This window comes from Streptomyces sp. TG1A-60, from assembly GCF_037201975.1.
GTDB lineage: Bacteria > Actinomycetota > Actinomycetes > Streptomycetales > Streptomycetaceae > Streptomyces.
The window spans coordinates 4429372-4484504 of the sequence record NZ_CP147520.1; the positions used below are offsets into that span (position 1 = coordinate 4429372).

Annotated in this window: 56 protein-coding genes and 4 pseudogenes (2 of these 60 only partly in view); 31 read left to right on the forward strand and 29 right to left on the reverse strand. The window is 70.9% G+C overall.

Going from position 1 to position 55133, the window contains the following annotated elements; all coding sequences use genetic code 11:
- The 10 genes from WBG99_RS19100 to mshD all read right to left on the reverse strand — a co-directional run.
- Positions 1-154, reverse strand: partial view of a hypothetical protein gene (locus tag WBG99_RS19100; RefSeq protein ID WP_338897456.1) — the 5' portion only. 32 nt of this gene lie to the left of the window's left edge; the window shows 154 of its 186 coding nt (coding positions 1-154); its start codon is at positions 152-154; its stop codon lies off the left edge, out of view.
- A 107-nt stretch (positions 155-261) separates the two neighbouring features.
- Positions 262-1086 carry a hypothetical protein gene (locus WBG99_RS19105; protein WP_338897457.1) on the reverse strand — a complete coding sequence of 275 codons (825 nt, stop codon included), beginning with the start codon at positions 1084-1086 and terminating at the stop codon, positions 262-264.
- 396 nt (positions 1087-1482) lie between these two features.
- Positions 1483-1959: an NUDIX hydrolase gene (locus WBG99_RS19110; RefSeq protein WP_338897458.1), complete on the reverse strand. Its 477-nt coding sequence runs from the start codon at positions 1957-1959 to the stop codon at positions 1483-1485.
- Positions 1956-3155, reverse strand: coding sequence for a CHAD domain-containing protein (locus WBG99_RS19115; RefSeq protein WP_338897459.1), 1200 nt, complete (start codon positions 3153-3155; stop codon positions 1956-1958). Before WBG99_RS19115 ends, WBG99_RS19110 begins: the two co-directional genes overlap by 4 nt.
- Positions 3136-5373 carry an RNA degradosome polyphosphate kinase gene (locus WBG99_RS19120; protein ID WP_338900397.1) on the reverse strand — a complete coding sequence of 746 codons (2238 nt, stop codon included), beginning with the start codon at positions 5371-5373 and terminating at the stop codon, positions 3136-3138. Before WBG99_RS19120 ends, WBG99_RS19115 begins: the two co-directional genes overlap by 20 nt.
- A 477-nt stretch (positions 5374-5850) precedes the next feature.
- The gene (locus tag WBG99_RS19125) at positions 5851-6831 is read right to left on the reverse strand and encodes an ABC transporter permease (protein WP_338897460.1); all 981 of its coding nucleotides are present in this window, start codon (positions 6829-6831) and stop codon (positions 5851-5853) included.
- Positions 6828-7835 carry an ABC transporter permease gene (locus tag WBG99_RS19130; protein ID WP_338897461.1) on the reverse strand — a complete coding sequence of 336 codons (1008 nt, stop codon included), beginning with the start codon at positions 7833-7835 and terminating at the stop codon, positions 6828-6830. The genes WBG99_RS19125 and WBG99_RS19130 overlap by 4 nt, the downstream gene beginning before the upstream one ends.
- Positions 7832-8788 (reverse strand): ABC transporter ATP-binding protein, encoded by a 957-nt coding sequence (locus WBG99_RS19135; RefSeq protein ID WP_338897462.1) that lies wholly within the window; start codon positions 8786-8788, stop codon positions 7832-7834. Before WBG99_RS19135 ends, WBG99_RS19130 begins: the two co-directional genes overlap by 4 nt.
- A complete protein-coding gene (locus WBG99_RS19140) occupies positions 8785-9180 on the reverse strand; it encodes a GntR family transcriptional regulator (protein ID WP_338897463.1) in 396 nt (131 codons plus the stop codon). Before WBG99_RS19140 ends, WBG99_RS19135 begins: the two co-directional genes overlap by 4 nt.
- 125 nt (positions 9181-9305) lie before the next feature.
- Positions 9306-10265 (reverse strand): mycothiol synthase, encoded by a 960-nt coding sequence (gene mshD, locus WBG99_RS19145; RefSeq protein ID WP_338897464.1) that lies wholly within the window; start codon positions 10263-10265, stop codon positions 9306-9308.
- 297 nt (positions 10266-10562) lie between these two features.
- Between mshD and WBG99_RS19150 the strand changes: the two genes are divergently transcribed.
- Positions 10563-12374, forward strand: coding sequence for a bifunctional metallophosphatase/5'-nucleotidase (locus tag WBG99_RS19150; RefSeq protein ID WP_338897465.1), 1812 nt, complete (start codon positions 10563-10565; stop codon positions 12372-12374).
- 206 nt (positions 12375-12580) lie between these two features.
- On the opposite strand, the gene WBG99_RS19155 is transcribed toward WBG99_RS19150, so the two are convergent.
- The 6 genes from WBG99_RS19155 to WBG99_RS19180 form a co-directional block, all read right to left on the reverse strand.
- On the reverse strand, positions 12581-14032 hold the full coding sequence (locus tag WBG99_RS19155) for a HAMP domain-containing sensor histidine kinase (protein WP_338897466.1): 1452 nt from the start codon (positions 14030-14032) through the stop codon (positions 12581-12583).
- Complete coding sequence (locus tag WBG99_RS19160) at positions 14029-14754, reverse strand: response regulator transcription factor (RefSeq protein ID WP_338897467.1); 726 nt, start codon at positions 14752-14754, stop codon at positions 14029-14031. The genes WBG99_RS19155 and WBG99_RS19160 overlap by 4 nt, the downstream gene beginning before the upstream one ends.
- Before the next feature lie 171 nt (positions 14755-14925).
- Entirely contained in the window at positions 14926-15120 is a 195-nt protein-coding gene (locus WBG99_RS19165; protein ID WP_338897468.1) for a hypothetical protein, read from the reverse strand.
- Positions 15121-15201: 81 nt separating this feature from the next.
- Positions 15202-16347: a trypsin-like peptidase domain-containing protein gene (locus tag WBG99_RS19170; protein WP_338897469.1), complete on the reverse strand. Its 1146-nt coding sequence runs from the start codon at positions 16345-16347 to the stop codon at positions 15202-15204.
- A gap of 136 nt (positions 16348-16483) precedes the next feature.
- Positions 16484-17506, reverse strand: coding sequence for a LacI family DNA-binding transcriptional regulator (locus WBG99_RS19175; protein ID WP_338897470.1), 1023 nt, complete (start codon positions 17504-17506; stop codon positions 16484-16486).
- Between the two features lie 107 nt (positions 17507-17613).
- A complete protein-coding gene (locus WBG99_RS19180; protein ID WP_338897471.1) occupies positions 17614-18396 on the reverse strand; it encodes a response regulator transcription factor in 783 nt (260 codons plus the stop codon).
- 213 nt (positions 18397-18609) lie between these two features.
- Here WBG99_RS19180 and WBG99_RS19185 point away from each other — a divergent pair.
- The 7 genes and pseudogenes from WBG99_RS19185 to WBG99_RS19215 all read left to right on the forward strand — a co-directional run.
- Positions 18610-19022 (forward strand): annotated as a pseudogene (locus WBG99_RS19185) (alpha/beta hydrolase); the annotation flags it as partial.
- 84 nt (positions 19023-19106) lie between these two features.
- The gene (locus tag WBG99_RS19190; protein ID WP_338897472.1) at positions 19107-19361 is read left to right on the forward strand and encodes a MoaD/ThiS family protein; all 255 of its coding nucleotides are present in this window, start codon (positions 19107-19109) and stop codon (positions 19359-19361) included.
- Positions 19362-19371: 10 nt separating this feature from the next.
- Positions 19372-20640, forward strand: a complete 1269-nt coding sequence (locus WBG99_RS19195) for a hypothetical protein (RefSeq protein WP_338897473.1) — start codon at positions 19372-19374, stop codon at positions 20638-20640.
- 348 nt (positions 20641-20988) lie between these two features.
- The gene (locus WBG99_RS19200) at positions 20989-21723 is read left to right on the forward strand and encodes a DUF2993 domain-containing protein (RefSeq protein WP_338897474.1); all 735 of its coding nucleotides are present in this window, start codon (positions 20989-20991) and stop codon (positions 21721-21723) included.
- 432 nt (positions 21724-22155) lie between these two features.
- The gene (locus WBG99_RS19205) at positions 22156-22995 is read left to right on the forward strand and encodes a sulfurtransferase (RefSeq protein ID WP_338897475.1); all 840 of its coding nucleotides are present in this window, start codon (positions 22156-22158) and stop codon (positions 22993-22995) included.
- 74 nt (positions 22996-23069) lie between these two features.
- Positions 23070-23357: a DUF1416 domain-containing protein gene (locus WBG99_RS19210; protein WP_019755963.1), complete on the forward strand. Its 288-nt coding sequence runs from the start codon at positions 23070-23072 to the stop codon at positions 23355-23357.
- An 88-nt stretch (positions 23358-23445) separates the two neighbouring features.
- Positions 23446-23712 (forward strand): DUF3099 domain-containing protein, encoded by a 267-nt coding sequence (locus WBG99_RS19215; protein ID WP_338897476.1) that lies wholly within the window; start codon positions 23446-23448, stop codon positions 23710-23712.
- Positions 23713-23742: 30 nt separating this feature from the next.
- On the opposite strand, the gene WBG99_RS19220 is transcribed toward WBG99_RS19215, so the two are convergent.
- A complete protein-coding gene (locus WBG99_RS19220) occupies positions 23743-24105 on the reverse strand; it encodes a DsrE family protein (protein WP_338897477.1) in 363 nt (120 codons plus the stop codon).
- 160 nt (positions 24106-24265) lie between these two features.
- On the opposite strand from WBG99_RS19220, the gene WBG99_RS19225 reads away from it, so the two are divergent.
- From WBG99_RS19225 to WBG99_RS19240, 4 genes are read left to right on the forward strand one after another with little or no spacing between them, the layout of a single operon-like run.
- The gene (locus WBG99_RS19225) at positions 24266-24733 is read left to right on the forward strand and encodes a DUF397 domain-containing protein (RefSeq protein ID WP_338897478.1); all 468 of its coding nucleotides are present in this window, start codon (positions 24266-24268) and stop codon (positions 24731-24733) included.
- Between the two features lie 26 nt (positions 24734-24759).
- Entirely contained in the window at positions 24760-25335 is a 576-nt protein-coding gene (locus tag WBG99_RS19230) for an FABP family protein (RefSeq protein WP_338897479.1), read from the forward strand.
- Positions 25336-25380: 45 nt separating this feature from the next.
- Positions 25381-25818 (forward strand): transcriptional repressor, encoded by a 438-nt coding sequence (locus tag WBG99_RS19235; RefSeq protein ID WP_338897480.1) that lies wholly within the window; start codon positions 25381-25383, stop codon positions 25816-25818.
- A 10-nt stretch (positions 25819-25828) separates the two neighbouring features.
- Positions 25829-26794 (forward strand): folate-binding protein, encoded by a 966-nt coding sequence (locus WBG99_RS19240; RefSeq protein WP_338897481.1) that lies wholly within the window; start codon positions 25829-25831, stop codon positions 26792-26794.
- 283 nt (positions 26795-27077) lie between these two features.
- Here the strand turns inward: WBG99_RS19240 and dtd are convergent, their stop codons facing one another.
- Entirely contained in the window at positions 27078-27503 is a 426-nt protein-coding gene (dtd, locus tag WBG99_RS19245) for a D-aminoacyl-tRNA deacylase (RefSeq protein WP_338900398.1), read from the reverse strand.
- A gap of 215 nt (positions 27504-27718) precedes the next feature.
- Here dtd and WBG99_RS19250 point away from each other — a divergent pair, with 215 nt between their 5' ends.
- The 3 genes from WBG99_RS19250 to WBG99_RS19260 all read left to right on the forward strand — a co-directional run bounded on the left by WBG99_RS19250 (position 27719) and on the right by WBG99_RS19260 (position 30992).
- A complete protein-coding gene (locus WBG99_RS19250; protein WP_338897482.1) occupies positions 27719-28354 on the forward strand; it encodes an AmfC protein in 636 nt (211 codons plus the stop codon).
- A 144-nt stretch (positions 28355-28498) separates the two neighbouring features.
- Positions 28499-29788 (forward strand): GNAT family N-acetyltransferase, encoded by a 1290-nt coding sequence (locus WBG99_RS19255; RefSeq protein WP_338897483.1) that lies wholly within the window; start codon positions 28499-28501, stop codon positions 29786-29788.
- A 361-nt stretch (positions 29789-30149) separates the two neighbouring features.
- The gene (locus WBG99_RS19260) at positions 30150-30992 is read left to right on the forward strand and encodes a winged helix-turn-helix domain-containing protein (protein ID WP_338897484.1); all 843 of its coding nucleotides are present in this window, start codon (positions 30150-30152) and stop codon (positions 30990-30992) included.
- A 59-nt stretch (positions 30993-31051) separates the two neighbouring features.
- Here the strand turns inward: WBG99_RS19260 and WBG99_RS19265 are convergent, their stop codons facing one another.
- The gene (locus WBG99_RS19265) at positions 31052-31240 is read right to left on the reverse strand and encodes a hypothetical protein (RefSeq protein ID WP_338897485.1); all 189 of its coding nucleotides are present in this window, start codon (positions 31238-31240) and stop codon (positions 31052-31054) included.
- Between the two features lie 218 nt (positions 31241-31458).
- Here WBG99_RS19265 and WBG99_RS19270 point away from each other — a divergent pair, with 218 nt between their 5' ends.
- The 4 genes from WBG99_RS19270 to WBG99_RS19285 all read left to right on the forward strand — a co-directional run bounded on the left by WBG99_RS19270 (position 31459) and on the right by WBG99_RS19285 (position 35806).
- A complete protein-coding gene (locus WBG99_RS19270; protein ID WP_338897486.1) occupies positions 31459-32319 on the forward strand; it encodes a GntR family transcriptional regulator in 861 nt (286 codons plus the stop codon).
- 26 nt (positions 32320-32345) lie between these two features.
- Positions 32346-33053, forward strand: a complete 708-nt coding sequence (locus WBG99_RS19275; RefSeq protein ID WP_338897487.1) for an HAD-IA family hydrolase — start codon at positions 32346-32348, stop codon at positions 33051-33053.
- A gap of 411 nt (positions 33054-33464) precedes the next feature.
- Complete coding sequence (locus WBG99_RS19280) at positions 33465-35555, forward strand: aminoglycoside phosphotransferase family protein (RefSeq protein WP_338900399.1); 2091 nt, start codon at positions 33465-33467, stop codon at positions 35553-35555.
- On the forward strand, positions 35552-35806 hold the full coding sequence (locus WBG99_RS19285) for a hypothetical protein (protein ID WP_338897488.1): 255 nt from the start codon (positions 35552-35554) through the stop codon (positions 35804-35806). The genes WBG99_RS19280 and WBG99_RS19285 overlap by 4 nt, the downstream gene beginning before the upstream one ends.
- A gap of 26 nt (positions 35807-35832) precedes the next feature.
- Here WBG99_RS19285 and WBG99_RS19290 read toward each other — a convergent pair whose 3' ends face one another.
- Positions 35833-36432: a DinB family protein gene (locus WBG99_RS19290; protein WP_338897489.1), complete on the reverse strand. Its 600-nt coding sequence runs from the start codon at positions 36430-36432 to the stop codon at positions 35833-35835.
- 161 nt (positions 36433-36593) lie between these two features.
- Between WBG99_RS19290 and WBG99_RS19295 the strand changes: the two are divergent.
- From WBG99_RS19295 to WBG99_RS19315, 5 genes and pseudogenes are all read left to right on the forward strand, one after another.
- A pseudogene (locus WBG99_RS19295) lies at positions 36594-36730 on the forward strand (hypothetical protein); the annotation flags it as partial.
- 393 nt (positions 36731-37123) lie between these two features.
- Complete coding sequence (locus WBG99_RS19300; protein ID WP_338897490.1) at positions 37124-37651, forward strand: hypothetical protein; 528 nt, start codon at positions 37124-37126, stop codon at positions 37649-37651.
- A gap of 76 nt (positions 37652-37727) precedes the next feature.
- A complete protein-coding gene (locus WBG99_RS19305) occupies positions 37728-38564 on the forward strand; it encodes a DUF4097 family beta strand repeat-containing protein (RefSeq protein WP_338897491.1) in 837 nt (278 codons plus the stop codon).
- Between the two features lie 73 nt (positions 38565-38637).
- Positions 38638-39612: an ATP-binding cassette domain-containing protein gene (locus WBG99_RS19310; RefSeq protein WP_338897492.1), complete on the forward strand. Its 975-nt coding sequence runs from the start codon at positions 38638-38640 to the stop codon at positions 39610-39612.
- The gene (locus WBG99_RS19315) at positions 39609-40400 is read left to right on the forward strand and encodes an ABC transporter permease (RefSeq protein ID WP_338897493.1); all 792 of its coding nucleotides are present in this window, start codon (positions 39609-39611) and stop codon (positions 40398-40400) included. Before WBG99_RS19310 ends, WBG99_RS19315 begins: the two co-directional genes overlap by 4 nt.
- 230 nt (positions 40401-40630) lie before the next feature.
- Here WBG99_RS19315 and WBG99_RS19320 read toward each other — a convergent pair whose 3' ends face one another.
- Positions 40631-41485: an alpha/beta fold hydrolase gene (locus tag WBG99_RS19320; RefSeq protein WP_338897494.1), complete on the reverse strand. Its 855-nt coding sequence runs from the start codon at positions 41483-41485 to the stop codon at positions 40631-40633.
- Between the two features lie 468 nt (positions 41486-41953).
- Here WBG99_RS19320 and WBG99_RS19325 point away from each other — a divergent pair.
- Together WBG99_RS19325 and WBG99_RS19330 are read left to right on the forward strand one after the other, a co-directional pair.
- Positions 41954-42339 (forward strand): annotated as a pseudogene (locus WBG99_RS19325) (hypothetical protein); the annotation flags it as partial.
- Between the two features lie 219 nt (positions 42340-42558).
- Positions 42559-43158 (forward strand): hypothetical protein, encoded by a 600-nt coding sequence (locus WBG99_RS19330; RefSeq protein ID WP_338897495.1) that lies wholly within the window; start codon positions 42559-42561, stop codon positions 43156-43158.
- A 99-nt stretch (positions 43159-43257) separates the two neighbouring features.
- Here the strand turns inward: WBG99_RS19330 and WBG99_RS19335 are convergent, their stop codons facing one another.
- From WBG99_RS19335 to WBG99_RS19355, 5 genes and pseudogenes are all read right to left on the reverse strand, one after another.
- Positions 43258-44199: an IS3 family transposase gene (locus WBG99_RS19335; protein ID WP_338897496.1), complete on the reverse strand. Its 942-nt coding sequence runs from the start codon at positions 44197-44199 to the stop codon at positions 43258-43260.
- Positions 44187-44423: a transposase gene (locus tag WBG99_RS19340; RefSeq protein WP_338900400.1), complete on the reverse strand. Its 237-nt coding sequence runs from the start codon at positions 44421-44423 to the stop codon at positions 44187-44189. Before WBG99_RS19340 ends, WBG99_RS19335 begins: the two co-directional genes overlap by 13 nt.
- A gap of 325 nt (positions 44424-44748) precedes the next feature.
- Complete coding sequence (locus WBG99_RS19345; RefSeq protein WP_338897497.1) at positions 44749-45753, reverse strand: NADP-dependent oxidoreductase; 1005 nt, start codon at positions 45751-45753, stop codon at positions 44749-44751.
- A 337-nt stretch (positions 45754-46090) separates the two neighbouring features.
- A pseudogene (locus WBG99_RS19350) lies at positions 46091-46264 on the reverse strand (aldo/keto reductase); the annotation flags it as partial.
- Positions 46265-46323: 59 nt separating this feature from the next.
- On the reverse strand, positions 46324-47016 hold the full coding sequence (locus WBG99_RS19355) for an SDR family oxidoreductase (RefSeq protein ID WP_338897498.1): 693 nt from the start codon (positions 47014-47016) through the stop codon (positions 46324-46326).
- A gap of 125 nt (positions 47017-47141) precedes the next feature.
- On the opposite strand from WBG99_RS19355, the gene WBG99_RS19360 reads away from it, so the two are divergent.
- The 4 genes from WBG99_RS19360 to WBG99_RS19375 all read left to right on the forward strand — a co-directional run bounded on the left by WBG99_RS19360 (position 47142) and on the right by WBG99_RS19375 (position 49694).
- The gene (locus WBG99_RS19360) at positions 47142-47753 is read left to right on the forward strand and encodes a TetR family transcriptional regulator (protein WP_338897499.1); all 612 of its coding nucleotides are present in this window, start codon (positions 47142-47144) and stop codon (positions 47751-47753) included.
- Between the two features lie 246 nt (positions 47754-47999).
- Positions 48000-48485, forward strand: coding sequence for a helix-turn-helix transcriptional regulator (locus tag WBG99_RS19365; RefSeq protein WP_338897500.1), 486 nt, complete (start codon positions 48000-48002; stop codon positions 48483-48485).
- Positions 48486-48611: 126 nt separating this feature from the next.
- On the forward strand, positions 48612-49247 hold the full coding sequence (locus WBG99_RS19370) for a hypothetical protein (RefSeq protein ID WP_338897501.1): 636 nt from the start codon (positions 48612-48614) through the stop codon (positions 49245-49247).
- 108 nt (positions 49248-49355) lie between these two features.
- Positions 49356-49694 (forward strand): DUF2516 family protein, encoded by a 339-nt coding sequence (locus WBG99_RS19375; RefSeq protein WP_338900401.1) that lies wholly within the window; start codon positions 49356-49358, stop codon positions 49692-49694.
- 43 nt (positions 49695-49737) lie between these two features.
- Here the strand turns inward: WBG99_RS19375 and WBG99_RS19380 are convergent, their stop codons facing one another.
- The 3 genes from WBG99_RS19380 to WBG99_RS19390 all read right to left on the reverse strand — a co-directional run bounded on the left by WBG99_RS19380 (position 49738) and on the right by WBG99_RS19390 (position 53913).
- A complete protein-coding gene (locus WBG99_RS19380; RefSeq protein WP_338897502.1) occupies positions 49738-51234 on the reverse strand; it encodes a SpoIIE family protein phosphatase in 1497 nt (498 codons plus the stop codon).
- Positions 51235-51557: 323 nt separating this feature from the next.
- Positions 51558-52688, reverse strand: coding sequence for an NlpC/P60 family protein (locus WBG99_RS19385; RefSeq protein ID WP_338897503.1), 1131 nt, complete (start codon positions 52686-52688; stop codon positions 51558-51560).
- A 304-nt stretch (positions 52689-52992) separates the two neighbouring features.
- The gene (locus WBG99_RS19390) at positions 52993-53913 is read right to left on the reverse strand and encodes a class I SAM-dependent methyltransferase (protein ID WP_338897504.1); all 921 of its coding nucleotides are present in this window, start codon (positions 53911-53913) and stop codon (positions 52993-52995) included.
- 273 nt (positions 53914-54186) lie between these two features.
- On the opposite strand from WBG99_RS19390, the gene mshA reads away from it, so the two are divergent.
- Positions 54187-55133, forward strand: partial view of a D-inositol-3-phosphate glycosyltransferase gene (gene mshA, locus WBG99_RS19395; RefSeq protein WP_338897505.1) — the 5' portion only. 394 nt of this gene lie beyond the right edge of the window; 947 of the gene's 1341 nt are visible here — the first part of the coding sequence; it begins with the start codon at positions 54187-54189; its stop codon lies beyond the right edge, outside the window.

Consider the following 55133-nt stretch of genomic DNA (forward strand, 5'->3'; position numbering starts at 1 on the left):
CTTCCCAGACGCGCAGGACCTCGTCGATGCGGTCGGGGCTGAGGCGGTCGCCGTCGGTGGCCGAGGCGGCGATGATGAGCTCGCCGCAGAGCTCGATCTCGGCGAGGGCCACGTGGTCCTGAACCGCCGTACCGCCTGCCGGAGCCACGTGCATCACCTCTTCTCAGCCGTCACCGGCTCCTAGGGTAGGCAGCGGCCCGCAGCCGGCGCATGGCACCAACGGACCATTTCCGACCCGGCACTTCCGCCGCTCCCACCGCGCTACTCCTCGGCGACCTTCCCGGCGTAGATGTCCTCGGGCCTCGGCAGGCGTACGGCGACGGGGACGCCGAAGTCGAACAGCAGGGTCGTGGAGGCGACGGCGACGGTGCCCGGCCGGCTGCCGTTGACGAAGCTGAAGCGGTGGCGGACCTTGCGGATGCGGCCCTCGTCGTCGAGGTAGGCGTCGAAGGGGACGCGGGCGGTGGCGAAGCCCTCGGCCGCGGCGCGGAGGGGGCCCCTGTTGCCTTCGGAGGCGGCACGGGAGGCCGCCGTGAGGTCGGCGGTGCCGCGGTAGTGCCTGACGCGGGTGCCCTCGACCTCGGTCTCCCCGACGAGCGTCGCCGTACGGGTCCCGCGCAGCACCTCGGCGGCGGCGAACGGGTCGGTGGCGCCGCCGGTGACGAGATTGCCGTCGGAGAGTGTGCCGGTGTCGACGCGGACCCACTTGTCGGCGGGCACGCCCGCGCCTCGGTTCTTCATGAACAGGGCGCCGGGGGCGAGGAGTTCGGTGATCGGGTGGTGCTCACTGCGGCCGGCGGGGTCGTGCGGCAGCAGCACCTTGAGCCGGCCGCGCTGTCTGCCGTAGTCGTAGACGCCCTCGCCGTGGATGGTCACGCGGGTGCCGCCGGTCGCCATCTCCATCTCCGTACGGGCCTTGGAGCTGCCCGCGCGGACGAGGGTGGAGGCGGCGCGGCGCAGCAGGTCGACCGGGTCGGAGGGGAGGGAGTCGGCGTCGGCGCCGCCGCCCGAGCAGCCGGTGACGCCGACCATCATTCCCGCCGCGACGAGCACCGCGCCCGTCCTGCCCTGCCGCCGCGTCACCATCGCCTGCCAACCCCCTGGCCGGTCCGTACCGGATCCTCCTGCTCGTCCGGATAACGACGGTCGGGGGACGTCGTCACGCGGGGCCGTTCCGGGGTGGGTGAGGGGGGTGGGGTTGTTCGCCTTGGGTAGCGTCGTGGGTGTGGCGCAGTACGAAGATCCGGCACTTTCGCGGCAGCACCGCACGACCACCGTCGAACAGGGCCGTTTCTGCGTGGCCCGGTGCAGCTGCGGCTGGCGCGGGCCGGCCCGGCGGGCCCGGAGCCTGGCCCGCTCGGACGCGCAAGGGCATACGGCGGCCGTGGGGTGAGGGTGTGCGCGTCTGTCGCGTGGCAGTCGGCCGAACGCCCGCTCGGACGCGATGAGTTGAAGGACCCGCCGCCACCGACGGGAGGCGTCCTACCGGTCCGTCCCGGTCTTGTGCAGGGCGTCGAGGAGTGCGGAGACCAGTGCCCGGTCCCTCTCGTACGTGAGGCGCTGGGCCGCGGCCTCGGGGGGCAGCCAGAGGAGGCGGGACACCTCGCGGTTGGGAGTGAAGGTGCCGCCGGTCGCTTCGGCCGCCCAGTAGCGCACCTGCTTGGGGCGGTGCTGGGCGTCGGTGTAGTGGACGCCGGGCAGTTCCGGGCCGAGCGCGCATTCCATGCCGGTTTCCTCAAGGACCTCGCGGAGGGCTGCGTCACGGGCCTCTTCGCCGCGCTTGAGCTTGCCTTTCGGCAGCGACCAGTCCGACCACTTCGGCCGGTGGACCACGGCCAGCTCGACGCCCCCGCCGGAGACGGCCCGCCGCCACAGGGCGCAGCCCGCGGCGCGTACCGAAGCCGCGTTTTCCGTCGTCGGCTCACTCGTGTGGGGTGCCGGCCCGTGCTGCTCGGTCATCGTGTGCTCACCGCCCCCTTCTGCCAGGACTGCTGGAACGCGAAGCGGGAGGCCTCCACCTCGTGGCGCTGGTCGGCGTGCAGGATGCCGAGGGCGTAGGCCGTGGCCGGGGCGATGCGGGGGGTGCGGGCGGCGGAGGCGGCGGCGGAGGCCGCCTCGGAGGCGTCGCGGTGGCGGTTGAGGGACTCGCCGGCCGCGAGGAGGGAGACGTCCACGGGGACGGCCTCGGGGTGGAGGACCTCCAGGGCGTAGCGGTGGAGGCGGAGGAGGAGCCGTACCTGGTGCCAGGGGGCGTCCTGGGGGTGGGGCGCGGTGTCGGGGGAGAGGCCGTGGATGAGGGCCTCGGCGTTGTAGGGGTGGCCGGCGGTGTGGAGGGGGAGGCCGGTGACCGCGTCGCGCAGGCGGTCGTGGGCGGCGGCGGCGAGGGGGCGGAGGTCCGTGGTGGCGGCGGTGGGGCTGAGGGGGACCTCGCTGGCCAGTAAGGCGACGTTGTCCGCGACCGCGTGGAAGCGGGACGAGCCGAGGGCCTGGAGGGCCGCGGAGTGGGCCCGGGTGCGGGCGAGGGTGAGCCGGCGGTCCAGGAGGGCGCCCGCCTTCGCCGCGCCGACGGTGAGGCTGCCGCGGTCGGGTGTGGCCGCGGGGCCGGCATCCGGGCCGGCGGTGCCAAGATCCTCCCCCGGTGCCTTGAAGGCCTGGGGGGTGCCCCCACCGCTCGCCCTTTCCGCCCCGGCGGGACGACTGCCCACAGTGGAGGCGGCGGTGGCGGTGGAGCGGGCGGGCAGCGCCGCCTGGGTGGGGAACCCGGCGGCTCCCGACAGGCGGTTCAACGCCGTCACCAGGCGGTCCAGACGGGCCGCGTACGCGTGTTCGCGGCCCAACGTGCCCGACAGCCAGGCAAGTTCGGGGCGGAGGGAATCCGACCAGTCGGCGTCGAGCAGGGGGCGGAAGGTGTGCAGCGTGCCGCTGATGCGGCGGGCCGAGCGGCGCAGGGCGAGGGCCGCGTCGGTGGACTCCTCGGCTCCGGCGTCCCCCGCTCCCGACTGCGCTCGAAGGGGGGCGCTCCCACCGGCCCCACCGGTCTCGCGGTGGGTGCGCAGCGCGCGGAGGAACTCCGTGGCCTGAGCCCGCAGATAGCCGGCGAGGGCGTCGGCGGGTACGGCCGTGGGGTCCGTGGGGTCATGGTGTCGCTGTGCCACGCCGGCGCCTCCGGGCGTCAATGAGCATCTCCTGGACGTTGCGCAGGGGCTGGCCGTCCGCGTCGGTCGAGTGCCGGGTCCACTCGCCGTCGGGGCCGAGGTGCCAGGAGGAGATCGTGTCGGACATGCCGGTCTCCAGCAGGCGGTTGAGGGCCGCCCGGTGGGCCGGGTCGGTGACCCGGACCAGGGCCTCGATCCGGCGGTCGAGGTTGCGGTGCATCATGTCGGCGCTGCCGAACCACACCTCGGGCTCGCCGCCGTTACCGAAGCCGAAGATCCGGGAGTGCTCCAGGAAACGGCCGAGGACGGAACGGACCCGGACGTTCTCCGAGAGGCCGGGGACGCCCGGTCGTACCGCGCAGATGCCGCGCACCCAGATGTCGACGGGCACACCGGCCTGCGAGGCCCGGTAGCAGGCGTCGATCAGGGCCTCGTCCACCATGGAGTTGACCTTGATGCGGACGTACGCGGGACGTCCGGCACGGTGGTGCTGGACCTCCTTGTTGATCCGGGCGATCAGGCCGTCGCGCAGGGACTTGGGGGCGACGAGGAGACGGCGGTACGTCTCGCGGCGCGAGTAGCCCGAGAGACGGTTGAACAGGTCGGAGAGGTCGGCTCCCACCTGCGGGTCCGCCGTCAGCAGGCCCAGGTCCTCGTACAGGCGGGCCGTCTTCGGGTGGTAGTTGCCCGTGCCCACGTGGCAGTAGCGGCGCAGGGTCTCGCCCTCCTGGCGGACCACCAGCGACAGCTTGCAGTGGGTCTTCAGGCCGACCAGGCCGTAGACGACGTGGCAGCCCGACTCCTCCAGCTTGCGGGCCCACTTGATGTTGGCCTGCTCGTCGAAGCGGGCCTTGATCTCGACCAGGACGAGGACCTGCTTGCCGGACTCGGCGGCGTCGATGAGCGCGTCCACGATGGGGGAGTCGCCCGAGGTCCGGTACAGGGTCTGCTTGATGGCGAGGACGTCCGGGTCGGCCGCGGCCTGCTCCAGGAACGCCTGCACGGAGGTGGAGAAGGAGTCGTACGGGTGGTGGAGGAGGACGTCGCGCTCGCGCAGGGCGGCGAAGATGTCGGGCGGCGACGCCGACTCGACCTCCGCCAGGTCGCGGTGGGTGCCGGCGATGAACTTCGGGTACTTCAGCTCGGGCCGGTCCAGGGCGCCGATGCCGAAGAGACCGGTGAGGTCCAGGGGGCCCGGCAGCGGGTACACCTCGGCCTCGGAGATCTTCAGTTCCCGTACCAGCAGGTCCAGGACGTACCGGTCGATGGACTCCTCGACCTCCAGGCGCACCGGCGGCCCGAAGCGGCGCCGCATGAGCTCCTTCTCCAGGGCCTGGAGAAGGTTCTCGGCGTCGTCCTCCTCGACCTCCAGGTCCTCGTTGCGGGTGAGGCGGAAGGCGTGGTGCTCCAACACCTCCATGCCCGGGAACAGCTCCTCCAGGTGCGCCGCGATCACGTCCTCGATCGGGACGTACCGGTTCGGGGAGGCCTCCAGGAAGCGGGAGAGCAGCGGCGGGACCTTGACACGGGCGAAGTGCCGGTGGCCCGAGACCGGGTTGCGCACGACCACGGCCAGGTTCAGCGACAGGCCCGAGATGTAGGGGAAGGGGTGGGCCGGGTCGACGGCCAGCGGGGTGAGGACCGGGAAGATCTGGTGCCGGAAGAGCGTGAAGAGGCGGGCCTGCTCCTTCTCCGTCAGCTCGCTCCAGCGGACGACGTGGATGCCCTCCTCGGCCAGCGCGGGAGCGATGTCCTCGTGGAAGCAGGCGGCGTGCCGGGCCATCAGCTCGCGGGAGCGGGCCCAGATCATCTCCAGCACCTCGCGGGGCTGGAGCCCTGAGGCGGACTTCGTGGCGACGCCGGTGGCGATACGGCGCTTCAGACCTGCCACCCGGACCATGAAGAACTCGTCCAGGTTGCTGGCGAAGATCGCCAGGAACTTCGCCCGCTCGAGGAGGGGCGTGTTCGGGTCCTCGGCGAGTTCCAGGACGCGCTCGTTGAACGCGAGCCAGCTGCGCTCCCGGTCGAGGAAACGGCCCTGCGGCAGCTGCGCGCCGTCGTAGGGAGCCTCCTCGTAGGCGTCGAGGTCGGCGTCGATGTCGGGTTCCAGGTCGGAGACCGCGGCCGCCACCGTGTGCGGGCGGTGGGCGGCTATGGAGCCGACGGACGGCTGCGCGTGCTGGACCTTGGCTGCTGCCTGGGCGTTGGACTGGCTCATGGCACCATTCTTCCGCGTCGCGAGCAGCACAGGCGCGTCGGAGAGGACCGGCGGGAGCGCGGAGACGGGCGAGGTGGTGTGCGCGGGCACGTGCGAGGTGGTGTTCGCGGGGCCGCGTGGGGTGGTGTTCTCGGCGATGTCCGCGTCGATCCGCGCGACGACGTCCGTGGGCGCATGGGGGCCGCTCCCCGCGTTCTTCCCGTTGCTTGGGCCGTTGCGTGGGGGAGGCGAGGGCTCGGGCACGACGGGGTTCATTGCGGAAGCTTCGCAAGACTGTCTGAATCGCCGGTTACGGAGACCTTACGTGCGGGATATCGGGGGGAGGACCGCCGGTTTCGTACGGGCGGGCCCCGGCCCGGAGGCACGCCGTCGGCCTGGGGGTACGCCGGCCCGCCTCCGGGGTGCGGCGTCGGCCCCGGGGTGCGGCGTCGGCACGCCCCTCCCCCCGTAGGAGGGGCGTGCCCGCTCGGTGGGCCGTCAGCGGGTGCGGCGGCGCAGCAGCCAGAAGGCGGCGGCGGTGGCCAGCACGGTGACGGCGAGGACGATGCCGGTCTCGACGAGGTGGAGGGGCCAGAAGTGGGAGGAGGGGTGGTAGTCCCGGTAGTAGCCGGCCAGATCGGGGACGCCCGTGCAGCCCGCGTCGGTCAGACAGGGGTCCGGGATACGGGTGCCGGTGGAGGTGAGGCCGCCCTGGTCGATGGTCATCCCGCTGTGGCCGGGGTGGCCCTGCTCCACCGTCGTCGTCGAGGTGGTGGCCGGCCAGAGAGACGGGCGCAGCAGTTCGAGCGCGTAGAGCACACCGCCCATGGCGAGGACCCCGTAGCCCATCGAGGGCAGGGAGCGGCGGGTGAGCAGACCGGCCAGGACGCCGACGGCGAGGCCGAGGAGGACGCGGCCGGCGGCGAGGGGACCGTTGGCCGCGAAGATCTGGCTGTCGTACCACTGCCAGACGCGCCACGACTCCCACTGCCCGATGTGCGACGACCACATGAGCCGGTGCAGCAGGACGAGGAGGAGGGTGCCGGTGGTGAGCAGGGCGGCGGGCACGGCGAGCTTGGCGGCCAGCCAGCGGGCCGGGGTGACGGACTGGGTCCAGGCCAGCCGGGCCGTGCCGTTCTCCAGTTCGCGGCCGATCAGCGCGGCCCCGGCCCAGCCGGCGACGACCAGGGGCGAGAGGCTGATGAGCGAGGAGCCGAGGCCGACGGCCGTGTCGTACCGGTCGAGGGCCGTGTAGTCGCAGCCGGCGTTCATCTGCTCTTCCCGGCAGGCCTCCGTGTGGTACGTGACCCAGGCGGCGTCCCCGCCCGGCCCCGCCGCCCACAGCAGCATCCCGGCGGCCACGAGGACCAGCAGCGCCCAGAGCACCGCCGCCCAGGTGTGCAGACGGAACATGGCCCAGGTCAGGCCGCGCGGGCGGAGGCCGCGTCGGGAGACGGGAGCGGTGGCGGTGGTGGTCATACGGCACCTCCCGTACGGCGGCGCAGCAGGCGGAAGGCCGCGAGGACTAGCAGGGCGGTGAGGGCGAGGGTGATGCCGGTCTCGACGAGCTGGAGGGGCCAGAAGTGGGAGGAGGGGTGGTAGACGGCGTAGTACCCGACGACGTCGGTTCCGTCGCAGGCGGGGCCCTCGCACCCCACGTACGAGACGTGCTCGCCCGAGGCGGTGACGGCGCCTTGGTCGACCAGCGGTGCCGTCCACTCCGGGTCCGTCCACTCCGTGTTCGTGGACTTGGAGACGAGGGTCTCCGCGGGCCACAGCAGATGACGGTTCACCCGGAGCGTTCCCTCGATGACGGCCGTGCCCAGGAAACCGACGGCCAGCGCGGGCAGGGAACGGCGGATCAGCAGCCCCGCGAGGGCACCGACGGCCAGAGCGAGCAGGGCCCAAGCCGTGGCGACGGGGCCGCCGGCCGCGAACGTCTCCCAGGTGAACGACTCCTTCCCCAGCGCCCGCAGCAACTCCTCGTCCGACCACCACAGCAGGCGGTGCAGCAGGGTCAGCAGGACCGTCCCCGAGGCGATCAGGACGGCCGGGACGGCGAGCTTGGCGGCCAGCCAGCGGGCCGGGGTGACGGACTGGGTCCAGGCCAGCCGGGCGGTGCCGTTCTCCAGTTCGCGGGCGATCAGGGCGCCGCCGGCCCAGGCGCCGATCAGGACCGGGGCGATGGTGAGGACGACAGTGCCGACGGTGACGGCCGAGTCGAACAGGTAGGACGCGCAGTACTCGCCCTCCGCGCAGTCGCCGGCCCGGTACTCCGCCCAGGCCGCGTCCGCCCCCGGCCCGGCGGCCCACAGCAGCCCGCCGACGGCCGGCAGCACCAGCAGCCCCCAGAACCACAGGGCCGACTGGTGCAGACGGAGCACCGCGCGGACCAGGCCCCGGGTCGGGGCCGGTTTCCCGGCCCCGGACCGGGAGGCCGGGGTCTCGGAGGTCTCGGAAGGCCCGGCGGTCGTGGTGTTCATACGGACGCCCCTCGTGCCTCGGCACCGTTGGTCTCGCCGGTGTCGTTCCCGTCGCTCCCGTCGTTCCCGTCGGTCGTGTCGCCCTCGTCGTCGAGGATGAGGGCCGGGGCCCGCGGTGCCCTCAGGTGGGCGAGGACCAGTTCCTCCAGGGTCGGTTCGGCGGTCTGCCAGCCGGGGCCGACCGGGCCCCGCGGGCGGACGAGCGCGGTGAGCTGACGTCCCGTCGTGCGGGATTCGACCACCGTGTGCGGGGCGAGGTCGCCGGCCGGGCCGGTGACCAGGGTGTGCGCGGCGAGGATCCCGTCCAGCGGGCCCGCCAGCCGGACGCGCCCGGCACCCAGCAGGAACAGGTGGTCGCAGGAACCCTCCAGCTCGGCCACCACGTGCGAGGACATGACGACCGTGGTGCCGTGCTCGGCGGAGTCCGCGAGCAGGGTGCCCATCAGCTGGTGGCGGGCGAGCGGGTCGAGGTCGGCCATCGGCTCGTCCAGGAGCAGCAGTTCGGGGCGCTTGCCGAGGGCGAGGGCGAGAGCGACCCGGGTGCGCTGGCCGCCGGAGAGGGAGCGGATCTTGGCGCCCCGGTCCAGACCGCCCTCGTCCACGACCCGGCGGGCGACGGCCGCGTCCCAGCGCCGGGGGTTGAGTTCCCGGCCCAGGCTCAGCGTCTCGGCGATGGTCAGCTGCGGGTACAGGGGCTTGTCCTGGGCGACGTACGCGATGCGCTCACGGGCCGCCGCCGGGGTGGTGCCCAGCACGGTGATGCCGCCCTCGGTGGGGGCGAGCAGCCCGGCCGCGTGGGCCAGGAGCGTCGACTTGCCCGCGCCGTTCGGTCCGACGAGCGCGCACACGCGCCCGGTCGGCAGCCGCAGCGTGCACGCGCGCAGCGCCCAGTTCTCCTTGCGCCACCCGAACTTCCTGCCGAGCGCGTCCGCTTCCATCGTGGTCCCGGTCATGCCTCGTCCCCCTGATCTGCCGTGAAGTGCTCATCCAGTACGGAAGTGAAAAGCGCCTCTACGTCGTCCCGTTCGAGCCCGGTCCTGCGGGCCCGGACGGCCCATGCGTCCAGCTCGGTCCGCAGTGGGGAGTCGACGGGCGCGGTGCCCAGTGACTTCCGTACGAACGTGCCGAGGCCGCGGCGGGCCTCGACCAGGCCCTCGCGCTCCAGCTCGCGGTAGGCCTTCAGCACCGTGTTCGGGTTGATCGCGGTGGCTTCCACCACCTCGCGGGCCGTGGGGAGCTTGTCGCCGGGCTCCAACAGGCCGAGCCGCAGGGCCTGTTTGGTCTGCTGGACGATCTGCACGTAGGTGGCGACACCGCTGCGCCGGTCGATGCGGTACTCGACCACTCGACAACCACCCTTTCACTAATTGAGTAGTGAAAGGGTGGTGCAGAGAGGGGGCGGTGTCAACGACACCGCCCCCTGCCCTGTGGACAACTCCGGTTATGGGCGCCTTGGCCGTGCCCGGTGCGTCAGGTTTCGCTGCGGTACATCAGGTCCGTCTCGTACGTCACGAATCCGAGGCGTTCGTACACGGTCACCGCCGCCTTGTTGTCCGCGTCGACGTAGAGCATCGCGGTGGGCAGACCCTGGGCGGCCAGGTGGCGCAGGCCGATCGTGGTGAGGGCCTTGCCGAGGCCGCCGCCCTGGGCGCCGGGGCGGACGCCGACGACGTAGACCTCGCCGAGCCGCTCGCCGGCGTGCACCTTCGTCCAGTGGAATCCGAGCAGTTCGGCGCCCCCGGTTCCGTTCCCGCCCTCGCCGCCGCGCCGTTCGGCCAGGAAGAAGCCGGCCGGGTCGAACCAGGGCTCGGCCTTGCGGTCGTCGAGGTCGCGCTGGGTGAGGGAGCCCTGTTCGGGGTGGTGGGCGAAGGCTTCGGCGTTCGCGGCGAGCCAGGCCGCGTCGTCCTCGCCGGGCACGAAGGCGCGGACGGTGACGCCCTCGGGGAGCACTGGCTCCGGGGGGTCGAAATCGGCCAGGGAGCGGCGCATCTGGCGCAGTTCGCGGAAGAGGGTGAGGCCGAGGACCTGGGCGAGGTGCCGGGCGGCGGAGTGGCCGCCGTGCGCCCAGACGCGCAGACGCTTGCCGGACTCGGCGAGCAGGGCGGAGCCGAGGGCCCGGCCGTGGCCGTGGCCCCGGTGGGAGGGGTGGACGACCAGCTCGGCGGCGGGCGCCTCCACGGGGTCGGTGTCCTCCAGTTGGGCGTAACCCAGCAGGTCGTCTCCGACGGTGAGGAGCAGGTGGCGTACGCCTTCGCGAGCCGCTCCCCGGAGGTGGAGCCGGCCCTGCTCGGACACCGCCTGCTGGCCGTCGATCCGGGCGGCCTCGTCCAGCAGGGTGAGTACGGCCTCTTCCTGGTCCGGGGTGAGTTCCGGGCGGGTTTCGATACTGCGGGCGGCTGGGCTGGGCCGGGCGGTGTCGTCGCTGGTCATGGGTTCGAGGTTAACCGTGAGGGTGGGCGGGGGAGCGTCGCGGAGCTCGGTCGATTCCGTGGTCTGACGGGTGCGGCCTGAATGTGGCTGGTCGTGCCCCGCGGCGGAGGCGCGGATGTCGCAGCCCCGCGCGCCATCGGGGCGCGCCGAATGTGTCGTTTCCTCACCAGTCCTCCTCGATGGCAACCAGGTCGTAACCATGAACCCTCTCCCGCGCTACGCGCGTTGACCCTAGGCTTCGGCCCGACGGGGCCTGTTCTCACGTTTCTCTCACTTCTCACGAATCCAGGGGGGCACATGTCAGCCACACCCCAAGCGCGCACCCGCAGAAGCCGCCGCAACCGGGTCCTCGCCGTCGCGGTCGGCCTCGCGACCGTCGGCGCGCTGGCCGCGGCGATCCCGGCGAGCGCCGGTGAGGCGAAGTCGTACAAGCCCGGCAAGCACAAGCCGAGCCGCTACCAGGACGTGCAACTGCTGTCGTTCAACGACCTGCACGGCAACCTGGAGCCGCCGGCCGGTTCGTCGGGCCGGGTCACGCACGTCCACGAGGACGGCCACACCGAGACGATCGACGCCGGTGGTGTCGAGTACCTCGCCACACATCTGCGCACCGCCCGCGTGGAGAACAAGTACTCGATCACGGCCGCGGCCGGTGACATGGTCGGCGCCTCCCCGCTGATCTCGGGTCTGTTCCACGACGAGCCCACCATCGAGGCGCTGAACAAGCTCGACCTCGATGTGACGAGCGTCGGCAACCACGAGTTCGACGAGGGAGCCAAGGAACTGGCCCGCCTGCAGAAGGGCGGCTGCCACCCGACCGATGGCTGCTACGTCGAGGGTGAGAAGTTCGCGGGCGCCGACTTCCCCTACCTCGCGGCGAACGTCATCGAGGAGAAGACCCGCAAGCCCCTCCTGAAGCCCTACTGGGTGTGGAAGAAGAACGGCGTCAAGATCGGCTTCATCGGTGTGACGCTGGAGAACACCCCGGGCATCGTCTCCGCCGAGGGCGTCAAGGGCCTCAAGTTCAAGGACGAGGTCGAGACGATCAACAAGTACGCCAAGGTGCTGGAGCGCAAGGGCGTCAGGTCGGTCGTCGCGCTGATCCACGAGGGTGGTGCCCCCGCCTCCACGGCGTACAACTACGACTGCGACTCGCCCGGCGCCGGTGACGGCATCTCCGGTCCGATCGTCGACATCGCCAAGAACATCACGCCGAAGGTCGACGCCCTCGTCACCGGTCACACGCACGCCGCGTACGCCTGCACGATCAACGACCCGGCGGGCAAGCCGCGCACGGTCACCTCGGCCGCGTCCTTCGGCCGCCTCTACACCGACACGACGCTGACGTACGACCGCCGGACCGGCGACATCGCCCGTACGGCCGTGAAGTCCGCGAACCACGTGGTCACCCGCGACGTCGCGAAGGCCGCCGACATGACGGCCCTCATCAGCAAGTGGAACACCCTCGCCGCCCCCATCGGCAACCGCGCCATCGGCCACATCTCCGCCGACGTGCCCAACGTCGGCACAGAGTCCCCGCTGGGCGACCTCATCGCCGACGCGCAGTACTGGTACGGCAAGGCCCTGGACCCCGAGGTCGACCTCGCGCTGATGAACCCCGGCGGCGTCCGGGCGCCCCTGACCTACGCGGCCAAGGGCACCGAGGGCGACGGCGTGGTGACCTACGCCGAGGGCTTCACCGTCCAGCCGTTCTCCAACACGGTCAACCTGCAGGACTTCACCGGCGCCCAGCTCATCTCGATCCTCCAGGAGCAGGTCAGCGGCTCCAACGCCGCCTCGCCAAAGATTCTGCTGCCGTCCACCGGCCTCACCTACACCCTCGACCTGACGAAGTCCGGCGCCGACCGCATCGTCGTCGACTCCATCAAGCTCAACGGTGCCGCCATCGACACCACGGCCACGTACCGTGTCGCGACGAACAGCTTCCTCGCGGGCGGCGGCGACGGCATCACCACGCTGGGCCAGGGCACGAACGACCTGGTCGGCGGGGACGACCTCGCTGCGCTTGAGCAGTACCTGCTGGCCAACTCGTCGGCCGCGAACCCGATCGCGCCGCCGGCGGCGAACCGGATCACGATCATCAACTGACCGTCGCCGGCCGTCCGTTCAGCGCGGGCGGTTCCCGGCTGGTCGCGCGGTGCCCCGCGTCCCTGAGCAACCAGGGGCGCGGGGCACCGTCTTCTCGGCCTCGGGTGCCCCCGGCGCGACGCCCCCGCCCGCGCGCCTCCGACGAGCGCCGTGCCAAGACCCTGAGATCGTCGTAGAAGAGCTCTTCCGGCTGGGAGGCGACCTGCCTACACCGCCTCCGGCGGCGGAGTAGCCGCCCCCGGCAGTCGTACGGTCGCCAGTGTCCCGCCGCCCTCGGCCCGCGACAGGGTCACCTCGCCGCCCGCCTGCTGCACCGTGCGGGCCACGATGGACAGGCCGAGGCCGGAGCCAGGGAGGGACCTCGCGCTGGGGGAGCGCCAGAAGCGGTCGAAGACGTGGGGGAGTTCGGCGGTGGGGATGCCGGGGCCGTGGTCGCGGACGGTGAGGACGCCGGCGTTCAGGGCCACCTCGATCGTGCCCGCCTCGGGGCTGAACTTCACCGCGTTGTCCAGGATGTTGACGATCGCGCGCTCCAGGGCGGACGGCTCGGAGCGGACGTACCAGGGCTGGAGGTCCGCCGTGATCGTCAGCTCGGGGCCGCGCAGCCGGGCCCGGCGCAGGGCGGCCTCCACCGTCTCCTGGAAGTCGACCACCTGGAGCAGCCGGCCGCTCTGCTGACCGGCGTCCGAGCGGGACAGCTCCTGCAGGTCGCCGATGAGTGAGGCCAGTTCGGTCATCTGGGCCGTCACCGAGGCGAGCAGGGCCTTGCGGTCCTCCGCCGGAATCGGGCGGCCCGTCTCCTCGCTGCGGGTGAGGAGTTCGATGTTCGTGCGCAGGGACGTGAGGGGTGTACGGAGTTCGTGGCCCGCGTCGGCGATCAACTGCTGTTGCAGCTCTCGGGAGTTGGCCAGCGCGCTCGTCATCGAGTTGAAGGAACGGGACAGGCGGGCCACCTCGTCCTCGCTCTCCTCCTCCACCGGGATGCGGATGCCCAGGTCCTCCGTGCGCGCCACGTGCTCGACCGCCTCGGTGAGCTTGTCGACGGGCCGGAGCCCGGCCCGTGCCACGGCCAGACCGGCCGCTCCGGCGCCGACGACACCGATGCCGGAGACGAGGAGGAGGATCAGGGCGAGGTCGTTGAGCGTGGACTGGGTGCCCCTGAGGGGGACGGCGGCGAGCAGCGCCACAGGGGACTGCTCCCCCGTGGTCGGGTCCGTGTAGATCGTCGGCACGATCTTGACTCGTACGTCGTCCCCGTCCGAGTCGAGGCTGTTGTGGTAGACGGCCTCCGTGCGGCCCGTGGCCGCGACGACGTCCTTGTCGGTCCGGGTGACCTTGACCATGCCGGCGGAGAAATCCATGACGCAGGACGATCCGTCCTCCATGACCACCTGGTAATAGGTGTTCCGGCCGAAGGGGTTGTTCTCCCGCGGGATCTGCGTGCAGTTCTCGATCGCGTACGCGGCGTGCTCTTCGAACGACGGCATCTTCATCGATTTGTCGAGGTCGTCGTTCAGCTGCTCGTACAGCTTCCCCTGCACGATGAACCAGCACGTCACCGACACCGCCGCCACCGCGAACGCCACCGCCGCGGCGACCAGCATCGACAGCCGGGCCCGGATCGGCAGGGACCGGTACCGGCTCACCAGCCTCTTCACTCCGCGCCGCCCTGTCGCAGGACGTACCCCACGCCCCGCACCGTGTGCACGAGCCGGGGCTCGCCGCCCGCTTCCGTCTTGCGCCGCAGGTACATGACGTACACGTCCAGGGAATTGGAGCTGGGCTCGAAGTCGAAGCCCCAGACGGCCTTCAGTATCTGCTCGCGGGTGAGCACCTGACGCGGGTGGGCCATGAACATCTCCAGCAGCGTGAACTCCGTGCGCGTCAGCTCCACCTGCCGCTCGCCCCGCGTCACCTCCCGCGTCGCCAGGTCCATCCGCAGGTCCGCGAAGGTGAGAGCGTCGTCCGCATCGGCCGTGGCCGCCGCGTACGAGCTGCGGCGCAGCAGGGCGCGGACGCGGGCGAAGAGTTCGTCCAGCTCGAACGGCTTGACCAGGTAGTCGTCCGCGCCGGCGTCGAGACCGGTGACACGGTCGCCGACCGTGTCACGGGCCGTCAGCATCAGGATGGGGGTCGTCTCGCCCGCGCCGCGGAACCGGCGGGCGGCGGTCAGACCGTCCATGCGTGGCATCTGGATGTCGAGGATCACCAGGTCCGGCTTGTACGCGGTCGCCTTCTCCAGCGCGTCCGCGCCGTCGACGGCGACCTCGGTGCCGTAGCCCTCGAAGGCGAGACTGCGCTTGAGCGCGTCACGCACGGCCGGCTCGTCGTCGACGATGAGGATGCGCTGGGGTTCGGGGGCGCCTTCGGCGGGGCTCATGGTGGTTTCGTTCCTCGGGGGCGGTCGTTTACGGGCCGGGGGCGTCGCGGGGCTCGTGTGTGTCGTCCGGTGCGGGTGCGGGTGGCTGGTCGCGCGTTCCCCGCGTCCCTGGAGGGGCGCGCAGTACCGCATAGCCTCGCACGTTCCCCCGCTGCGCAGTAGCCGTCAGGATCAGCCGCGAACCGTGCGGCGGTGCGGGCGCGCCGCCGTGTTCCGGCGGGCCGGGGCGCGGACGACGGACGCCACCTCGGCGGCCCGTGTCACCGGTGTGTGCAGCTTGGCGGCCACCACGAGGGCGAGGCCCAGCCCGGCCGGGTCGCCGGCGGTCTCGACGTCGTGCGAAATCTGTGCGATCTGCCTGGTCATGCCGGACTCCTTGGGCTCAGCGAAACGGGACGGGAGGCGAGAAGGGAGCGAGACGGGAGGCGAGGGAAGCGGTGGTGGACCTCAGTCCGAGCCGCCCGCCCGCAGCGTGCTCAGGTCGGCCTTGACGGTGTTCACCGGGATCGCGAAGCCGAGGCCGGCGCTGCCGGAGTCGCCCGAGGTGGAGGCGGAGTACATCGCCGAGTTGATGCCGATGATGTTGCCGTTCATGTTGATGAGGGCGCCGCCGGAGTTGCCGGGGTTGAGGGAGGCGTCGGTCTGGATCGCCTTGTACGTGGTCGTGGAGGAACCGGTGTCGCCGTTGAACTCCTGGCCGCCGAACTCGAACGGCCACTGGCCGCCGCCCTGCTGTTGCCGCTGGTTCTGGCTCTCCTCCGTGGAGACGGTGACATCACGGGCGAGCGCGGAGACGATGCCGCTGGTGACCGTGCCGGTCAGGCCCTCGGGGGAGCCGATCGCCACGACCTCGTCGCCGACCTTGACGCCGTCGGAGTCGCCGAGGGTGGCGGCCTTCAGCCCGGAGGCGTCCCGCAGCTTGATGAGGGCGAGGTCCTTCTTGCTGTCGGTGCCGACGACCTCGGCCGCGTAGGACTTGCCGTCGCTCGTCGTGACCTTGATCTCGGAGGCGCCGGAGACCACGTGGTTGTTGGTGATGATCTCGCCGTCGCTGGTGATGATCACGCCGGAACCGGTGGCCTCGCCCGCGTTGGAACTGGCGCTGATCTCCACGATGCTCGGACTGACCGCCGTGGCGACCCCGGCCACCGTGCCCTTTCCGCTGGTCGGCACCACGCTCGTGCTGGTGGAGCTGGAGGCCACCGTGTCCGCTCCGGCCAGCTCCTGGATGCCGTACGCCGTACCGCCGCCGATCGCCGCCGCGACGAAGGCCACGGCCGCCAGCAGCGCTATCGGACCACGGGCGCGCTTCTTCGGCGCGGAGGAGAGCGGCTCGGTGTGGAGCGCGGCGGGAGCGGGAGGAGCCGCCGAGTCCGCCGCGGTGGGCTGCTCGTACGAGGGGTACGAGGGGTACGAGGCGTACGAAGCGTCGGAGGCGTTCGTGGCGTGCTCGGTGGCAGGGGCTGCCGGGGCCGCCGCCGGGTCGTGTGCCGGCGGGGGCGGCCACTCCGGGTTCACCGGGGCGGAGGCGTGCTGCTGGTCACCCTGGTAGGGGTTCTCGTGTTCGCCGCTGCGGCGGAAGCTCTCGGTCATGACTCAGAGCCTGCCGCCCGACCATGAGACCTTCCTGAGTGCTCCCTGAGAAGCCCACCAGAAGCTCGTTCGCCCGATACAAAGACGCGCACGGCGCTATGAGGACGCACGGCGCTATGAGGAACGCGCTACGGCGCTACGCGCACCCGCACGATCTCCGTGCGACGAGCTTCGACGGGAACAGCTTCACCCGCTCACGCCGCGCCCCGGCGACCCGGAGACCGTCATCGAGGACCAGGTCGACCGCGGCCCGTGCCATCGCCGTACGGTCCGTCGCGATCGTCGTCAGCGGCGGATCGGTGAGCGCCGCCTCCTTGACGTCGTCGAAGCCGGCGACGGCCAGCTCCGTGGGCACCTCGATGCGCAGCTCGCGCGCGGCCCGCAGCACGCCGATGGCCTGGTCGTCGGTGGAGCAGAAGATGGCCGGCGGGCGATGTGGCCCGGAGAGCAGCTCCAGGGCCACCTGGTAGGCGTCGTACCGGTTGTAGAGCGCGTGGAAGAGGCGGCCCTCGGTGGGGATCTTGGCCCCGGCCATCGCGCGGCGCCAGCCCTCGACGTGGTCGGAGACGGGGTCGCCGACGAGCGGGGTCTCGGCGATGCCGCCCATACAGGCCACGTACGCGTAGCCGTGCGAGAGGAGATGCTCCACGGCGAGGCGGGCACCGCCGACGTCGTCGGTCACCACGGCCACGTCGTCGATCGCCTCGGGCCGCTCGTGCAGCAGTACGACGCGCGCGTCCCACGCCTCGATCTCGGCGGCGGCGTTGTCGTTGAGGGCGTGGCTGACGAGGATCAGCCCGGAGACGCGCATGCCGAGGAACGCCCGCAGATAGTGGACCTCGCGCTCGGCCACGTAGTCGGTGTTGCCGACGAGCACCATCTTTCCGCGCTCGGCGGCGGCCTGTTCGACCGCGTGGGTCATCTCGCCGAAGAAGGGCTGGCGCGCGTCCGGGACGATCATTCCTATGAGGTCGGTGCGCCGCGACGCCATGGCCTGGGCGACCCGGTCGGGCCGGTACCCCAGCTCCTTGATGGCGGCGAGGACACGCTCGCGCGTGGCCGGGGCGACCGGCCGGGGTCCGTTGTTGATGACGTAACTCACGACGGCGGTGGATGTACCCGCCACTCTTGCCACGTCATCCCGAGTCACCTTGGCCACGCGCGGAGTCTACGCGGATGGACCGCCGCTGGGCAGGGCGTACGGCAGCCCGTCTGCGTGAGACCCGTGCGTACGCCGTGCGGCGCGGGACCGGCGGGCTCCGCGCACTACGCCTCGGCCGCGATGTCGGCGGTGTCCAGGGCCGCCGCCGTCCCGCCCGCGTCCTCCGGCTTCGGCTGCCCGGCCTTGGCCTTCGCCTCGTCGGCCGTACGCTCGCCCTTCTCGGGCGTGACGAACCGATAACCGACGTTCCGGACGGTCCCGATCAGCGACTCGTGCTCGGGGCCGAGCTTGGCGCGCAGCCGTCGTACGTGGACGTCGACCGTCCGCGTACCGCCGAAGTAGTCGTAGCCCCAGACCTCCTGCAGCAGCTGGGCGCGGGTGAAGACGCGGCCCGGGTGCTGGGCCAGGTACTTGAGGAGTTCGAACTCCTTGAAGGTGAGGTCGAGGACGCGCCCCTTGAGCTTGGCGCTGTACGTGGCCTCGTCGACGGAGAGGTCGCCGTTGCGGATCTCCATGGGGGAGTCGTCGTTGACGATCTGCTGCCTGCCCATGGCCAGCCGCAGCCGCGCCTCGACCTCGGCGGGACCGGCGGTGTCGAGGAGCACGTCGTCGATGCCCCAGTCCGCGGTGACGGCGGCGAGACCGCCCTCGGTCACGACGAGGATGAGGGGGCAGCCGGGGCCGGTGGAGCGGAGCAGCTGGCACAGGCTGCGGACCTGCGGGAGGTCACGGCGTCCGTCGATCAGGATGACGTCGGCGCCGGGGGTGTCGACGAGCGCGGGGCCTTCCGCCGGGGCCACCCGCACGTTGTGCAGCAGCAGGCCGAGGGCCGGAAGCACCTCCGTCGACGGCTGGAGGGCATTGGTCAGGAGCAGCAGAGAACTCATACGTCTGGTTCCTCCTCGGTCCCTGCGAGGACGTTTGCGGCACTGCGGCACTGCGACTGCACTGCGGAGCTGCACAGCGTTCTGCTCTGCGATCCCGGGGCCCGTACACCTGCGGTCACGTGGTGTTTCCCGCTCGTATACAGCGCTTGCCGAAAGCACAAAAGGACCCGGGGGCGACATTGCCCGAGTCCTCTGTCCAGCAGAATAGCCCACATGAGTGCTGGTCGGGCAGGTGATGTGACGCGATCTTCCGCCGTCCCGAACTCTGAGACGGCCGATCGAACCCCGTCCGGGCCGCCCAAGACTCCTTTGCGCGTGTTTCTCCGCACTGACGACGGGGTGAACATCGAGGCCGTATACAACCCGAGGTCCGTCGTATACAACGCCACCGAAGACACCGGAACTCCACCCGCCGGCCACCTGGCCGTCGTCGTCGCCCATGGCTTCACGGGCGATGTGGACCGTCCCCACGTTCGAAGGGTGGCGGAGGTGCTCGCCCGGTACGGCTCCGTCGTCACCTTCTCCTTCCGTGGCCACGGAACGGAAGATCCGGCGGCCACTCCACGGTCGGCGACCGCGAGGTGCTCGATCTCGCGGCGGCGGTCCGCTGGGCCCGTGAACTCGGGCTGTGCAGCCGGGCCCGCGGTTTCCCCACGACGCCGACTCCCCCGTAGCCTGATTCCCGTCACGACTAACACAGAGGAACGCAGATGCCAAAGGGCACCGTCCGCTACTGGGCCGCAGCCAAGGCCGCCGCCGGCGTCGCCGAGGAGCCCTACGACGCGGTCACCCTCGCGGACGCCCTGAACGCGGCCCGCGAGCGACACCCCGGCGAACTCGCGCGCGTACTGCTGCGATGCTCGTTCCTCGTCGACGGTGACCCGGTGGGCACCCGTGAACATGAGACGGTACGTCTGGCCGAGGGCGGCACGGTCGAGGTGCTCCCGCCGTTCGCAGGAGGGTGACCCCCACATCATGAGCAACCAGCCGTACGGTTACGACGGCCACCACGGGCACCAGGAACACCAGGGTTACGACGGGTACCAGCCGCAGCCGCAGCAACAGGCGGACTGGCAGGGGTACGACGAGAGCCAGGCCGCCTACGCCCAGCAGTACACCCAGCAGTGGGAGGGCCAGACCTGGGAGACCCGGCTCCAGCCCCAGACACCGGCCGTGGCCAACCTGGCGGAGACGGCGTACCTGCCGCCGCAGACGGGCGGGCAGCACGCCCCGTACGGACAGGACAGCCAGTACGGACAGAGCGGCCAGTACGGGCAGGGCAGTCAGAGCTCCCCGTACGGGGAGCCCGCCCAGTACGGGCAGGGCAGTCAGAGTGGCCCGTACGGGGAGCCCGCCCAGTACGGGCGGTACCCGGCCCAGCAGCCGCACCAGCCCATGCCACCGCAGGGCCGGGCCCAGGCCCAGGCCGACCCCGTCGTCCAGCCCGAGCCCGGTTACGGCCCGCCGACCGTCACCGGGAACATGCGGGTCACCGACGCGCAGCGGGCGCGGGCGGAGGGGCGTTCGCCGATCATCGAGCCCGGGATGCAGCCGGCGCTGATCACGGCCGTACTGGGCCTGCTGCTGGCAGGCGCCGCGGCGGTCGGGGAGTACGCGCTCGCCGTGCCCCTGGTGGTCCTGCAGGCGGTGACCGCGGCGGGCTGGTTCCGGCTGAACGGCATGTGGCCGGCCCGGCAGGGCATCGTGCTGGCCTTCGCGGGGGCGCTCGCGGCGGACGTGGCGTTGTTCGCGGCCGGCCGGGAGCACGCGCCCGTCGCGATCCTCGGGACGCTCGGTGTGTGGGTGCTGCTCGGGATCGTGCTCGGGCTGCGCAGCCACGCGGATCCGGACGAGCGGATGTACGGGCTGATGGCGACGATCGCCTCGGCGGCGCTGTCGATCATCGCGACCGGATACCTGGCGGCGGTGGCGGACGCGGTGACGGTGGGCGGGATCGCGGTGGCGGTGGCCGTCCTGGCCCGCGCCCTGCCGCTGCCCACACCGGCCTCGGTGGTCGTGTCCCTGCTGGCGGCGACCGGCGCGGGCGTTGCCGTCGGCGGCGCGACCGACCTCGGCACGTCCGGCGCCCTCCTCGGCGCCGCGGCGGCCCTCTGCGCCCTCATCGGCCACCGCGTCGCCAGCTACGACTACCCCTCCCGCTTCGTCCACTTCACCGCGGGCGTCGCCCTGCCGTTGACGGCGGCGGCCCCGGCGGTCTACCTCCTGGGCCGCGCCCTGGGCTGACCGGGCCTGTTTCCTGGGGGGCGCGGGGCTGCGGGCCTGTCTCCTGGGGGCGCGGGGACTCCCGGACTGTTCTGTGGGGGGCGCGCGGAACTGCGCGAACGGTGCCCGGGGCGGACCCCCGAGTCTTCGGCGGGCCGCGGGGGCAGCCGCCCTCGCGGATGGGGCAGGTAGCGGCTGCGGGGGCGAAGAACCGGCAGGCGCGCCCACCCGCCCTGTCACAGGTGATCAACAAGCCGCAGGAACCCGCCCCGCCTCCACCCCGCCACGATTACCCTCGCGTGGGACGGCCACTCAGGTCGTCGGAGACCGACCGGCCCGCCGAGTGGACTACGTGGGGAACACCGAGACATGCGCGCACTGCGAATACTTGTCATCGTCGCCGTGATCCTGGGCGGCCTCTTCGTGGTCGCCGACCGCTTGGCCGTCGGCTTCGCCGAGGACGAGGTGGCGCAGCGGCTGAAGACCAGCGAGGGCCTGACCAGCACCCCCGACGTGTCCATCAAGGGCTTCCCGTTCCTCACCCAGGTCGCGGGCGGCGAACTGGACGACGTCGAGGTCGGCATCGACGACTACGAGGCGAGCACCGGCCAAGCGGGTGAGAGCATCCGCATCGCCGACCTGAGGGCGAGCATGCGCGGCGTCGCCTTCTCCGGCGACTACAGCTCCGCCACGGCCACCAGCGCCACCGGCACCGCCACCATCGGGTACGACGAACTCCTGAAGGCCGCCAAGTCGGAGACGACCGATGTCGGCCTCGGCTTCACCGCCCGTGTCGTCGGCCTCTCCGACGGCGGTAACGGCAAGATCAAGGTCGCCGTCGAGATCGACCCCCCGGCCCTCAGCCCCCAGACCGTCTCCGTCCTCAGCACGGTCAGCGTGAAGGGCGACACGGTGGAGGTGGAGGCCGACTCCCTGCCCCCCCTGGGCGGCGCCGACGTCGCCGAGAACGTCGTCCGCTCGATCACCGACTTCCAGCAGGCCATCGACGACCTTCCCGGCGGCATCAAGCTCGACAAGGTCGAGGCGGCGCCGGACGGTGTGGAGATCACGGTGAAGGGTTCGAACGTCAAGCTGGCCGGGTAGGACGAGGGGCGGCGCCGAACGGACCGGTGGTGTCCGTTGTCGTCCGCCAGGCGAGACGCCGCCGTCCGTAGAGTAGATGTGACGGCGACCGCATGGCCGCCGAGGCCTGTCACCGCACCCCTGACTCTCTTCGTATCCCACATAGTGGACGATCGCGTCTCAGAATGCGACATGCCGGTGACACGCCCGCCTCTCCGTCCCTACGATCGACCCTCATGAAGCGACAGGCGGATCTCACGAAGCGGCGGGCAGTGGACCTGTGCCGCGTCGCCGCCATGCTCTGTCGCCCCTTCTGAGCCGAAGCGCGGGCCGTACGCCCGCGGACTTACGGCGCCCCCACCGCCCTTGCCCAGGGCATCCGTGCGCCACGCCCACCGGCCGCGCACCTCCCACTCGCACGCCCCGCCGCAACTGCCCCGGAGGAGAAAGAGCATGAGCCGCAGCGACGTCCTTGTCGACGCCGACTGGGTCGAGGCCAACCTCGACGACCCGAACATCGCCATCGTCGAGGTCGACGAGGACACGACCGCGTACGAGAAGAACCACATCAAGAACGCCATCCGGATCGACTGGACGAAGGACCTCCAGGACCCGGTACGCCGTGACTTCGTCGACCAGGCCGGCTTCGAGAAGCTCCTGTCGGAGAAGGGCATCGCCAACGACACCCTCGTGGTGCTCTACGGCGGCAACAACAACTGGTTCGCCTCGTACGCCTACTGGTACTTCAAGCTGTACGGCCACGAGAACGTCAAGCTTCTCGACGGCGGCCGGAAGAAGTGGGAGCTGGACGCCCGCGAGCTGGTCGACGAGGTGCCGGTGCGCCCGGCGACCGAGTACAAGGCCAAGCCGCAGAACACCGCGATCCGTGCCTTCCGCGACGACGTGGTCGCCGCGATCGGCTCGCAGAACCTGGTCGACGTGCGCTCGCCCGACGAGTTCTCCGGCAAGCTGCTCGCCCCGGCCCACCTGCCGCAGGAGCAGTCGCAGCGTCCGGGGCACGTCCCGTCCGCCCGCAACATCCCGTGGTCGAAGAACGCCAACGACGACGGCACCTTCAAGTCGGACGACGAGCTCAAGGAGCTCTACGCCGAGGAGCGGGTGGACCTGGCCAAGGACACCATCGCCTACTGCCGCATCGGTGAGCGCTCCGCGCTGACCTGGTTCGTGCTGCACGAGCTGCTCGGTGTGGAGAACGTCAAGAACTACGACGGCTCCTGGACCGAGTACGGCTCCCTGGTCGGCGTCCCGATCGAGCTCGGCGCCAACAAGTAAGAACCAGTGGTCAGCGAAGACCCCGTACACCCCGACCGGCCTTCCCTCCGGTCAGACCCTCTCTGGAGAAAGACATGTGTGGAGCGAAGGCCGGCGGCCCGGACGCCTCGACGATCAAGCCCGGTGAGACCACGATCCAGGGTCAGGTGACCCGTGACGGCGAGCCGGTGACGGGCTACGTGCGTCTGCTGGACTCGACCGGCGAGTTCACGGCGGAGGTCCCGACCTCCGCGACGGGCCAGTTCCGCTTCTACGCGGCCGAGGGCACCTGGACCGTACGCGCTCTCGTCCCCGGCGGCACCGCCGACCGTACCGTCGTCGCCGAGAAGGGCGGCCTCGCGGAGGTCGCGATCGCCGTCTGAGGCGGCTGCTCGCACGGCTGAGGGCCGCACCCCGGGTTGGACACCCGGGGTGCGGCCCTCAGCCGTGCGGCGGGCCTACGCTGGAGGTATGTACGCCCGCCGGCGCCACGTCTACTTCGCCATGATGGGCACGTGCCTCACGCTGTTCGTCCTGGCCTGGGCCGTCGTACGCCTCTGGTCGGTCCCGGTCGCGGTCGGCATGTGCGTGATCGCCATGCTCATCCCGCCCTTCGCCGCCGTCGTCGCCAACCGCCGGGGACCCGACGACCGCTGGTGGGACGACCCGTCCGGCGACCCCCAGTCCGACGAGTGGTGGGACGAACTGGACGGCAAGAAGCGGCCGAGGCCCCGGTAGCCGCCGCCACTCCCCGTATCAGCACACGAGTCAGTACACGAGTGCCCGGGTGTCGTCCGCCATCGCCTCCTGCACGAACACCTGCGCCCCCGCGATGCGGACGCCCTCGATGACGTCCTTCTCCGTGATGTCCCGGCGGGCGGCGCACTGGGTGCACAGGGTGAGGCGGCCCGCGGCCAGGACCGAGTCGAGCAGGTCGGGGAGGGGGGCGGCGTGGGGCAGTTCGAACTCGGCGGCGCGGCCCGGTAGGGCGAACCAGGCGGACTCACCGGTCAGCCACAGGGACACCTCCACCCCGCTGGCCACGGCCACCGCCGCCACGGTGAAGGCCTGGGAGCAGCGTTCGGGGGCGTCCGCCCCGGCCGTCACCTTGATCACGAGCTTCTTCGCCATGGCTGGATCGTAGTCCGGTCCGGTGAGGCGGCACCCCGGCCCGTCAGGAAGGACCCCCTTGCTTACGCCGTATGACACGGGCGGGCTCCAGCGCGGCCGGGAGCCAACCCGGCACCGGTTCCCGTAGCTCCAGGGGCTCCAGCGGCTCCAGGACCGCGTAGTGCGTGTGCCGGGTCGCAGCTACAGCAACTCGGAACGCGGCGCCTGTGTCGAAGTCTCCGACGACCTTCTCTCCACCGCCGCCTGGCGCAAGAGCAGCCACGGCGACACCTGCCACGCCGCCTGCGTCGAGGTCGCCCACAACCTCACCCCTGTCGTCCCCGTCCGTGACAGCAAGGCCCCCTCTCGCGGGGCCCCCGTCTTCGAGGCGGCCGTCTGGTCCCGCTTCGTGGACGGAGTCAGGCGCGGCGGACTGCGGGGCCGACCCCGTGCGGCGCACCTCGTACCGAGGACCGGATCCGGGCCGCGTAAGCTGGGGCCCGGCCCTGTGTGCGTACCGCACGTGTCCCGCTCAATCGAGGAGCACCCCGTGATCATCTTCTTCGAAGCACTGCTCGTCCTGGTCTGCGTCGGCGTTCTCGCCTTCACCGGCCTGGCCGTGAAGAAGCTGTACCAGGGCCAGCGCTGACCGACCACGTCCAGGAACCGCCACTCATGATCGAGATCCCGTCCGACCTGCACAAGGACCTTGTGCCCCTCGCCTTCCTGCTCGGCAGCTGGGCCGGCGCGGGCGTCCACGACTTCCCCGGTGCCGAGAAGTGCAACTTCGGCCAGGAGGTCACCTTCACCCACGACGGCCGGGACTTCCTGGAGTACCACTCCCGCACCTGGGTGCTCGACCAGGACGGCAACAAGGTCCGCCCGCTGGAGACCGAGTCCGGTTTCTGGCGCGTGGACGCCGGCCGCAAGGTCGAGGTCGTCATGACCCGCGACGACGGCGTCGTCGAGGTCTGGTACGGCGAGCTGGCCAAGCAGAAGCCGCAGATCGACCTGGTCACGGACGCGGTCGCGCGGACGGCGGCCTCCGGTCCCTACACCGGCGGCAAGCGGCTGTACGGCTATGTGAACAGCGACCTGATGTGGGTCGGCGAGAAGGCCACCCCCGAGGTCGAACTGCGCCCCTACATGTCCGCGCACCTGAAGAAGGTCGTCACCCCCGAGGACGTCGAGCGCTGGGCCAAGGCCCTCCCGGACGACATGCCGGACGACGGTATCGCCTTCTTCAAGTAGGCCCACGCCGAGTAGGTCTCGCCGGAGTGGTTCTAGACTCGTGGTGTGGTGAGCACCGACTGGAAGAGCGACCTCAGGCAGCGCGGCTACCGGCTGACGCCGCAGCGGCAACTCGTGCTCGAAGCCGTGGACGCCCTGGAGCACGCGACCCCCGACGACATCCTCGCGGAAGTGCGGAAGACGGCGTCGGGGGTCAACATTTCCACGGTCTACCGGACCCTGGAACTCCTGGAGGAGCTGGGGCTGGTCAGCCATGCCCATCTGGGGCACGGGGCACCGACGTACCACCTGGCCGACCGGCACCATCACATGCATCTTGTCTGCCGGGACTGCACGAACGTCATCGAGGCGGACGTGTCGGTGGCGGCGGAGTTCACGGCCAAGCTGCGCGAGACGTTCGGCTTCGACACCGACATGAAGCACTTCGCGATCTTCGGCCGCTGCGAGGACTGCTCCCTCAAGAGTTCAACCACCGAGTCGTAGGCTTATACGTATGAAGAGTCCTCTGCTGTCCCTGCCCGGCGCCGTTCCCGCCGAGGGCGTGGACGAAGGTGTCGCCGCCCACTACGGCGACCTGTTCCGCGAACAGCGCGCCCTCGCCGACGGCACCGGATTCGTCGACCTCTCCCACCGGGGCGTCGTCACCGTCTCCGGCCAGGACCGGCTCAGCTGGCTGCACCTGCTGCTCACCCAGCACGTCAGCGAACTCCCCACCGGCCAGGCCACCGAGGCGCTGATCCTCTCCGCCAACGGTCACATCGAGCACGCGCTGTACCTGGTCGACGACGGCACGACGGTCTGGGCCCACGTCGAGCCCGGCACCCAGGAGGCGCTGCTCGCGTACCTGGAGTCGATGAAGTTCTTCTACCGCGTCGACGTGGCCGACAGCACGGGCGACTTCGCGGTCGTCCACCTGCCCGCCGGTTCGATCGCCGAGGTCCCTCAGGGCGCGGTCGTCCGCGAGACGGCGTACGGCCGTGATCTGTTCCTCCCGCGCGCGGACCTGGAGTCGTACGCCGAGAAGGCGGGACCCGCGGCCGGCCTCCTCGCCTACGAGGCGCTGCGCGTCGAGCACCACCGCCCCCGCCTCGGCTTCGAGAGCGATCACCGCACCATCCCGCACGAGCTGGGCTGGATCGGTTCGGCCGTGCATCTGCAGAAGGGCTGCTACCGGGGCCAGGAGACCGTCGCCCGCGTCCAGAACCTCGGCAAGCCCCCGCGCCGCCTCGTCTTCCTCCACCTCGACGGCAGTGAGGTCCACCTCCCGCCGCGCGGCGCGGAGATCCGCTTGGCGGAGGACGGCCCCGACGGCCGCAAGATCGGCTTCATCACGACCTCGGTACGCCACCACGAACTGGGCCCGGTGGCCCTGGCCCTGGTCAAGCGGAACGTGCCGGTGGACGCGAGGCTGCTCGCCGACACGACGGCGGCGGCCCAGGAGGTCGTGGTCGAGCCGTAGGCCGGGCGGGGACCGAGGGCCGGGGTCGGGGGTCGGCGCTTTCCGCCGGCTTTCCGGCTCTCCGCCTTTCCGGCTGACCTGGTCGCGTCGGCGCCGCTGGGCGCCGTCACCGCTGTGTGCAGCTACGGCGGCGTGCCGCCGGGCGCCGTCGCCCCGCCGCGCCGTGCGCCGTACTCAGCCGCGGGCAGTCGTGGGCCGCCAGGGGCGGCACGGGCGGGCGCGGCGGCACCCCGTACGCGCCGGGTTACGCCCCCTCCCCCGGCCCGCAGGAGCCCCGGGTGCCTCACATCTCCAGCAGCACGGTGAACGGTCCGTCGTTCGTCAGCGACACCCGCATCTTCGCGCCGAACCGCCCGGTCGCGACCGTCGCCCCCAACGCCCGCAGCTGCGCGACGACCTCCTCCACCAGCGGCCCGGCGACATCGCCGGGCGCCGCCGCGTTCCAGGTCGGCCGACGCCCCTTGCGCGCGTCCCCGTACAGCGTGAACTGGCTGATGACCAGCAGCGGCGCGTCGATGTCGCCGCACGACTTCTCGTCGTGGAGCATCCGCACGGACCACAGTTTGCGCGCCAGCTGCGCCGCCTTCTCCTTGGTGTCGTCGTGCGTCACCCCGACGAGGACGCACAACCCCTCGCCCTCGATCGCCCCGACCGTCTCACCGTCCACGACGACGCTCGCGCCGTCGACCCTCTGCACCACCGCACGCATGCCGACCATCATGCCGCCGACGTCCATCGGCCGTACGCGAGGGGTCCCCCTTACGGGGGGTTTGTGATCACGGGGGTTTGAAGAGCACTTTGCCCGGTCTTTCTCATTGACCCATTACCGGCCATCCGGGGTGGATCGCGGGGACTCGGTCACCAAGCGGCCACGCGGAGTGGCACCATGCTCACACACACCGGTCGAGGGGACGGTTGAGGCGCATGAGCACATCGAGTACCGGGCAGCCCCCGGGGACTGCGACGTTTGACCGTACGAGTCCGGGGCCCGGCCCCGGCGTCCGCCGGCCACCGGTCCAGCGCACGGACAGCGGCCCGCTGCCGCCGCCGGCCCCGGCCGAGCACGACCTGTCCCGGATGCGGCTGCCCGAACTGCGCACACTGCGCCGGGACGCCCAGCGGGACGAGGCCGACCTGAGCTATCTGCGGCGGATGCTGCAGGGCCGTATCGACATCCTGCGGCACGAGTTGGCGCGCCGCAGCGGCGCGGCAGACCCCGCGGCCCCGGAAGCGCCCTCGGCACTCGTCGACCGGCTCTCGGTGATCCTCACGGACGCCCCGGCCCGGCACCGTTCCTCGGCCCGCCACGTCACCGTGGGCACGCCGCACGGCGAGGAGTACCGCCGGCTCGCCGCCGAGATGCTCGACGAGGTCGGACTCTCCGACCTCGAAGCGCGCACCGACGACGAACTCGGCGCGGGCCTCGCCCGTCTCGTCCACCACGAACGACAGATCTCCGGCCGCCGCCAGCGTCTCCAGCGCACCGCCGACGGCTGCAGCGCCGAGATCGCCCGCCGCTACCGCGAGGGCGAAGCCCGGATCGACGACCTGCTCACCTGACCCACCGGCTCCGGCACCCCCGGAGCCGGTGCGACGCGCATCCCCGCGCTCCTGCCAAGGGGCGCGGGGAACTGCGCGACAAGGGGCGGCGGGGGCGGGGAAAACCCAACGACACACTTCTGCCACCTCCCCTACCGTGACCTCATGAGCTCCTCCCACGACACCGCAGTACGCCCCGTCACCGAGGACGAGATCCCCGCCTGGCTCCGCGCCCTGGACACCGGCTTCCTCCGCGCCCACGAAGCCCCCGCCGAGCAGGAACTCAAAGACCGCACGGCCCATATCGACCCGTCCCGCACCCTCGCCGCGTTCGACGAGTCCCGCTCGCACCCCTCCCTCCGCTCCACGGAGAGCACCCCCGTCGTCGCGACCTTCCGTTCCTTCCCCCAGGAACTGACCGCGGTCGGCGGCCGGCCCGTCCCCGCCGATGCCATCAGCAACGTCACGGTCAGCCCCACCCACCGCCGCCGGGGCCTCCTCACCCGGATGATGACGCGGGACCTCACCGCCGCGAAGGCACGCGGCGACGTCGTCGCCACGCTGATCGCCGCCGAGTACCCGATCTACGGCCGCTACGGCTTCGGCCCCGCCACCTGGGCCACCGAGTGGACCGTCGACGTCCCCCGCGCCGGTCTGGACCCCCGCTGGTCGGGCCCGGCGGACGGCGGCCGGGTCGACCTCGTCGACGGCGCGGCGGTACGCGCACTCGGCCCCGCCCTCCACGACCGGCTCCGCGACGCCCAGCCCGGCGCGGTGAGCCGTGACGAGCGCTGGTGGCGGATCAACACCGGTGACCTGCGGGTCCACGGCTCCTGGACCGAGCCGTTCTACGCGGTGTACCGCTCGGCGGCCGGTGAGGTCGAGGGCCTCGTCTCGTACGCGGTGGACGACACCTGGCAGCGGAAGCAGCCGCAGAACACGGCCGAGGTCAACTGGCTGATCGCGACGGCCCCGGCCGCCGAGCGCGCCCTGTGGCACTACCTCTGCTCGATCGACTGGATCACCAGGGTCAGGACGGGCTGGCGGGCCCCCGACGACCTCCTCCCGCACTTCCTCCCCGACCCGCGCGCCGCGAGCGTCACCACCCAGGCGGACTGGCTGTGGGTGCGGATCCTGGACGTCGTACGGGCGCTGGAGGCCCGTACGTACGCGGGGACCGGGACGCTGGTGCTGGAGGTCGTCGACCGGGACGGGTTCGCGGACGGGCGCTACCGGCTGGACGCGGGCCCGGACGGGGCGAGTTGTGTGCCGACGAGCGAGGACGGCGATCTGGCCCTGGAGGCCTCGGACCTGGCCACGCTGTGGCTGGGCGACGAGTCGGCCGTGCGGCTGAGCGCGCTCGGGCGGGTGCGGGAACAGCGGAAGGGCGCCGCCTCCATGGCCGACGCCCTGCTGCGGACGTCCAGGCGACCGTGGTGCCCGGACGTCTTCTGAGACCTTTCGATGATGAGTGCGGGTATCCGTAGCTATTCGGTTGTGGTTGTGGCTGCGCATTCAGTTGTGGCTGAACCATTCAGTTGTGGCTGTGCGAACCGGTCGAACTCCCGGCTCCCCTCCGGAAGGGAGGTCGATCGGTCGGTCTCGGGGTGGCCCCAACCATAGGAAGACCTGACCAGGTTGTCGAAGTTGGCGACCAACTTCACCTTACTTATCTCCGCTTGGAGTCGTCTCATAACCACCTTCCCCTGAACTGCCCAAAGATGGCGCGAAGTTGTAGTGTTTGTGCGTGGAGCGGGAACGCACGGCCGTCGATGGGCGGAAGTCGTCACAGCGGCCTCAGAGGTCACATCACGAGGTGGCCGACGTGTTGCGCGGCCGGATCAGGTCCGGCGAGCTGCGACCGGGGCAGCGCATGCCCACCCAGGCCAGGCTCGCCGACGAGTTCGGCGTGGAACGCGGGGCCGTACGGCAGGCCCTGCGCATCCTGCAGTCGGAGTACCTGCTCACCAACGTTTCGAAGGGCAGCCCGGCGACCGTCGCCCCACGCCTGAACGCGGCCGTGCTCGGCGGGCCGGGAGCGGCGCCGCGGTCGACGACGGTGGAGCTCGCCCCCCGCATGTCCGCCGCCTTCGCGGCCCCGCGGGTGAAGATCGACGCCCTCTGCCTGACCTCCGTGTCCCTCACGCTCGCCGTGGGTGAGGCGTTGCGCGAGATTCACGCGGGGCGCACAAAACCGGCCAGGGTCGACGTTCGGGTGATGCTGCCCAGCCGTGACATCCCACTCGCGTTCCCGACGCCGGTCCACCCCTCGGTCGACGGCCGGCTGCAGCGTCGATGGCTCGCGCAGCGCAACGCCCAGGGCCAGGTTTTGCGGCACAACCTGCTGGCGTTGCGGTCCACGCACGGTGTCGACGTCCATGTCTCCTTCCGGGCGCTGCCCTTCACCCCGCCCGTGAAGCTCTACCTCCTGAACGGCCGGGAGGCGCTCTTCGCGTACTACACGGTCCGGCGGACGGAGGCCGAAGTGGACAGCGAGCACCTGGAGATGTACGACGCCGAGGGCACCCGGTCCATGCTGTTCGCCTTCGAGCAGGGCGCGGTCGCGGCCTCACGGGACACGGCCTTCGTCGAACAGTCCCGCCTGTGGTTCGAGGCGCTGTGGGAGACCATCAGTTCGGACCTGCTGCTCACGGGCTGACGGCGGCCACGAGCAGAGGTCGGAGGCCGGTCGCGGACACGGGCAGGGGTCGGAGGCGGTCACATGGCGGGGCCGGCGAACATCAGCGTGAGTATGACGGCGCCGATGGAGCTGCACGTGTGGTTCCGTGCCTTCAGCCCGACCGTGAGGAACAGCAGGCCGACGATTCCCATCGGGCCGAAGCGCCACTCGACGAGTTGCTGGAAGGCGACGACGGCGATGGCGGAGATGAGGGCGATGGCAGGCATGGTGGTACCTCCTCCGAGGGGGCTGGGGCGACCGAGGGCCGAACGCCCGGGGGCTGGGGCGACCGAGAAGAACAGAACGCCCGCCAACTCGACCAAGTTGGCAACCAACTTCGTTTAAATGGTTCCCATTTGGTCTATGATCGTAACCATCTTTCCTTGAACTCTCCAAAGATGGATGACAGTTGTAGCGTTTGGTCGTGACCGAGGAGAACGTTGCAGTGAACGGCAGCAGAAAGCTCTCGTCCCAGGAGATCGCCGCCACCCTGCGGGACCGCATCCACAGCGGCGACCTCAGACCGGGCGAACGCCTGCCCACGCAGGCCGAACTGGCGGAGGAGTTCGGCGTGGAGCGCGGCACGGTCCGTCAGGCCCTGCGCGCGCTGCAGGACGACGGGCTGCTGAGCAACGTGAGCAAGGGGAGCCCGCCCAGGGTCGCCGCGGCCACCCACCCCACCGGTGGGGAGCCGCAGTCGACGATGGTGGGCCTCGGCCCTCGTCTGACCGAGGCCTTCTCCGTGCCGCACGTCCGTGTCGACGCGGCCTGCCTCACCGCCGAGACCCTGATGCTGGCCCTCGGCGAACCGGTCCGTCTCATCCATGAGGGAACGATCCGCCCCGAGTCCGTCGACGTCCGTATCCTCCTCCCCTCCCGGAAGATCAACCTGGCGTTCCCGGTCCCCGTGGAAGGCCGGGGCGGGGACGACGAGGACCCCGTCCACAAGCGCTGGCTCGACCAGCGCAACGCCCAGATCCGCGTCCTGCGCCACAACCTCCTGGCCCTCCGCACCTCCCACGGCCTCGACGTCCGCGTGACGTTCCGGGCCCTCCCCTTCACCCCGCCCGTGAAGCTCTATCTCCTCAACGGCTCGGAAGCCCTGATCGCCTACTACATGCTCATGCGGCGCGAGGAGCAGATGGAGAACGGCCCGCTGCAGATGTACGACGCCTTCGGCACCCAGTCCCTCCTGTTCTCCTTCGAGAAGAACACCGGCCCCCGCGACGCCGCCTTCGTGGAGCAGTCCCAGCAGTGGTTCGACGCCCTCTGGGCAACCATCACCACTGACCTCACACTCGCCTAGTGACTTCTACGGCGCAGACTGAACCGGTGACGGTAGAGACAGAGACCCTGCGAGAACTGATCACCCCTGTCCGTTTCGTGCTCTGGGACCTCGACGGGCCGATCTGCCGGCTGTTCTTCGGGCATCCGTCGCATCAAGTGGCGGTGGACCTGGTGCGACAGATCGAGAGACGCGGGCTGGGCGGGAAGCTCACCGAGCGGGAGCGCCGCGATCCCGACCCGCTCGCCGTGCTGCGCGGCCTCGGCCGCCGACACCCCAGCAGCGACCTGATAGCCGACCTTGAGGAATGGCTCACCCAACAGGAGCTCGTGGCCGCACCGAAGGCGTTCCCCACCCCGTACGCCGACCCGCTCATCAGGACGTGGTCGAACCGGGCCCGCTTCGCCGTCACGACCAACAACTCGGCGCTCGCCGCCACGCGCTACCTCGACACCCGAGGCCTCACCGGTTGCTTCCCGTACGTCTACGGCCGCACACGGAACCTGGACCTGATGAAGCCGCATCCGCACACCCTGCGCCAGGCCCTGAGCGCGATGGGCGCCGACCCCTCGCTCACGCTGATGATCGGCGACACCCCGACGGACTTCGAGGCGGCCGAGCAGGCGGGCGTCCCGTTCCTGGGCTACGCCCGTCGGCAGGAGAAGCGCGACGCGCTGAAGGCGGCGCACGTTCCGCCCCACCGCATCGTGAGTTCCATGAAGCCGGTGCTGGACGTGGTGAAGAAGCGGGACTGACGGGCTACTCCGCCATACTCGGAACCGGTTGCCGGGTGAATATGCCAGCGACTTCCCGTGGCACATCTCCGGTAGCATGCGCGGACCACTGAGGGAAGCGACCGCTTCCGGGTGCCTACCCGTGGGCGAACCCGCCGCGATCCCGGGCGGTCCGACGGCAGAACGAGTGTCAAACCACTCCGAATGGCCCGCGAATTCGGGCCTCTGCCCTCCAGGACGCTCCTCACGGATTTACGTTTGCCTCAGTTCTCCCAGCCCTCGCGCAAGCCCCAGGAGCGACCAGTGGGCGCATCTCCTGTTCCCCGTCCTCCGGACGACCTTCTCAACCGCTTCGTCCGCCGCGCCAGGGAACACGGCAAGGAGCACCGCGGTCATCACAACCAGAACTTCGTCCACCCGCTGACCCGGGAAATGGCCCGCTTCATCGGCCGCGAGTCCGGCATCTTCCCGGAGCCCGACACCTCCGTCATCGTGCGCGTCCGCCGCGGTGACGCGCTGCCGGTCGTCATCCGGACCTGGGAGAACGAGTCCGAGCTGCTGAGAGCCCTGCGCGGCACCCTGCCCCACGTCCCCGCGTGCCTGGTCTCCCGCCCGGGTTTCGCCATCCACAGCCATGTGGAAGGGGTCGCGCTGTCCGGTATCTGCGGGGACGGCAAGCCCGTCGACAGCCTGGTCGTCAACGGGCTGACGGAGCTGCTGGCCCGGATGACGCAGGTGCGCCGGGAAGCGCTGCCCCCGCTGCCCGCGCACTGGCCGCGCGACGACAAGGACAGCCGGGGCTTTCTGCGCACCCTGGCCCACCTGGCGGACACCCGGGTCCGGCGGCGCAACTGGGCCGAGTTCGGCGGGCTGTTCGCCGCCCTGGGCATCCCCGGCGACGTACTGACCCGGCTGGCCGATCGCGTACCGGCCATGGCCCGGCGCCCGTACAGCCTGCTCCACGCGGACCTCCACCGGGACAACGTGATCGTCAGCTATCTCGGCGAGCCGCCGCTGATGTGCGTCGACTGGGAACTCGCGACCTACGGCGACCCCCTGCACGACCTGGCCACGCACCTGGTCCGCATGCGGTACCCCGAGGACCAGTGGGACGAGGTGGTCGACGCCTGGGCGCGGGCCATGCAGAAGGCCAGGCCGGCGGCGCTCAACGGCCTGGGCAAGGACCTGCGGCACTACGTCGCCTTCGAGCGGGCCCAGTCGGTGTTCCCGGACGTCATGCGCGCCGCGCGGACCCTGCAGAGCGCGCTGGACCAGAAGAGCCTGGACGATGCCACGCTCGTGGTGCACGGCGCGCTGGAAGCGGCGGCGGAACCGCTCGGTCTGACCGACCTCCCCGACGCTGCCGAGGTCCAGCGTGTCCTCTACCGCTGGCAGGCCTCCTGGCGCGGGCGGCACGGGGGCGAGGGCCCCGTCATGAGCTGGCGGCCCGACAAGAGATTCGACGAGCACCCGGAATTCCCGCAAACGGCCGTGCTCGCGGCGCTGGCCGCCGAGGGCGCCGCACCGGCGGGCCGGGTGTTCAAGGGAACGGCCCACCTCAACTCGGTCGTGCGGGTGCCCGGCGTCGACTTCCCCGTGGTGGTACGCCGCAGGGCGCGCTCCTTCTGCCGCCGCGAGCCCAGCCCTCTCAACGAGCACGTGGTACTGGGCGCCATCGGGCGGTCCGGCGCGAAGGTGGCGGCCCCCCAGGTCCTGGCACTCGGCAGGAGTCACCTCGACGACCCCTTCGCCATCCACACCTACGTCGGCCCGCCGGACGGCGACCGGCCCCCCGACCACCCGGTGAACGGCCTACGGCCGCACGAGGCGGACTGCCTGGTGGACCAGTTGCGCGCCCTGACCGAGGTCGACCACGTCGCCCTCGGCCAGGCCGTCGAGCCGGACTTCCACACCTGGCTGTGCCGGCAACTGGTCCATCTGGTCGCGGAGCTGCCCGAGGAGTCCCGGCAGTTCGCACGGGTGCTGGGTCTGCCCGACGCCGACCGGCTCCGCCAGATCCTCCGCAGACACCGGCTGACCGACCGGCGGCACTCCCTGCTGCACGGCGACCTGAACCCGTGGAACCTCGTACGCCGTGACGACCGTTTCGCCCTCACCATCATCGACTGGGAGATGGCGATGGTCGGTGATCCGCTGTACGACCTGGTCCGGCACATGCACCTCACCCCGACCCGGCCGGAGATCCGGGACCGCATGTTCCGCCGCTGGGCGAGCATTCTCTCCGCCGGCCACACCAAGGACTGGGAGCGTGACTGGCTCGTCTACCGGCGCATCGAGATCGTCCGTTCCGCCTACGTCGACCTCGACCGCCTCGTCACCGGGGCGAGCCTCGACGCCCCGAACGTACGCCGGGCCGTGGACTCCTACGCCATGACCCTCGCCGCCGCCATGGCCGCGCTGGGCCTGCCGGCCCGCTCCACCGAGAACCCCTACCTGGCACGGGCCCTGCCCCGGGGCGAGCGCGGCGGCACGAAGGAGGCCGACGTCGCGGTGAGCGCGTGACGCCCTGCGACGTCACGCATGCCCGCCCGGAACGCGTCCACCGACGCCCGCCGCCGCCCGCCACCACCGGCGGCGGCCTGTTCGGGCAGGGCGATCTCGGCACCGGTGGCCACGCGGCCGGGCGGGCATGCGTGACGCCCTGCGACGTCACGCATGCCCGCCCGGCCGCCCCGCTCCTCGCCCTCCAGGACGACGGCCCCGGCCTCGTACGGGAACACCCGCTCGCCACGGTGCGGCGGGGCCCGCCGTGATGTTCCGGGGTCTGGCCTGCCCGGAGTCATGCCGTTCGGCCGGCCTCCTCGGCCGCGCGCTCCAAGCGGTCGCGATAGTCCGCCCACCACGCCGGGTCCTGCGGCGGAACGCCGTCGTTGCCCTCGGTCATGCCGATGGTGCCGTCGATGAGTTCCCGGAGGATGTCGGCGTGCCCGGCGTGCCGCTGGGTGTCGGCGATCACGCGGACGCCGGCGTGGTGCAACGTCACCTCGGCCCTGCCGCTCGGCCACCACGGCACCCTGCCGACCGTGTCCAGCGCCAGCGCCTCGATCGTCGCGTCCGAGTGCGCCCACGCGCGGCGGTAGAGCCCCACGATGTCCTCGCGCGGCTCGTCGGCGGTGGCCCACATGTCCGCGTTGGTCTCGGCGGCGTCGTCGAGCCAGGGCAGCGGTTCACCGGACGGCCGCCCGAAGGTGTCCCCGAGATACCCCAGCTCCACGCTCGCCGCGTGCTTCACCAGACCCAGCAGATTGGTGCCGGTCGGCGTCAGTGGCCGGCGGGCGTCGTACTCGGAGAGCCCTTCCAGCTTCCACAACAGGGCGTCGCGGGCGGACTGCAGATAGAAGCGAAGGTCGGCCTTGGCATCAGGAGGGGCAGTGGTCATGGGGCCAGTCTGCCGCTCCACCGGCCTCTGCCCACCGCCTTTTTCATCGGCGCCTTCTCCACCACCCGAGGCCCCGGGTGCCGTCCGCGCCGCGCCACCGCGACGGTGTGGTCGGCAGCCTCGTGCTCTTGGACGGGTGGCGGGCCGGGCCGACCGGATCACACGTCGTCGACGTCAGCGAGGAACCGGACGCCCCGCCGTCCTGTTGCGCCCCGACGGCCACGTGGCATGGGCGGGCGAGGCACAGCAGGACCTGCTCACCCACCTGCCCAGGTGGTCGGCCCCCGCCACGGGCTGAGCATGCGGTTACGGCTCGAAGGGTGTTCGATGGCCGCGACCGAGCACGCGGTCGTGAACCGGGGTGCGCGGCCCCGAGGGGCCTGGGGTGGCAACCCAGGCGGCGGGAGGGGCGGGCGTGGAGACATCACCCGGCCACCCCGGCGCCGAGTGGTGCCACTCGGTGCCACTTGGGTCACCCGGCGTCGCTTGGCGTCAAGGGGCGCGGTCTGATGCCGTGCGGCGCCAGGTTGAGCCACTTGAGATCTGGTGGTGTCATGACAGTGCTCGTGTCCCGAAAGCCTGCTCTCACCTGCGGAAAGGCGGCTCGGTGGGGCCTCGCTCGCCCGCCCTCGCCACCCCTGTGGCGCCAATCCCGCTTCCATTGGTGCCATTCATGTGCCATGATGGCGTCATGGATCTCACCCCCTACGTCGACCGCCTCCGCCAGGAGCTCGTCGTCGCCGCCGAAGCCGGTGGTGACGAGGCCCGAGCCCTGGCCGAGCGTCTCCTCGCTCCCCTGGACTCCGCCACCCGCCTCACCCTCCTCACCGCCCTCTCGGCGGCAATGAGCGAGGTCACCCGCGAGCTGGCTCCGGGCTCGGTCGACGTAAGGCTGCGCGGCGCCGACCCGGAGTTCGTGGTGACCCTGCCCCCCGCCCCGGTCCACGACGCCGCACCGCGGACCGAGGCGCTCGCCCCGCCTCCCGTGCCGGAAGGCGACGACGGCGCCTCGGCCCGTATCAACTTCCGCCTCCCGGCCCACCTCAAGGCCCGCCTGGAGGAGGCGGCCGGCCGCGAGGGGCTCTCGGTCAACGCCTGGCTGGTCCGTGCCGCCTCCGCCGCACTCGACCCGGTGGCCGGCCCTCGTACGAGCACGCCCCCCGCCTCCGCACCGAACCGCGCCACCGGCGACCGGGGCTTCACCGGCTGGGTCCGCTGAGGCCTGAGCCGCACTCACCACCGCCGCACTCACCACCTACGTCATCCACCCATCCAGAGAGGACGGGAGATCCGTCATGCCTTCCTACGACACACCGAAGCCCATCACCGCAGTCGTCTACTGCTCCATCGGCACCACCCGGATCATCGCCTCCGACCGCACCGACACCGTGGTCGAGGTCGCCCCCGCCAACCCCTCCGCCGGCGCCGACGTCAAGGCCGCCGACCAGACCAAGGTGACCTTCTCCGGTGGCGTCCTCACGGTGAAGGGCCCGCGCAAGAACTCGCCCTTCGGGCGGGTGGGCGGCATCGACATCACCGTCGCCCTGCCGGCCGGCTCCGCTCTTGAGGCCACCGGCGAGGTCAGCGACTTCCACTGCACCGGACGCCTCGGTGAGACCCGCCTGAAGACCTCGGTCGGCGACCTCCAGGTGGAGGAGACCGCCGCCGCCCGGCTGCACGGCGAACTCGGAATGGTCCGCCTGGGCCGCGCCACCGCCTCAGCCGAGATCATCGCCGCCGGCCGCGTCACCGTCGGCACGGTGAACGGCGGCCTGACCGTCAAGAACGGCAACGGCGACACCGAACTCGCCGAGGTCACCGGCGCCCTGGAGGTCTCGGCCTCCAACGGCCGCATCGATGTCGGCATCGCCCACGCCGACGTGGAGGCCAGGTCCGCCAACGGCGGTATCCGCCTGGACCGTGTCGTCCGCGGCAAGGTCACCCTCCGCGGTTCCACCGGCGACCTGGAGGTCGGCATCCCCGAGACCACCGCCGCCTGGCTCGACATCCACACCAAGGTCGGCACCCTGCGCTCCACCCTCGGCTCCGCCGAAGGCCCCGGCGACGCCACCGACACGGTGGAGGTCAGCGCCCGCACCTCGGTCGGTGACATCCACATCCGCCGCGCCTGACCCGCAAGGGCGGCATACGCCCGTCACCCGACTCTCTCCTCCCACTCCTCACTCCGCCAAGGAGCTGTCTGTCATGCCCACAACACAACTCGAACGCCAGAGGGCCACCGCCGACCTCATGGCCACCGGCCTCACCAAGTCGTACGGCGACAAGCAGGTCCTGCGCGGCATCGACCTCGCCATCCCGGCCGGCTCCGTCTTCGCCCTCCTCGGCCCCAACGGCGCGGGCAAGACCACCACCGTCCAGATCCTCTCCACTCTGATCGCCGCCGACTCCGGCACCGCCCGCCTGGCCGGCCACGACCTGGACCGCGAGCCCGACGCCGTACGCAAACTCATCGGCGTGACCGGCCAGTTCGCCGCCGTCGACAACCTCCTCAACGCCGAGGAAAACCTGATGCTCATGGCGGACCTGCACCATCTGCCCCGCCGCGAGGGCCGCCGCCGAGCCGCCGACCTGCTCACCCGCTTCGACCTCACCGAGGCCGCCCGCAAGCCCGTCGCCACCTACTCCGGCGGCATGCGCCGCAAGCTCGACCTGGCGATGACCCTGGTCGGCGACCCGCGCATCATCTTCCTCGACGAGCCCACCACCGGCCTGGACCCGCGCTCCCGCCGCACCATGTGGGGGATCATCCGCTCCCTGGTCGCCGACGACGGCGTGACCGTCTTCCTCACCACCCAGTACCTGGAGGAGGCCGACCGACTGGCCGACCGTATCGCCGTACTCGACGGCGGAAAGCTGGTCGCCGAAGGTACGGCGGAGGAGCTGAAGCGCCGCATTCCCGGGGGGCACATCTCGCTGAAGTTCGCCGACCCCGTGGCCCTGGACCTGGCCGCCTCCCACCTCGCCGCCACCTCCCGCGACGACGAGGAACTCACCCTCCAGATCCCCTCCGACGGCACCGTCCCCACTCTCCGCGCCGTGCTGGACATCCTCGACACCGCCGGAATCACCCCCGAGGCCCTCTCCCAGCACACCCCGGACCTCGACGACGTCTTCCTCACCCTGACCGGCGACAAGCAGCAGCAGGAGATCTCCCGATGAGCAGCATCAGCTACGCGGCCCGTGACTCCGTCACCATGTTCCGCCGCAACATGAAGCGCGCGATCCGCTACCCGTCGGTCGTCATCACCATCGTGATGATGCCGGTCCTCTTCCTGCTCCTCTTCAACTACGCCTTCGGCGGCGCGCTCGGCGCCGGCATCCAGGGCCCGCAGGCATCGAAGGGCGACTACATCGACTACGTCGCCCCCGGCATCATCCTGATGGCCGTCGCCACCGGCTGCATCGGTGCCGCACTCAGCGTATGCATGGACATGACCGAGGGCATCGTCAACCGCTTCCGCACCATGTCGATCTCCCGGGCCTCCTTCCTCACCGGCCATGTCCTGGGCAATCTGGTCCAGACCGTCCTCGGCACCGCCGTGGTCACCGGTGTCGCCCTGGCCATCGGCTTCCGCCCGAACGCCACCGCCCTGGAGTGGCTCGCCGTCCTCGGCCTGCTGTCCTTCCTGGCCCTCGCCCTGACCTGGCTCGCGGCCGGTATGGGCCTGACCGCCAAGACCGTCGAGTCCGCCAGCAACATGCCCATGCCCATCACCTTCCTCCCCTTCCTGGGCAGCGCCATCGTCCCCACCGACTCCATGCCGTCCTGGATGCGCTGGTTCGCCGACTACCAGCCCTTCACGCCGGTCAACGAAACCCTCCGCGGCCTCCTGATGGGCACCGAGATCGGCAACAGCGGCTGGATCTCCCTGGCCTGGTGCGCGGGAATCGGCCTGACCGGCTACCTCTGGTCCAAGGCGGCCTTCAAGCGGGGCGTCCGCAACTGAGGTGCACCTGAAGTCCATGAAGCGGGGTCCATGCAACGAAGTCCCGTGAAATGGAATGCCCGGATGTCCTGCGGGCCTCGGCCGAGGCCCGCAGGACATCCGGCGTTCGGGCGACACGGATCGTACTCACGTGTCCTGTCCCAGGTAACTGTGGGCATGGTGGTGCTCTGACCTGCGGTGCAAGACTTGCAGCACTGCCCCTGCAGCACCGCCGACGGCCTGGAGGAGTGTCAGCGCGCTGCGAGGTTTGCGAGCAGCTGGGCGGCGGGCTTCGGGTGGACGAGCCAGCGCAGGTGACTCCCCTCGAGTGTCCGGACATCGAAGGGGTTGTCGGGTGTGAGCGCGTCGGCTTCGCGAATCATGCGGTCCTGCGCGGTGAGCGGAATGCTGGCATCGGCGGCCAGGCGCACATAGGTCTTGGGAATCCGGCCCCAGGTCGCGGCCTGTGCCCGGTCGGCGGACGTACCGGCGTCGAGGTTCTCATCGGGCTGGAAGGTGTTCAGGAAGGTCCGGAACTCGTCATCGGTGAGGTCGGCGGCGAACGCTCGCTTGAACGCGGCGAGCGCCGCCGGATCGGCGGTGCGGAAGTTGGTCCGGAGCAGGCCGAGTTCGGCCGGGTTCCCGACGAGCGTGGCAGCGAAGGCTCCCGCGTCGACGTCCGCCATCTCCGGCTGGGCGTAGTAGTCGCTCACGTCCAGATCGACGGGGCACCAGGCGGAGACGTAAGCGATCCGGTCGATCAGCTCGGGCCGGGCGTTGGCGACGGCGGTGGTCGTGATGCCGCCCCTGCTGTGGGCGACGAGGATGGTGGGGCCGTTCCGCTTGGCCCGTTCGAGGACTTCGATCACGCGGGCGGCGTTGTCGGCGAGCGTGACTCCCTTGATGCTCCCCGGTTCCGCGGCGAGGGCGTCGAGATCCTGGGGAGCCTGGTAGGCCGCGGGGAAGGTCGCCTCGAATCCGTGCCCCGGAAGGTCGACCGCGACCGAGCGGTGCCCGAGTAAGGCGAGCTCGGCCTGCAGCGGCGCGAACGAGAACGAATTCGCGAAGGCCCCATGAACAAGAACGAATGTCGGCAGATTCTGCATGCCTCAGCCTCCAACAGAACGATCTTCGGAGCAAGATCAAGGGTTTCAAGAGGGCTCCGACAGACCCGGCGCTTGTGCCGGATGCAGACGTTGTCGTGGACGGAGACCCAGACCTGAGCGGGGAGTGTCGAGCCGATGCGTGTGACGACACAGCAGCGGCAGGCCCGATGGAGCACGTGGTCGGGGGCCGGGGCGTGGGTTTTCGTGGTGGCGACATGTCGTTCGCGCGGAGGCCGGGGGTGGCTTTGGCCAGGTTCTGACGGGACTGGCTGCTGAGGATGCGGAGGGCATCAAGTGTGGTGAGCCGGGAGTCGAGCCAGCGTGAAGGAGGGCGCAGGCGGCCAGAGGAACTCTCCATAGCCTGCCTGCACATGACCGGGACCCAGCCGTACATGCCTACAGAAGTGCGGTACTGCCTACACGTCGCAGAGACAGGACAGACAGGACGCGTGTCCTGTCTCAGCCGGGACTCTTGAGCGATTCCGGCGCGTCGTCCCGAGCACTACCAAGCCTCCCTTGCCGGCCGTAGCCATCTGGGCGAGACGATCGTGCACGGAGAAGACATCCGGCGTCCGCTGGGCATCCGCCGCGACTACCCGATCGAGGTCGTCACTCAGGTGGCCGGGTACTACCAGGGCTCGGACCTTGTGGTCGTTGCCAAGGGACGCATCGACGGGCTGAAGCTCGTCGCGGATGACGGCCCTTTCACGACCGGTTCGGGGCCGCTCGTGCCCGGCCCCGCCTTGGCCTTCGTGATGGCCATGACCGGACGCGCGACGTACTGCGACGAACTCGAAGGCGACGGTGCGGAACTCCTTCGCAGTCCGACACCTCGGGTGGGACCTGTCCCCTAGTGGTGACGGACTGGACGGCTTACCTATTGGGGGCCGGCGGGTGGGGATGTCGGGCAGGTTATGCGGGAAGCTGTGGTGGGGCAGGTGCAATGTGTGAGGCTCCGGGTGTTGCTGTTAGGCATGGTGGCTTTGTCTACCTGGCGTCGGCCGGGGGTGCGGTCGCGCCAGACAGCTCAGCTCGCCTCTGCCATGCGTGCGTGGGCTGGATATTCTGCCGATATGAGGATCATGGTGGGGGGCCTCGCGGCCGGGTTGGGTTTTGGGGCGGTTACCTCGCTCGTCAACGCGCTTTCGTCGCCGTACGTGGAGCTCGGGATGCCGCTCGCCGGCACCGTTTGGGCCAAGGCTGCCAAGGTGCTCAGCCTGCTGATGGACGCCGGCTGGTCCTGGGCCGCGTTGGCGGTGGGGATGGGTTGGCTGGCCGGGACATGGGCCCGAGGCGCGCTGGTTGGGGCTCTGGCGCTGATCGCGGCCTCGGTGTCCTATTACGTGACGGACGCCTTCGTTCTGGGGGCACCGCTGGCTTTGTTCGCGACGGAAACGGTCATGTGGTCGGCGGCGGGTTTGTTGTTCGGGTTGGCCCTGGGTGTGGTGGGTGCAGCCATCAGGCGGCCTGGGCTGATCGGCCTTCTTGCCGCGTTGACGGTGCCGGTGGGTGCTGCGGTGCAGATGGTCGTGATCCCGCCCCGGCCTCACCTCACCCTGACCCCGGCAATTGTTCTCGCCGAGGTCATCGTCTGGACAGCTGCTGTGATCGGTGCAGGCTGGGCTGTCTACCGTTTCTGGGCCGCGAGGCGTGCAGTCAGGGCCGGCCAGTGAACCATCGTGGGTAACCCGCCCTGTTTCATGGGCGAGCCAATCGCTGAAGCTTTCCCATGATCGTGGACTGTCAATCCCCTGGTTGCGTAGAGACGTTGGTTACGCGGCCCGGCCTTCCTGATCGGTGCGGGCTCGCGCTTCCTGGATGATCCGTTCGAACGCGACGGGTGGCTTCCCGCCGGCCGCGCTGTGACGGCGTTTCGTGTTGTAGAAGTCCGCGATCCACGTGGCGGTCTTCAGCCGGGCCTCGGCGCGGGTGGCGAAGGCGTGCCGGTGGATGTACTCGACCTTGAGGACCGAGTGGAACGACTCCGCGGCCGCGTTGTCCAACGCCGAGCCGACGCGTCCCGTCGACTGCACCACGCCCCAGCGGCCGCACAGCTGCTGGAACGCCTCGGACGTGTATTCGCTGCCGCGGTCCGTGTGGAAGATGACGCCGTCGACCTGGCCGCCCCGGGCTGCGATCGCCATCTGCAGGGCGGCGCTGACCAGCGCGGCATCGTGCCGCGCGCCCATCGCGTAGCCCAGGGCCCGGCGGGAGAACGCGTCGTGGACGGATGCGAGGTAGAGCTTGCCCTCGCCGGTGTCGATCTCCGTCATGTCGCCCCACCACAAGACGTTGGGAGCGATGGCGTCGAACTTGCGTCGCACCAGTTCAGGGGCAGTCTTCCGCTTGCCGGGGCGGGTGAGCGAGCGGCGTCGACGAGGCGGCTTGCGGCCCTGCAGGCCGAGTTCGGCCATGATCTCGGCGACGGTGTTCTGCGACACCTGCCAGCCCTCCTCCCACAGATCCAGCGTGATCCTCGGCGAGCCGTACGTCCGGCCCGAGCGGTCGAAGAAGCAGCGGATCCTCTCGGCCAGCTCTGCGCGTCTGACCTCGCGTTTCGTCGGCTCGGACGGCCTGCGGCGCCACTTGTAGAACCACGCCTCCGACACGCCGAGGGCCCGACGGGAGGTGCGGTGCGGAATGCTGTGCACGGTCTTCTGGTCGCTGATCACCCCGACGAGCAACGCCGGGTCCGCCACAGCTACTTCACCCACAAGACCATGCAGCGTTTGAGTACATCACGCTCCATGGCCAGCTCCTTGTTGTCCTTCTTCAGCTGCGCGTTCTCCCGCCGCAGCCGCGCGAGCTCCTCGCTCTCACCCGTCGCTGTGGCCCCGCCGGCCCTTAGGGCCCGCGACACCCAGCTCGCCAGCGTGGTCTCGTTGATCCCGAGATCCTCCGCGACCTGCGCGATCGGCTTGCCGGTCTCGGCGACGATCCAGCCCCCTCACGGAACTCCGCGTCGAACTTCCGTCTCTTGCCTGCCATGACCCTCAACTTCCCCTGCAGTCAGGGTCTCTACGCTACGAGGGGAAGGTCACAGGCAAGTTGCCGTCCGGACCGTGCTGCCGGTAGGCGACGTCCACGCCGTGCACGGACACGGCGCGGGTCGGCGCGTTCTTGTACGACGACGGGGTGGGCGTGGGGGAGCTGGACGGTGCGTTCGTGATCGGGTCCTGGTGTGGGAGAAAGGAGCGTGGGGCGGGTTCTTCTCGTTGTGGCGGGCGGCGTTCTCGGCGTCCGGCAGGGCCGTTGCCCTGGGTTCACGTCATGGAGACGACGACCTTGCCGGCTTTTGCGCGGCCTTTCTCGACGTACTCCATGGCCTGAAGGGTCTCGTCGAAGGGGAAGACCTGGTCGACGACGGGGCGGATCTTCCCGGCGTCGATGAGGCGGGTGAGTTCGCGCAGCTGGTCGCCGCTGGCCCTCATGAACAGGAAGGAGTAGGTGACGCCGAGGCGCTTGGCCTGGCGCCGGATCTTGGCACTGAGGACGGCGATGCCCAGGCGCATGACCGCGTTCGAGCCGAGTTCGAGGGCGGTGGCCGGGTCGGGTGGGCCCGCGACGGAGATGGCCAGGCCGCCGGGCTTGAGGATGCGCAGGGACTTGGCGAGGTTCTCGCCGCCGAGGGAGTCCAGGACGAGGTCGTAGCCGGTGAGGAGTTCGGAGAAGTCCTGGGTGCGGTAGTCGATGACCTCGTCCGCGCCGAGGTCCTTGACGAGGTCGATCTTGGCGGTGCTCGCGGTGGCGGCCACGTGCGCGCCCAGTGCCTTGGCCAGTTGGATGGTGATGGATCCCAGGCCGCCGGCGCCCGCGTGGATGAGGACCTTCTGGCCCGGCTGGACGTTCGCCCGCTCGACCAGGGCCTGCCAGGCGGTCAGCGCGACCAGGGGGAGGGAGGCGGCCTCGGTCATGGTGAGCGTGGCGGGCTTGGGCGCCAGGTCGTCCTGGTGGACGGCGAGGAGTTCGGCGAAGGTGCCGATGCGGTCCTTGTCGGGCCGCGCGTAGACCTCGTCGCCCACGGCGAAGCGGGTGACGGACGATCCGACGCGGACGACGGTCCCGGCGAGGTCGTTGCCCAGGACGAGCGGGAGACGGTAGGGCAGGATCTGCTTGAGGTCACCGTCGCGGATCTTCATGTCCAGTGGGTTGACACTCGCCGCGTGGATCTTGACCAGGACGTCGTCGGCGCCCACCTGGGGGTCGGGTATCTCGGCGGCACGCATGTTGGACGCGTCACCGTACTTCTCGACCATGAAGGCCTTCATCGTCATCTCCGTTCGTGTGGTCTCCCGTCCAAGCGGGAGGGGTGTTCTGTCCGTGAGGGGTTTGTCTCGTTACGAGACAGTTTTTGGTGTCTTCTGGTCCGCGCGTTCCGCGTCGGCACGGCAGTGGACCAGTGCCTGCGCGGAGAGCTCTGCGGCGGCCGTGTTTCCGGGCTCAGGCTACTGGCACGACCGGGGCGATGACGCTGCCCGCGTCGCCGCCCTGGAGGCGGCCCGGCGAGCCCGCGACGCCCTCGTGCGGTACGCCGAGCGGCATGGCGCTGACCTTGTCGAGGCGCGCGTACTGCTCGTCGGTGAGCTGGACGTCGAGGGCTGCGAGGTAGCTGTCGGCGCTGTCGAGGAAGGTGCCGCCGGCCTCGGTGAACCGGTCGAAGATCCGGCGGGCCTTGTCGGGCTCGGCGCCGGCGCCCCAGCCGGTGCCGAAGTTCGCGGTGCCGAGCGCGTACTCGGAGACGCGCAGTCCGGTCTTGCGGCCGAAGGTCGTGTAACGCATGAGAAGTCCTTGCGTAAGGGGGCCTGGAAGGCGGTCGCGTCGGGGTGGCGGGGTGAGCGTCAGCCCGCGGTCGGCTGGGGTGTCGCGGACAGGCTCTGCTTGACGTACCGGCTGGTCTCGTCGGCGAGGATCTCGGGCAGGCCGGTCTCGATGCCGTACAGGGCCTGGGCCGCGACGTCGGCGGCGGCGACCTTCTGATCGGCGGGCACGTCGGCGGCCATGTCGGTGTCCATGTAGCCGACGTGCAGCGCCGAGACGGTGATCCCGCGGGGCGCCAGTTCCTCGCGGCTCGCGTCGCTCAGGGCCCAGGCGGCGGCCTTGGACGCGGCGTAGGAGCCGAGGGCGGCCGGGTGGAACCAGGACAGGGCGGACAGGACGTTGAGTACGGCGCCGCCGCCGTTGCCCTCGATGACGGGGGCGAAGGCCCGTGTGGCGACGAGCGGGCCGAAGAAGTTGGTCTCCATCTCGCGACGTACTTCGTCCAGGTCGCCGCCGACCAGCGTCGCGCCGGTGGAGACGCCCGCGTTGTTGATCAGCAGCGTCGCGTCCGACGCGATGCGGGCGGCCTCCCGTATCGACTCCTGGTCCGTCACGTCGAGGCGCAACGGGTGGACGCCCGGCAGGTCGACCGTCTCGGGACGGCGGGCCGCCGCGTAGACCTTGGCGCCATGCTCCACGAGCTGGGCGGCCAGGTGCCGCCCGAGGCCCCGGTTGGCGCCGGTGACAACCGCGACCGCGTTCTTGAGTTCCATGCTCGCTCCTGTCCTTCGCAGACGCCGTCGGAGCACCCGCGTCAATTAGATTGCAGCCACAATCTAAACACGCGACTAGGATAGATGCCAATCGACATCCAAACTGGTTCGTGCAGGAGGTGGCCATGGGCCGCGTATCGCAGGCGCAGGCGCAGGAAAATCGCAGGCGGGTGGTGGACACCGCGTCGCGGCTGTTCCGGGAGCAGGGCACCCACGTCAGCGTCGCCGATCTCATGAAGGCGGCCGGCCTCACCCACGGCGCCTTCTACAAGCAGTTCGCCTCCAAGGAAGCGCTCGTCGATGAGGTCACCGCCCACGCCTTCGATGAGTTCGCACGGCGCTTTGCGGCCGGGCTCGAGCGGCACGACGGGCAGCGGGATGCCGCTCGGCGGGCCCTGATCGACGCCTACCTCTCCGTCGAACACCGTGACAACGCGGCGGACGGCTGCCCGGTCGCGGCTCTCGCCATCGACGTCGCGCGCGGACCCGAAGGCCGCGAGGCGCGCCGTACCTACGCGGAGGGCGTGGCCGACTTCGCCGCGTTCCTCGCCCCCGCCGAGGCCGTCGCGGACGTCGGGGGCGTCGGGGGCGTCGGGGGCGGCGAGGGCGGCGAGGGCGGCCTCGCCCGGCTGTGCACCCTGGTCGGTGCTCTGGTCCTGTCCCGGGCCACCCAGGGCTCCCCGCTCTCCGAGGAGATCCTCGCCGCCGCGCACGCGGCCCTGACGGAAGCCGACTGACCGGGGGCCCGGCATCGGGCGCCGCGCGGCGTGTGCGCACCGGCCGCACCCGCGAGGTGACGCGGGGCCCGAGGCTTCCGTGCTCGCGGCCTGATCGATCTGGCGTAGTTCCGTGCTCCCTACGACAGTTGTCGTGCAAATGCGACACCCATCGTGCTCAGCCTCACTCACGGGGCCGCAGTGGTGTAGCGCACTTTTGCAAGCGGGTGCTTGCAAAAGTTAGCAGAGGTGGGGCATGGTGGAGACATGGCATCGCTCAACGTCGGCAATCTCGGTGAGTACCTGCGTGAACAGCGGCGAAACGCGCAGCTGTCGCTCAGGCAGCTCGCCGACGCCGCCGGGGTGTCCAATCCGTATCTGAGCCAGATCGAGCGCGGGCTGCGCAAGCCGAGCGCGGAGGTGTTGCAGCAGGTCGCCAAGGCGCTGCGGATCTCCGCCGAGACGCTGTACGTGCGGGCCGGGATCCTCGACGCCGAGCGGGACGGGGAGGAGCGTCGGCGGGAGGACGCGACGCGCGCCGTCATCCTCGCCGATCCCACGCTGAACGAGCGGCAGAAACAGGTGCTGCTCCAGATCTACGAGTCCTTCCGCAAGGAGAACGGGTTCGAGATCGACCTCGGCGTCGGTGCCGGCGGCGGTGTCGGCGTGGCCACGGAAGCCGAGGAATCCTCGGCCCCCGGTCCTCGTACGACCGACGGCGACGATGCAGGTCCGCGACAGACGGCGGGTTGACGGGACTCGACGACGTGGACCACTTCAATGACTTGGACAACAGGGACGACTCGACGGTCTCGTCGACCACGGGTCGGACCGATCACGAAACCCTCAGCTGAAAGCCAACCCGGGAGGACCATCACCATGGCCATCACCGACGACATCCGCAAGGCCGTCACCGACCCGACGCCGTTCTACTTCGCCGCCGGCACCGCCGACCTCGCCCTCCAGCAGGCCAAGAAGGTCCCCGGTCTCGTCGAGCAGCTGCGCGCCGACGCCCCGGCCAGGATCGACGCCGTACGCCAGACGGACCCGAAGGCCGTCCAGGAGAAGGCGACCGCCCGCGTCAAGGAGACCCAGGAGAACGTCCAGACCAAGGTCACCGAGCTGTTCGGCACCCTCGACACCGACCTGAAGAAGTTCGGGGAGACCGCCCAGGACTTCGCGCTGCGCGGTGTCGGCGTGGCCGCCGAGTACGCCGTGAAGGCACGGGAGACGTACGAGAAGGTCGCCGAGCACGGTGAGCAGGCCGTGAAGACCTGGCGTGGCGAGGCCGCGGAGGAGATCGAGGAGCTCGCGATCGCCGTCGAGCCCAAGTCCCAGCCGGTCGAGGTCAAGGACGCCGCGAAGCCGACCGAGGCCAAGGCGGCGCCGGCGCCCGCCGCGAAGCCCGCCGAGGCCAAGGCCGCGCCCGCGCCCGCCGCCGCGAAGCCGGCGGCGAAGAAGGCTCCGGCCCGGAAGACGACGACCGCGAAGAAGACCACGCCGCCCGCCAGGTAAGGGGCGGCGCATATCGCGCCACGGGGACGGGCCGGGCACCTTTGGGGTGGCCGGCCCGTTCTGCGGGTACGGTGGCCGTAAGACGACTCGATCCAGGTGGTGGGCATTGTGCTGTTGACGGCATTCAGCGGCTTCGTGTCGCTGCTTTACCTCGCCATGCTGCTCCTCGCGGTGGTGGCGCTGGTGATGGCCGCGTTCGCGCGCGAGGACGCATATCGCGCCGCCGACAAGCAGAACAAGATGTTCTGGCTGATCTTGCTCGGCGTCACGGTCGTGGTGAACCTGGTCGTGCCGTTCCTCTTCCTGCAGATCGCGGGCTTGATCGCGACGATCGTCTTCCTCGTCGACGTACGCCCCGCGCTTCGGCAGGTCTCCGGTGGGGGCGGTGGCGGTCGCCGCGGTTCCAGCAGTGACGGGCCGTACGGGCCGTACAACGGCGGTCGGTGACCTCAGGCGTCGACAGCTGGGGCGGCGTGGACCCGGTACCCGGTCAGCTGTCTCGGTCCAGCAGGAGGACGGCCACGTCGTCGGTCAGTTCGCCGCCGTTGAGGTCGCGGACCTCGTTCACGGCCGCGCGTAGCAGGTCCTCGCCGCGCAGGCCCTGGGTGAGCTGGCGGCGGACCATCTCCACCATGCCGTCCTGGCCCAGCCGTTCCTTGCCCTCGCCGGTCCGGCCCTCTATCAGGCCGTCGGTGTACAGCATCAGACTCCAGGCGGCGCCCAGTTCGATCTGGGTGCGCGGCCAGCGGGCGTTCGGGAGCAGGCCGAGGGCGGGGCCGCCGTTGTCGTACGGCAGCAGCTCGGTCGGCGGGGTGGCCCCGCCCTGGCCGTGGCGGGCGATCAGCGGGGACGGGTGGCCGGCGAGGCAGAGGCCCGCGCGGCGGCCGTCGGGGGCGATGTCGACCGTGCAGAGCGTCGCGAAGATCTCGTCGCTCTCGCGCTCGTGCTCCAGGACGCGCTGGAGCGTGGACAGCAGCTCGTCGCCGCACAGACCCGCGAACGTCAGCGCCCGCCAGGCGATGCGCAGCTCCACGCCGAGCGCCGCCTCGTCGGGGCCGTGCCCGCAGACGTCGCCGATCATGACGTGCACGGTGCCGTCGGGGGTGCGGACGGTGTCGTAGAAGTCGCCGCCGAGCAGGGCGCGGGAACGGCCGGGGCGATAGCGGGCGGCGAACCGCAGGGACGAGCCCTCCAGCAGAGGCGTCGGCAACAGGCCGCGCTCCAGGCGTGCGTTCTCCTGGGCGCGCAGTTTGGACTCCGTGAGCCGACGCTCGGCGGTGTCCGACCGCTTCCGCTCCACGGCGTAGCGGATCGCGCGGCTGAGGAGGCGGCCGTCCAGTTCGTCCCGGAAGAGGTAGTCCTGTGCGCCGACTCGTACCGCTTCCGTGCCGCGTTCGATGTCGCCGGAGTCGGTGAGGGCGAGTACGGCGTGGCGGGGGGCCAGGGACAGGACGTTTTTGAGGACGGCGAGTTCGTCGTCGTTGGTGGTCCTGACCGCCGTGGCGTCCGAGCCGGGGGTGGTGGCGGCTGTGGGGGTGCCCGTGTTCGCTCCGGGGCCGACGCCCGGGCCGAGACTCGCGTCGGTGGTGCGGGTCGGGGCCGGGAGGGCCAGGTCCAGGAGGATGCAGTTGACGTCATCGGTCAGCAGGCGCTGGGCCTCGGTGAGGTTGCGGGCGGTGCGGACACGGATCGGCTTGCCCGCGGAGTCGAGTAGCCCGGGCACGTTGAGGGAACCCGCCGGGTCGTCCTCGATGAGGAGAACCGTGAGGTTGGTGGGGCCGCCGGGCTGGGCGGCCGGGCCGGCGGGTCCTGTCGGGCCTCCGGCGCCGGCGGGCCCGGGCGGGTTTGTGGAGTTGTCTGCAGGGGGCAGGGCCGAGGCGTTCAGGGCCGGCCCCTCTCCGAACGGGCCGCTGGGCGCGGACACGGCGTGCGCCTGACCACTCTCCACGGCCGGGATCGCTCTCTGCCGCGGTACGGGTACGGGCATCGTCTTGGGTTCCTTCCCTCCCCCGAGGGCATGGTGGGGCGAGGGACCTCGACCCACCGACGGGGACCTTAGCGCCAGGCGCCGCCACAACGGAATGCCTGGCGGGGCACGGGGTGGCAATCGGCCGCTGTCATATGCCGCATCTGGTACCGCACTTGGACATGGCGGTGCTTTCGTCAGGGATGACGTATGTCACGCGGCCGGGACCGAGCCGGATGCGGAAGGTGGTGAGGGTCACGTGGGGTGGGTCACGGTGTCCTCCAGGGGGAGGGTCAGCTCCTGATCCTTTACCTCTGAATCCTCTGCCCCGTACGGCCGCCCGCTCACGCGTCCGGTCGTACGACGCCCAAGATCTGCATCGTGCCCGCGCCGGCGATCGTCACCGTACGACCCGGTCGGGGGGCGTGGATGACGGAGCCGTTGCCCATGTACATGGCGACGTGGCTGGCGTCGGAGTTGTAGATGACGAGGTCGCCGGGGCGCATGTCCTTGATGTCGATGTGCTGGAGCCGCTTCCACTGTTCCTGGGAAGTGCGGGGGATCGGCCGGCCGGCGCTGGCCCAGGCCTGGCTGGTCAGGCCGGAGCAGTCGAAGGTCTTGGGGCCCTCGGCGCCCCATTCGTACGGCTTGCCCATCTGTTCCGTCGCGAACTTCACGGCCTTCTTGCCCTGCTCGGACGCCTTGCCGTTGATCTCGTCGAGGATGCCGGAGTCCAGCCAGGCCGCCTGCGACTCCTGCGCCGCGTCCTCCTCCAGCTGCGCCAACCGCTCCAGCTCGTCGTCCTCCAGTTGAGCTTCGAGCTCCTCGGCGGCGGCGATCTGCTTCTTGACCTTCTTCTTGGCCTTCTCCTTGGCCTTGCGGTTGGCCTCCAGCTTCTCCCAGCGTGCGGAGGCGTCCTCGGCGTACTGCTCCAAGTCCTGCTGGGTCCGGGTCATTTCGGCGAGCAGACCCTTGCTCGCCAGCTGGCCCTGACGCACACGGTCCGCGCCCTCCAGGAAGTCCTGAGGGTTCTCGCTCAGCCACAGCTGCACCTCGGGCGGGAGGCCACCGCCCCGGTACTGGGCGCGGGCCGCGGCGCCGATCAGGTCCTGCAGCTTGTCCAGCTTCGCCTGACCCTTGGCCATCTCCTGGGCCAGATCGACGATCTCGGCGGACTGCTTGTCGGCCTTCTCCTCAGCCGCGTTGTACGCGTCCGTGGCGACCGCCGCGTCGTGGTAGAGGCCTTCCAGCTTCTCCCGTACGGCCTCCAACTCCTCGTTCGTCACGGGCGTCGAGTCCGTGGCCGGAGTGCTCGCGCCTGAAGGAGTGTCCGAACCGGCCGAAGGTGTCGGGCTCGGGGTCGGCTCCGTCGGTGCCGTCTGGCTCGCGTACGCGGTGACCGGCGTGCCCAGCACCGTCATCGCGCAGACCACGGCCACAGCCACCATGGTCAGGTTCCGCCTGCCGGCTCCCATACTTCTTGCCCCCAACCCCAACAGAACACGACTGAACTGGTTAACCATCAGTAACTTCCTGGCGCCTGGGTGATCGTGTCACGGCGTCGCGCGATGCGACAGAGGTGGGCAAGAACTCACTTCCCCTCACTTCCCCTTGCTCCCACCTGCATGACAGTCCCCCGCCTGTGTGACGAACACCTCGGGAAGGCCGTTCCCGTGCGTCACGAAAACATCGCTCTGTGTAATCATCCGGTGGCGGTTCTCCGTGGACTTCCGTGGGCTTCCGTGGACCTCGTCGGGTTCCGTCGAGTTCCGTGGAGCTTCAGCCTCGCGGCGCCAAAGCCTCCCACGCCACGGTTACTTCGCCCTGCCGCCAGCGCGTCACCCCGTCCCGCACCGGCCAGTCGGCGCTCAGGGTGCGGACCGTGCGGATCCAGCGCTGGCGGGCGCCGTACGAGGCGTACGGGGCGGCGGCGGCCCAGGCGCGGTCGAAGTCGCGGAGGAAGGCGTGCACCGGTTCGCCGGGGACGTTGCGGTGGATGAGGGCTTTCGGGAGGCGTTCTGCCAGGTCGGAGGGGTGGGCCAGGGAGCCGAGCCGGGTGGCGAAGGTGATCGTGCGGGGGCCCTCCGGGCCGAGTGCGACCCAGACGTGCCGACGGCCGATCTCGTCGCAGGTGCCCTCGACGAGCAGGCCACCGGGGCTCCCGACGGGCGGGCCACCGGGGCCCTGGACGGGTGGACCGCCGGGGCCCTGGACGGCCTGCCCGCCGGGACCCCCGACGGGCAGGCCGCCGGGGAAGTGTCTGTCGGGGGAGTAGCCGCTGAGGGGCGTGGCAGGTTCGAGGCGGGCGCACAGGCGTTCCCAGACGGCGGCGACCTCTTCCTCGTCGTACTGGCGCAGGACGTTCGCCGCCCGGATGAGGGTCGGACGGCCCGGCACCGGCACTTCGAAGCCGCCGTGCCGGAAGGTCAGGCCCTCGCGCTCGTACGGCTTCGCCGCCGCGACCCTGGCCGGGTCGATCTCGATGCCGACCACCTGGGTGCGGGGTGCTGCCGCGCGGAGGCGCCCGAGCAGTTCGACCGCCGTCCAGGGGGCCGCGCCGTAGCCGAGGTCCACGGCGAGGGGGGTGGTGGCGCGGCGGAGTGCGGCGCCGTGGGTGGCGGCGATCCAGCGGTCCATGCGGCGCAGGCGGTTGGGGTTGGTGGTGCCGCGCGTCACCGTGCCGAGGGGGTGGGGGGCCATGGGACCGAGGGTATGCGGGCCGGCGTTTCCCGGATGCCGCAGGTTTCGGCAGGGGCTCGGCCCTCCACCCCCCCCAACGACTCACAACTCCAGTCCCTCACCGACCTCAACCCTCGCTCCCCCTCCCTCAACCCCTCAGTCAATCGAACGGTTGAGCGAGACTCGGTAATAATTCAGCAAAGAGGAAATGGAACGGCCCCCTCCGGCGTTTTCGCACACCAGAGGGTTGCGCACGCCCTCGAACGGCATGCCCGGACCGAGGAGGAACGCCACGTGAGCCACTACATCGGCAGGCTCGGGCGACGTTCCCCGGCCGCCACGTCGCGGCTGAGGCTGCACCGGAAGCCGCGCCGGGTCGCGATGCTGTCGGTGCACACGTCGCCGCTGCACCAGCCTGGAACCGGCGACGCGGGCGGCATGAACGTGTACATCGTGGAGCTGGCGCAGCGGCTCGCCGCACAGGGCATCGAGGTGGAGATCTTCACCCGTGCCACGACCGGCGCCCTGCCCCCGACGGTCGAGCTGGCCCCGGGCGTCCTCGTCCGGCACGTCGACGCGGGCCCGTACGAAGGGCTGGCGAAGGAGGAGCTGCCGGCCCAGCTGTGCGCCTTCACGCACGGTGTGATGCAGGCGTGGGCGGGCCACCGCCCCGGCTACTACGACCTGGTCCACTCGCACTACTGGCTCTCCGGCCACGTCGGCTGGCTCGCCGCCGAACGCTGGGGTGTCCCTCTGGTGCATGCCATGCACACCATGGCCAAGGTCAAGAACGCCGCGCTCGCCGCCGGCGACACCCCCGAGCCCGCCGCCCGCGTCATCGGCGAGACGCAGATCGTCCGCGCCGCCGACCGCCTCATAGCCAACACGGCCGAGGAGGCCGACGAACTCGTACGCCACTACGAGGCCGACCGCGCCAAGGTCGCCGTCGTCCACCCGGGCGTGAACCTCGACCGCTTCCGTCCTGCTGACGGCCGGACGGCGGCGAGGGCCCGGCTCGGCCTGCCCCAGGACGCCCTGATCCCCCTCTTCGCCGGCCGCATCCAGCCGTTGAAGGCCCCCGACGTCCTCCTCCGCGCCGTCGCCGTCCTCCTCGGTGAACGCCCCGAGCTGCGGTCGAGGATCGTCGTCCCGGTGGTCGGCGGACCGAGCGGCAGCGGACTCGCCAAGCCGGAAGGCCTGCAGAAGCTGGCCGCGCGTCTCGGGATCGCCGATGTCGTACG

Bases quoted from the DNA above. Each gene is read 5' to 3' on its own strand.
- WBG99_RS19160 (WP_338897467.1), bottom strand. From the start codon at position 14,754: ATGAGCCCCGCCGAAGGCGCCCCCGAACCCCAGCGCATCCTCATCGTC.
- WBG99_RS19165 (WP_338897468.1), bottom strand. From the start codon at position 15,120: ATGACCAGGCAGATCGCACAGATTTCGCACGACGTCGAGACCGCCGGC.
- WBG99_RS19215 (WP_338897476.1), top strand. From the start codon at position 23,446: ATGTACGCCCGCCGGCGCCACGTCTACTTCGCCATGATGGGCACGTGC.
- WBG99_RS19205 (WP_338897475.1), top strand. From the start codon at position 22,156: ATGAGCCGCAGCGACGTCCTTGTCGACGCCGACTGGGTCGAGGCCAAC.
- WBG99_RS19230 (WP_338897479.1), top strand. From the start codon at position 24,760: ATGATCGAGATCCCGTCCGACCTGCACAAGGACCTTGTGCCCCTCGCC.
- WBG99_RS19360 (WP_338897499.1), top strand. From the start codon at position 47,142: ATGGGCCGCGTATCGCAGGCGCAGGCGCAGGAAAATCGCAGGCGGGTG.
- dtd (WP_338900398.1), bottom strand. From the start codon at position 27,503: ATGCGTGCGGTGGTGCAGAGGGTCGACGGCGCGAGCGTCGTCGTGGAC.
- WBG99_RS19365 (WP_338897500.1), top strand. From the start codon at position 48,000: ATGGCATCGCTCAACGTCGGCAATCTCGGTGAGTACCTGCGTGAACAG.
- WBG99_RS19255 (WP_338897483.1), top strand. From the start codon at position 28,499: ATGAGCTCCTCCCACGACACCGCAGTACGCCCCGTCACCGAGGACGAG.
- WBG99_RS19180 (WP_338897471.1), bottom strand. From the start codon at position 18,396: ATGAGTTCTCTGCTGCTCCTGACCAATGCCCTCCAGCCGTCGACGGAG.
- WBG99_RS19200 (WP_338897474.1), top strand. From the start codon at position 20,989: ATGCGCGCACTGCGAATACTTGTCATCGTCGCCGTGATCCTGGGCGGC.
- WBG99_RS19330 (WP_338897495.1), top strand. From the start codon at position 42,559: ATGAGGATCATGGTGGGGGGCCTCGCGGCCGGGTTGGGTTTTGGGGCG.
- mshD (WP_338897464.1), bottom strand. From the start codon at position 10,265: ATGACCAGCGACGACACCGCCCGGCCCAGCCCAGCCGCCCGCAGTATC.
- WBG99_RS19135 (WP_338897462.1), bottom strand. From the start codon at position 8,788: ATGACCGGGACCACGATGGAAGCGGACGCGCTCGGCAGGAAGTTCGGG.
- WBG99_RS19265 (WP_338897485.1), bottom strand. From the start codon at position 31,240: ATGCCTGCCATCGCCCTCATCTCCGCCATCGCCGTCGTCGCCTTCCAG.
- WBG99_RS19250 (WP_338897482.1), top strand. From the start codon at position 27,719: ATGAGCACATCGAGTACCGGGCAGCCCCCGGGGACTGCGACGTTTGAC.
- WBG99_RS19120 (WP_338900397.1), bottom strand. From the start codon at position 5,373: ATGAGCCAGTCCAACGCCCAGGCAGCAGCCAAGGTCCAGCACGCGCAG.
- WBG99_RS19290 (WP_338897489.1), bottom strand. From the start codon at position 36,432: ATGACCACTGCCCCTCCTGATGCCAAGGCCGACCTTCGCTTCTATCTG.
- WBG99_RS19150 (WP_338897465.1), top strand. From the start codon at position 10,563: ATGTCAGCCACACCCCAAGCGCGCACCCGCAGAAGCCGCCGCAACCGG.
- WBG99_RS19315 (WP_338897493.1), top strand. From the start codon at position 39,609: ATGAGCAGCATCAGCTACGCGGCCCGTGACTCCGTCACCATGTTCCGC.
- WBG99_RS19300 (WP_338897490.1), top strand. From the start codon at position 37,124: ATGGATCTCACCCCCTACGTCGACCGCCTCCGCCAGGAGCTCGTCGTC.
- WBG99_RS19240 (WP_338897481.1), top strand. From the start codon at position 25,829: ATGAAGAGTCCTCTGCTGTCCCTGCCCGGCGCCGTTCCCGCCGAGGGC.
- WBG99_RS19190 (WP_338897472.1), top strand. From the start codon at position 19,107: ATGCCAAAGGGCACCGTCCGCTACTGGGCCGCAGCCAAGGCCGCCGCC.
- WBG99_RS19130 (WP_338897461.1), bottom strand. From the start codon at position 7,835: ATGAACACCACGACCGCCGGGCCTTCCGAGACCTCCGAGACCCCGGCC.
- WBG99_RS19310 (WP_338897492.1), top strand. From the start codon at position 38,638: ATGCCCACAACACAACTCGAACGCCAGAGGGCCACCGCCGACCTCATG.
- WBG99_RS19385 (WP_338897503.1), bottom strand. From the start codon at position 52,688: ATGGGAGCCGGCAGGCGGAACCTGACCATGGTGGCTGTGGCCGTGGTC.
- WBG99_RS19355 (WP_338897498.1), bottom strand. From the start codon at position 47,016: ATGGAACTCAAGAACGCGGTCGCGGTTGTCACCGGCGCCAACCGGGGC.
- WBG99_RS19110 (WP_338897458.1), bottom strand. From the start codon at position 1,959: ATGACCGAGCAGCACGGGCCGGCACCCCACACGAGTGAGCCGACGACG.
- WBG99_RS19125 (WP_338897460.1), bottom strand. From the start codon at position 6,831: ATGACCACCACCGCCACCGCTCCCGTCTCCCGACGCGGCCTCCGCCCG.
- WBG99_RS19370 (WP_338897501.1), top strand. From the start codon at position 48,612: ATGGCCATCACCGACGACATCCGCAAGGCCGTCACCGACCCGACGCCG.
- WBG99_RS19320 (WP_338897494.1), bottom strand. From the start codon at position 41,485: ATGCAGAATCTGCCGACATTCGTTCTTGTTCATGGGGCCTTCGCGAAT.
- WBG99_RS19195 (WP_338897473.1), top strand. From the start codon at position 19,372: ATGAGCAACCAGCCGTACGGTTACGACGGCCACCACGGGCACCAGGAA.
- WBG99_RS19380 (WP_338897502.1), bottom strand. From the start codon at position 51,234: ATGCCCGTACCCGTACCGCGGCAGAGAGCGATCCCGGCCGTGGAGAGT.
- WBG99_RS19105 (WP_338897457.1), bottom strand. From the start codon at position 1,086: ATGGTGACGCGGCGGCAGGGCAGGACGGGCGCGGTGCTCGTCGCGGCG.
- WBG99_RS19220 (WP_338897477.1), bottom strand. From the start codon at position 24,105: ATGGCGAAGAAGCTCGTGATCAAGGTGACGGCCGGGGCGGACGCCCCC.
- WBG99_RS19280 (WP_338900399.1), top strand. From the start codon at position 33,465: ATGGCCCGCTTCATCGGCCGCGAGTCCGGCATCTTCCCGGAGCCCGAC.
- WBG99_RS19170 (WP_338897469.1), bottom strand. From the start codon at position 16,347: ATGACCGAGAGCTTCCGCCGCAGCGGCGAACACGAGAACCCCTACCAG.
- WBG99_RS19390 (WP_338897504.1), bottom strand. From the start codon at position 53,913: ATGGCCCCCCACCCCCTCGGCACGGTGACGCGCGGCACCACCAACCCC.
- WBG99_RS19305 (WP_338897491.1), top strand. From the start codon at position 37,728: ATGCCTTCCTACGACACACCGAAGCCCATCACCGCAGTCGTCTACTGC.
- WBG99_RS19345 (WP_338897497.1), bottom strand. From the start codon at position 45,753: ATGAAGGCCTTCATGGTCGAGAAGTACGGTGACGCGTCCAACATGCGT.
- WBG99_RS19210 (WP_019755963.1), top strand. From the start codon at position 23,070: ATGTGTGGAGCGAAGGCCGGCGGCCCGGACGCCTCGACGATCAAGCCC.